We start from the raw sequence: 57,671 nt of genomic DNA, 5'->3' as shown, positions 1-57,671 counted from the left end.
TAAAGTCCCAACAAAACAGGGAAACTAACCGTAACGCCCACCAAGACCGCTTTTGAAAAATCAGTGCTTTTCAAAAACTGAAAAAGTTCCCTTAAACTATTTCCCATGTTTCCATACATTTATCTAAAACCATGCTTTACGGTTCAAAGATAGAAGATAACTTTGGCGTACTTGAATATGCAGGGCAATCTTTATTCAAAGCAACTTCCTTACTACGGATAGAAAGTGTAGAAGGATGCAATTTGTTTGGGCATTTTCCTTTTTTTAATGCACTTCCTGATATAACTTTAACTTTAAATTTGCCGCATGAAGAATACCATTTCTATTAGAGTTGCCGATTTCCTTAAAAACTACCCGCCTTTTAACGAGGTAGACATTAAGGAACTAGAAAGTCTATCTGAAGAAATAAGTATTGTCTACAAGATAAAAGGTGAAGTAATCTTTGCCATAAACGAAGAGGCCCACCCCTATTTTTATGTAGTTCATAAAGGTGCCGTAGTACTTACCAAAGAACCCAATGACGAAGTTGTAGATTTGTGTGATGAAGGTGATATTTTTGGTTTACGCCCCCTTATTGCCAATGAAAACTACAAAATTGGAGCCAAAGCATATGAAGAGACCATCTTATATGCAATACCAATAGCGGAGTTTAAACCCATCATTAAAGATTACAAGGAAGTAGGTAATTTTTTAATTGAAAGCTTTGCCTCCAATACGCGAAATCCCTATTCAAAAAGTTACAGGGGCAAGCTTTACGAAGGCACTCCTCAAGCCGGTGACAACGCCGTAGGAGACAAAGAATTGCTCGATTTGCAAGGCGTACCCTATTCAAAAAAACTAATAACCTGTTCTGAGAATACCACCATAAAGACCATAGCGGTTAAAATGACCGAAAAAAAGGTGGGCTCCGTATTAGTAGTAAAGGACAAACTTCCCGTAGGCATCATAACGGACAAGGATTTAAGGAATAAAATCGCCACTGGTCTTTTTCCAATAACCACAAGGGCCAAAAATATCATGAGCTCACCGGTAATTACATATCCAAAAAAAATGACCGTTACCCAAGCACAGATGGCCATGATGAAAAGCGACATCAGCCATTTATGTCTTACGATGGACGGAACTCCAAATACTGAGGCCGTTGGTATCATTAGTAAACATGATATTATGTTTGAGCTGGGCAACAACCCTGCCGTGCTTTTAAAAGCAATAAAAAGAGCAAACGGATTTAAAAAATTAAAGGCGGTACGCAGAAGAATCATGAATCTGCTGCAAGGGTACCTAGATCAAAATATACCCCTCACCTTAACTTCCAAGATTATTTCTGAGCTAAACGATGCCTGCATCAAGCAAATTATCAAAATAGCCTTGGATAAGATGGACGCCCCTCCACCGGTAAAGTTTGCATGGTTGGCCATGGGGAGCCAAGGCCGAAGCGAACAATTGCTACACACCGACCAGGACAACGCACTGGTCTTTGAAAATGTACCCGAAGACCAACTCACAGAAACAAGAGACTATTTCTTGGCACTGGCAAGAATCGTTACCAAGGGCCTTTTTGATATTGGATACGAATATTGTCCGGCGGAGATGATGGCTTCCAACCCGGAATGGTGCTCAAGCTTGCAGGAATGGAAAGAACGTACACTCCATTGGATTACCAATCCCGGGCCGGACCAAGTGCTCTTATCCTCCATATTTTTTGATTACAACCTCTCTTATGGCGATTCTAACTTGGTAAACGAGCTAAGTGCGCACCTTTTTGAAACTACGGAACAATACCCCAATTTCTTTTTGCATTTGGCAAGCGGAGCACTCCAAAGTCCGTCTCCCAGTGGTTTTTTCAGAAGCTTTTTGGTGGAAGAAGACGGTGAATATAAAGACTTTTTTGACTTAAAGCGAAGGGCCTTAATGCCTTTGATTGATGGAGCAAGGGTCTTAGTGCTCTCTCACCAAGTAAAGTCCATCAATAATACTGCAGAACGCTTTGAAAAGCTTGCGGAACTGGAACCCAACAACCAAGAACTATTTTTGGCCTGCTCCTACGCTACCAAGGCTCTATTAAAGTTCAGGACAAAACACGGTCTTTTGCATAATGATTCCGGGCGTTTTATTGCTTTGAACAAACTTACGAAGGAAGAAAAAATAAAATTGAAGCGTAGTTTTAAGACCATAAAAGATTTACAGGAACTTCTTAAAATTCGTTTTAAGGTCACAAACCTATTGGGCTAATGGATTTCTTCAAAAAGCGAAAACAGAACTATCCTGACTTTTGGATGGACTATGAGGCCAAGTTTGAAAAGAAAGTAGATTATACCCTGTCCGAAATACGTTTTGTGGTGTTTGACACGGAAACTACCGGCTTTGACTATGATACGGACCGCATTCTATCTATAGGAGCACTATCTTTAAAGAATAATAGTATAGCTGTTAACGATAGTTTTGAAGTGTTTCTCTACCAGCATTTTTACCACGCCAAAAACATAGAGATACACGGAATTTTACAAGAGGAAAGACAAGAGCGCATAACGGAACTGGACGCCTTGATTCTATTCTTGGAATATATTGGAAATTCGGTTTTGGTGGCGCATCACGCAGGCTTTGACAGAAATATGATCAATCATGCCCTGAACCGTCATGGTATGCCCGATTTGAAAAATAAATTTCTGGATACATCGGTATTGTACAAGCGTACATTAATCAAATCCCCATTGCTTCCCGTAAAGCCACAATACTCTTTAGACGAACTCGCAGAGAAATTCGATATATCAAAAAAAGACCGACATACTGCTTTAGGCGACGCCTATATTACCGCAATCGCTTTCATTAAAATTGTTCAGAAACTAAAAACCAAGAAGAACTTTTCCGCAAAAAAACTACTCAAATAGCAAACTCACCCCTTCAAGTAATCCAACACATTACCCTCTATACGATTCTGTATATCAGATATATCTGCTTTAACAAATACTTCTCCAGTAATATTCTCGTAAAGTTCTATATATCGGTCAGAAACAGACTCAATATACGCGTCTGTCATTTCGGGTAAAGTCTGCCCTTCTAAACCTTGAAAATTATTCTGAATCAGCCATTGACGCACAAATTCTTTGGACAACTGCTTTTGAGGTTCACCCTTTTCCTGCAACTCTTTGTATGTATCCGCATAAAAATAACGCGAAGAATCAGGGGTGTGAATCTCGTCTATCAAAACAATTTTACCGTCTTTGGTCTTCCCAAATTCATATTTGGTATCCACAAGAATAAGTCCTCTTTCTGCTGCAATTTGAGTGCCTCTTTCAAAAAGGGCCCTTGTATATTTTTCAAGAACCTCATAGTCCTCTTTGGAGACAATACCCCTTTTAAGAATATCCTCTTTAGAAATATCTTCATCATGATCACCCATTTCGGCTTTGGTGGCCGGCGTAATAATAGGCTCCGGAAATTTATCGTTTTCCTTCATACCTTCCGGCATTTCTACACCGCACAACATACGTTTGCCCAATTTGTACTCCCGGGCCGCATGACCGGACTGATACCCCCTTATCACCATTTCTACCTTGAAAGGCTCACAAGCATGCCCTACCGCAACATTTGGGTCCGGAGTTGCCATTAACCAATTAGGAACAATATCCTTGGTAGCATCCATCATTTTAGTAGCAATCTGGTTCAGAATCTGTCCTTTATACGGAATACCCTTGGGCATAACCACATCAAAAGCAGATAAACGGTCTGTAGCTACCATAACCAAAATTCCATTTTCTAACTCATATACTTCACGCACCTTTCCTTTATAAACACTTTTCTGGCCGGGAAATTCAAAATTGGTATCTGTAATGGTACTGCTCATTGGGTATTGGTAATTTTCTGTTGTAAAAAGTATTTATTAATTCTGGTGCTCAATATTCTTGTAGGCGTCAATAACCTTTTTCACAAGTCTATGGCGTATAACATCTTTATCGTCTAGATAAACAATTTCTATACCTTCAGTATTCTTTAGGATCAAAAGAGCTTCTTTTAAACCCGAAATAACCCTTCTTGGCAAATCTATCTGCCCGGGGTCTCCCGTAATCAAAAATTTAGCGTTCTTACCCATTCTGGTAAGGAACATTTTCATTTGGGCATGGGTGGTGTTCTGAGCCTCATCCAGAATTACAAAAGCATTATCCAGCGTACGTCCGCGCATAAAGGCCAAGGGCGCAATTTGAATGATGTCACTCTCTATTAAATGGGCCAATTTCTCCGATGGAATCATATCTCTTAGTCCATCGTACAACGGCTGCATGTAGGGGTCTAATTTTTCCTTTAAATCCCCTGGCAAAAATCCTAAATTCTCACCAGCCTCTACCGCAGGTCTTGTTAAAATAATACGCTTTACCTGTTTCTCTTTGAGCGCTTTAACAGCAAGAGCAACCCCGGTATAGGTTTTACCTGTACCAGCGGGACCAATAGCAAAGACCATATCATTTTTCTTGGCGGCATCTACCAGTTTACGTTGGTTAACGGTCTGTGGTTTTATCAACCTGCCATTAACACCGTGCACCAAAGTTTCCCCACTATTTTCAGGAGACTCATAGTCCGAAGAGGTATTGCTCGTAAGCACTCTTTCTATGATGTTTTCATCTAGCTTGTTGTACTTTCCAAAATGTACGGTAAGCATATCAAAACGACGCTCAAATTCCTCTAAGAGTTCTTCATCGCCATAGACTTTGATTTTACTTCCACGCGCCACTATTTTCAACTTTGGAAAATACTTTTTAAGCAGGTCTATATTTTCGTTCTGTTGCCCAAAAAATTCCCTCGGGCTTATCTCGGTAAGTTCTAATATGAGTTCGTTCAAAAAGTAGAGGTGTTAAAATGAAAGCCTGTGAACATAATATTTCGCTTGGCTGTTTTTTTGTTATAATTTTGTTTAACAAACTTAACGAAAATTTCAGTTTGCCTAACTAAAACATATCAACATTACTGTATGATAGCGAACTTAAATAATCTAATTCATTTATTTTCTAACAGCATCCTGCACACCTTTCTTCACAGGTTTAGCGTGGTCATTACGGTTTCACGCCCCATTATCGCATTGCCTCAAGTTATTCCAACTCCTATTTTTCCTGATGTAAATGAAAATTATTTATGAATCCGATTATAACGCTAACCACAGATTTTGGTCTTAAGGACTATTTTGTAGGTACCCTAAAGGGAACCATTTACAAAGAACTTAGCGATGCCCGAATTGTTGATATATCGCACAACATTAGCCCATTCAACATTCAAGAATGCGCTTATATTTTGGAGAATTCGTACAAACATTTTCCGAAAGGCACCATACATATTGTGGGTGTAGATTCCGAACCCACTCCAGAAAACCAACATATAGCCGTTCTGGTGAACGGACATTATTTCATTAGCGCCAACAACGGGGTCATTGGTTTGATTACAAGTGAAATACAGCCCGAAAAAGTGGTAGAATTAAATATTCCCAACCCCAGCCATGGTTCTTTTCCCGTCCTGGACGTTTTTGTTCAGGTAGCCTGCCATATTGCACGTGGAGGCACATTGGAAGTAGTAGGGAGGCCTTTTGACCAACTGAGAGACCTTCGTGAATTTTCGCCCACGGTTACGGACAGTGGTAATAAAATAATAGGTAGTGTCATTTACATTGATGCTTATGGAAACGTGGTGACCAATATTAGCCGGAACTTCTTTGAAGCGTACCGCAAGGGGCGGGATTTTGAAATTACCGCTCGTACTACAAAATTCACCAAACTCCATAACAAGTATAGCGACATTATTAATTTTGACTTGGATAAAAGTCAACGTAAGGGAGCAGGAGACCGTTTGGCCTTATTTAACAGCGCTAACTACATACAACTGGCTATTTACAAAAGCGATTCCAATACCGTTGGTGGCGCCTCCACCCTCTTGGGCTTAGATTTTAGGGATACCGTCACCATTACTTTTTCATAGCAATTGTAAAAAACAAGCCCTGTTGTGGCCAACAATTACCGTTTAATTTGAAATTGTTTATAAATTTGATGTTATGCTTTTTAACATAAGCTAAAAAACAACCTCAAACTTAACTCTATAGTGTTCCTAAAAAAGGAGCATTTATAATTTGAAGTCACCTATGCTTGCCATTTTTAAACGCGAAATACAATCGTTCTTTACCTCTCCCATTGGGTATTTGGTCATTGGGCTTTTCCTTACCCTTAACGGATTATTTCTTTGGGTCTTTAAAGGGCCATTTAATATTTTTGATTACGGATTTGCAGATTTAAGCAACTTCTTTCTATTGGCGCCTTGGGTCTTCCTTTTTCTGATTCCGGCCATTACCATGAAGAGTTTTTCAGAGGAGAAAAAACTGGGCACCTTAGAACTGCTTTTTATTAAACCCCTTTCTATCTGGCAGACCGTTTTAGGAAAGTTTTTCGGAACCCTTACTTTAGGGATTATAGCACTTGTGCCCACATTGCTGTATGTGCTCACGATATCCCAACTGGGTACTACCGTAGGAAATCTAGATATGGGGCTGGTGATAGGCTCCTATTTTGGCACGCTGTTTTTAATGAGTTGCTATACTGCTATAGGGCTGTTTACCTCTACGTTGTCCGAAAATCAAATTGTTGCTTTTATCATGGGATTGATACTCTGCTTTCTATTTTATTACGGATTTGAAGGTCTATCAACCATTTTTGGAAGCGGAGATACCTCGGTTGCTATAGCAAGTCTGGGCATGAAGCACCATTTTGAAAGTGTAGCAAGAGGAGTTTTGGATACTCGTGACCTAGTCTATTTTATTACGCTAACGCTTTTCTTTCTTTTTCTAACCGTTGTTCAACTTAAAAACACCAATCGGTAATGAAAAAATCCCTTACCCCTATAGCTGTAGCACTTGTTGCATTAGTTGTGATCAATGCCGCTGCCAGTTTCTTATATACTCGTTTTGATTTAACCGAAGACAGGAGATATACACTATCTGAAGAAGCAATTCATACCGTGGAGGCTTTTGAGCGCCCGGTGATCATAGATGTGCTTTTAGACGGAAACCTCCCCCCTGAATTTGTTAAACTAAAAACGGAGACGCGTCAGTTACTTGAAGAATTTGAGTCCAAAAACAACAACATAAAGTTCAGTTTTGTAAACCCGCTTGAAGACGCCGCACAGATTGATGGCACTATAACCGATTTACAGTCTCTGGGATTGACGCCCGCCCAGATTACAGTAGAAGAAAACGGCAAGACCTCCCAAGAAATAGTTTTCCCTTGGGCCATGGTCAACTACAACAACAAAACGGTAAAAGTTCCATTACTCAAAAACAAACTAGGAGCTACTACGGAAGAACGTGTGAACAATTCTGTACAACATTTGGAATACGCCTTTGCCGATGCTTTTTCCAAAATAAACATTACGGAAAAGAAACAGATTGCCGTACTAAAAGGAAACGGAGAGCTAGATGACATTTATCTAGCTGATTTCCTGACCTCTATTAAAGATTACTATAACATTGGGGCCATAACGTTAGATTCCGTGGCCACCAACCCTCAAAAAACCCTAGACCAGCTTAAAAGCTACGACCTGGCCCTGATCGCCAAACCAACAGAAGCTTTTACCGATGCCGAAAAATATGTATTGGACCAATATATAGTGAATGGCGGAAAATCCATTTGGCTCATAGACCAAGTGAATATGGAGCTAGATAGTCTTTTCAATGAAAGTGGCTCTGCCATGGCTTTGCCAAGAGATTTAAACCTGAACGACTTTTTCTTTAAATACGGGGTGCGTATCAATCCCAATTTGGTGAACGACATGTATTTTACCCAAATTGTACTTGCCTCCGGAGAAGGAAACTCCTCCGAATACAATCCTGTGCCTTGGTTTTACAATCCTATGGTTTTCTCTAAAAATGACCATCCCATAAATAATAATCTAGAGGCACTACGGTTTCAATTTGCCAATTCTATAGATACGCTGGTCAACAGCAATAAAAAGACCGTACTCTTAAGCAGTTCTCCCCTATCCAAACTAAATGGCACACCCAAACAAATTAATTTGGATGTAATAAATATGTCGCCCAAAAAGGAACTTTACAACAAAGGAAACAATCCTATGGCGGTTCTTATTTCGGGGGAATTCACATCGGCATTCAGCAATAGGGTCAAGCCCTTATCGTTAAACGGCACTTTGGAGAAAGGAAAAGAAAACCAAATGTTGGTAGTATCGGATGGAGATATTATCCGTAATCAAATACGAAATAATAGGCCTTTGGAATTGGGTTATGATAAGTGGACGAACAACTATTATGGTAACAAAGAATTTTTAATAAACGCCCTGAATTACCTTTTAGACGAAAAAGGACTTATAAACATTCGAAATAAAAAAGTTGCCGTACCCTTTTTGGATGCACAAAAGATGACAGACCAAAAAACCAAATGGCAGCTAATAAATATTGGCCTTCCCATAGGGTTGACACTTCTTTTTGGAGCTTTTTTCAACTATTTTAGAAGACGTAAATACGGGGCCTAGATGTTAATAAGTTTGTTTCGCTAAAAAATGCATTTCAAATATCTTTGTTTCATTCAGGTTTTAGAAGACTTGGTTTAAATTCGAGACATTTTAGACACTATATCCCACAAATTGAAATAACGATTCTCCTATGAAATTCATAGTATCCAGTACGTATCTCTTAAAGCAGTTACAAGTTTTAGGTGGTGTTATCAACAATAGCAACACACTACCTATTCTAGACAATTTTTTATTCGACCTAGACAACAACAAATTAACGGTCTCGGCTTCTGACCTTGAAACTACAATGAGCTCCGTACTAGATGTAGATTCGGATAACCAAGGTACCATTGCCGTTCCGGCAAGGCTTTTATTGGAAACCTTAAAGACTTTTCCTGAGCAACCGTTGACCTTTGTTGTAGAAGATAACAACACGGTAGAAATCAGCTCTAACCACGGTAAGTACGCTTTGGCGTATGCAGATGGGGCAGAATTCCCTAAAGCGGTGGAACTGGCCAACCCAAGCTCTACTACGCTACTTGGTGACATTTTAGCTACCGCTATAGACAAAACCATATTTGCGGCCGGTAACGATGATCTTAGGCCCGTAATGAGCGGTGTGTTCTTTCAATTCTCTCCGGAGAATTTAACTTTTGTTGCTACGGATGCGCATAAATTGGTGAAATACCAACGTACGGATGTTACAGCTTCACAAGTTGCCGAATTTATTATGCCTAAAAAACCTTTAACTCTTTTAAAGGGAATTCTAGCAGGCAGTGAATCTGACGTAGTAATCGAGTATAATGACAGTAATGCCAAGTTCAGTTTTGAGAACACGGAGCTTATCTGTCGTTTGATAGATGGAAAATACCCTAACTATGAAGCGGTAATCCCTAAAGAGAACCCTAATGTGCTTTCTATTGCAAGAAATCAATTCTTAAGCTCCGTAAAAAGGGTTGCTATTTTCTCCAATAAAACTACGCACCAGATACGTTTAAAAATTGCCGGTGCTGAACTTAATATTTCTGCGGAAGATATTGATTACAGTAACAAGGCCGAGGAACGCTTGACTTGTTCTTACCAAGGTGATGATATGCAAATTGGTTTTAACTCCCGTTTCTTGACCGAAATGCTGAACAACCTAAACTCGGACGATGTATCATTGGAAATGAGCTTACCGAACAGAGCAGGTATTCTTACTCCTATTGACGGACTTGATGAAGGTGAACACGTAACCATGCTTGTAATGCCGGTTATGCTGAACAGCTAAACGATATGCACCAAAATATAAAAGCCCCAAGAATTTCTTCTTGGGGCTTTTTAATTATATAGGTTTTCACTTCTATGAAATAAACGGAATGGTCATAAATGTATTCGGTTTTTCACCGTTACTGGCTCTTACCGCATTTACTATAGGCATAATAAAAGCTACAATTCCAATAAAAATCAAACTTAAGATACCAAGACCTAAAAGTAATATGGCAGGGATGCTTAAAATGGTAATTAGCAGTACGCTCAATTGAAAATTCACAATAGCTTTACCATGCTCATCCATACCCGTTACGGAATCTTTGGTCGTTAGCCACAGAATTAGCGGCACTACCAATCCGCCAAAACCTGTAATATAGGTTAAGAACTGCGATAAATGTGCAATTACCAATAATTGATTATTCTGTTCAAGTGTTTTTTGTTGATTGATGATTTCCATTTTTTGATTGTTTTAGGGGTTCTATAGATAAGACGAACAAAAACACAAAATGTTACAACTACCCGAACTTGCAAACGAAAAAATCCCGTAAGAGCGGTATCTTACGGGATTTTGAATTACTTTTTTGTATGCAATTAAAGCTTTCGCTCCAACTTGATCAGCTTTTCCCTGCTTTTGTTTATGCTCATTTTTAATTTGCTCAGCTTCTTTTCAATTTTGGCAACATCATTAGGAGAAAGTTTTCCTTTGATTTTGTCCACTTCCATTTTGTCGCTGATCTTAGAAACCTTCTTCTCGTCCTTTTCCAATCCCTTTTTTAAGGAGTTGATTTGGCCGGTCAGTTTTTCGTATTTCTTATTGGCCTTTTCAGATTTCTTTTGCGCTTTTTTTGCTGCTTTTGCTTCTTTTTCAGCAGCTTTTGCCTCTTTTTCGGCCGCTTCTATTTGCTTTCTAATTTCCTTGGCCTCACGTTCCGCTTGCTCAACCTGAGAAATTGAATCCATCTGAACCTCTCCTTCTTCCTGCGCGAATGAAAAAGTTGTAACCCCAAAAAGAATCACCACAAATGTTACTAATCGCATCTTCATAATTATATAATTTAAATAGTTAATGGAGGACGAAGGTACTTATTTTCCGTTATTCAAAAACATTCGACCCATAAATTTTTGATGTGCCGCAAAGAATTTCCATCTACTTGTTTTTGCCTATTTTTGCAAAAACTTTTTGATGATTCCTAACGATAATATTATAGCATTGGCCACCCCTTCAGGAGCTGGTGCAATTGCGGTAATCCGTATTTCCGGGGCAACCGCAATAGATACGGCCGCTGCTTTTTTTAAATCTGCCTACGGTAAGGATTTAAGAAAAAAGAAAAGCCATACCATTAGTTTAGGACACATTATAGAAGACGATAAAATACTGGACGAAGTTCTGGTCTCCGTGTTTAAAGGCCCTAATTCCTACACTGGGGAAAATGTAGTTGAAATATCCTGTCATGGCTCATCGTACATTCAGCAACAAATCATACAATTGTTCCTAAGAAATGGCTGTAGGACAGCGGATGCAGGGGAATTTACCCTGAGAGCCTTCCTTAACGGCAAGATGGATTTAAGTCAGGCCGAAGCTGTAGCGGACCTGATTGCCAGTGATAATGCCGCGAGCCACCAAATTGCGATACAACAGATGCGCGGTGGTTTTAGTAACGAAATTAAAAACCTGCGTGCCGAGCTTTTGAACTTTGCATCGCTTATAGAATTGGAACTGGATTTTTCAGAAGAGGATGTTGAATTTGCCGATCGCACTCAGTTTAACGACCTTCTTACCCGTATCCAAAAAGTTCTGAAAAACCTGATAGATTCTTTTGCGGTAGGAAACGTGATTAAAAACGGTATTCCCGTTGCTATTGTTGGAGAACCTAATGTTGGAAAATCCACCTTGCTCAATGCTTTTCTTAACGAAGAACGTGCGTTGGTTTCCGATATAGCCGGAACCACCCGTGATACCATTGAAGACGAAATTGCGATTGGCGGAATCGGTTTTCGGTTTATAGATACGGCCGGCATCCGAGAAACCCAAGATGTGGTGGAAGGCATGGGCATTAAACGGACATTTGAAAAGATTGAACAGGCCCAAGTAATTTTGCTTTTAGTAGATGGTTCTAAAATTCTGGCCGATGAGGAAAAACTGAAAAACATCACCATCGACTTTGAAAAAATAAAAAACCAGAATCCGCTAAAACCACTTCTCTTATTGGTCAATAAAGCCGATACGCTTTCCGAGAGCGATAAACAAAAAATAGCCCAGCACTTAGATTCCGTTAATTACTTATCCGCCAAAACAGGTGAAGGTGTTGAAGAGCTCAAAAACCGACTGTTGGAATTTGTAAATACCGGAGCGTTGCGCAACAATGAAACCATAGTGACCAACACGCGCCACTATAATTCCTTGCTTAAAGCATTGGAAGAAATTGAAAAAGTACAATTTGGCATGGAGGAAGAACTTTCTAGCGACCTAATGGCCATTGATGTACGTGAGGCTCTTTATCACTTAGGAGAAATCACAGGGCAGGTAACTAATGATGAGCTGTTGGGTAACATTTTTGCTAACTTTTGTATCGGGAAGTAATAAGGTCAAACAACATCCGATCAACATCTTATTAAACTCTAATTATCAGTTAATTATAATAATGGAGTGTCACTAAAATAAGATTGGCTCGTAATAACCTTAGCACTCGACTCCCGAGCTATAGCTGGACATCTTTTATAGCCCGAACTCGAAATTTCCGATGTGTTCCTGAGCTGTTATAGTGATATGAGGCATTACCATCGCTGAATTTTACAAGACGCGCTTGATGCTTATCAAAAGGCGTAGCGCTCCAATACAACTCAGCTACAAATTTACCCTTGTTGTCTGCACCCTGCCCAATAGTTTTATAAAGGAGACGTAATTCACCTAGCTCGGGTAACCGCCAGCCTTCACCTAATTGTTCGTGAATATTCATGGCATCTTTCCATGCCATTGGACCTTTATCTTCCAAATATGCTATTTTTCCGGTGTTACTGGATGGGTCAATCGCAAAAATTACACCCTCGTTATGCATATCCCCGACACCTAGTTTTAACGTGCCCCCTGCGCGATTTTCCTTTTTATTTATAGTTCCCGCACCAGCGTCAGAAACTACTTTTACCTCCTTATTTTTAACAAGTGAAGAGGGCTCTTTTTCGGAATTTTCTATTTCTAAGTTAGCAGCTTTGCGATTCTCTTGGTTACTTTCCGGAGAAACACTGGCATCAGAAACTTCTTTTACTTCCTCAACTTCCGATAGTGTATAGGATTGTTTTTCAGAGCCTCCAACAAATAGGTACGTTAATACTCCAAAAACAACCACAGCTGCAATTAAAAACTCAGAACGGATTTTTCTCTTTTTGTTTGCACCTATGTTCTTTATAGTTTTTTGAAAGAACTGATTAATTGCCGCAATACTTTTGCTAGCAAAGCCTTTTGCCGCAAAGAAATAACTTTTAGTTACGCTCTTTAGCACAGCAAACTTTTTATACAGTTTCTTATCCCATTCCGCCTCTCGTGAGCTTTTTACTATTGCATCCCATTTCTTCTCCCCTACAGCCAACCAAACCTTTAATTTTTTATTGCTCGTTCTCTCTTCTTGAACATTTTGAGGCTCAGCCTTCAACTTTTTATTGAAAAAATGAATAGACTTTGCGAAGAGTATAGTAGCTGCTTTTTTAAGTGCAATAAACTTTTCATGTAGTTTTTTATCCCACTCCAACTCTCGCAAGGTTTTAACTATTGTATCCCATTTTTTGTCCTCTACAGCCAACTGGGTTTCGGGCTCTTCATTAAGACCCGTTTCTTCTCTAAATACCTCTACAACTTCAACCTTGTTCTTGCTATCAAACCGGTAATTATATTTTGCCAGATCTGATTTTCTTGTAACAGTTTGGTCTACCAGGACCGCTTCCTCTTGTTTTTTTGGTCGTTGTATCTCTTTTAGAGGCGCTATTACTTCACGCTCACTTTTTTCTAAGGCCGCTACTTGAGTTTTCAACTCTTTAGTAACAAACCTTTCCTCTTTGACCACACTTAAGGCCGGGGCCTCTTTTTCATTATTAAAGCGATAGTTATATTTTGCAAGTCCACTTCCTATTAAAACTCTTTTTGGAGCATTTACTGCTTCTTCATGTCTTTTTTTCCGCGCAGCCTCTTTTAGCGCATTTAATACTTGCTCTCGTCTTTTTGCTTCTATTTCTATTCGAGCCTTTTCTAATTCACTTTCCTGAATTTCTTCTTGAACTATTTTTTTGGCCTGAATCTCTTTTTCAATTCTACTCTGGTTTTCCGCTTTCTGCCTTAACCATTTCTCTTTTCTAAGCTGTTCTTTTACTTCAGCTTCCTCATGAAGTCTATTCTCGCTTTCTACTTTTCTTTTAGCTTCAACCTCTTTTGTAAAAGCGCTCTCTATATTGGCTTTATTGTCATCAACTATTTCCTCACCAAAATCAATTGCCATCTGACCTTCTCCTCCCAAATTCAGCATGCCCTGTTGGTCTGTACTTACAGTAGCAATACTTTTTTTAATGGATGAGCTAAGCAAGCCCATAAGGAAATAGACAACCTGCGTAAAAACCTTATCCGTTGGGTTCCATTCCCCTATTGAAATAGCTTCTTTGCGAAAAATCTGTACTTCTCCAAAATTAAAATTGCAATGACCAAAAGTAAATTCGTTCTTCCACGAACAATCATCTAGAAGTATGGGGATTAGTTTGGCCTCACCCTTTTTATATCGGTCTATAATAATTCTAAATTCATCGTTTTCAACAAATTCAGAATTCATAAACGCATTACTCAAAAGAAGCAGAAATACATCCGTATGGTTCAATCGCTCTACATCTATAGGTTCCCATTGCTGCTTATCATCAATGTCATCATTACTCCATATAGCGGTGTGGTAGTCTTTTTCTATAGATTGTAAATGGCGTAAAAGATTCTCTAGCTCCCCTTTATCTTGGCCAGTACAAATTGCAAAGATATTTTTTGTCAAATTCATTTTAAAAAGGAGTGATTGTAAGTAAAATCTTTATAATAAATTAAGTTTAAATCTACTTCTAGCTTTAATTTGAGAAATTACGTATTTAGCGGCTAAAATTAGGGATAAATATTGTCTAAACCGTACTATCAATAAATTATTTCGGTTTTGAAAAATTACGTAAAGTATCACATAACCAACCCTTTTCCGGAAATTTTAAAATTATCCAGGGCAATTAAGAGCTAACGCTTGAATTAGAAAATGACAGAAAGTTAAAAAGCTGAACAATCAAATGATTGTTCAGCTTTAAAAGACTTAAGTATGGGGCATTTAAAATATATAACCACCTACTTGTTTAATTCAAACTAGTTCCAATTTTCATTAACCACCTTTTCTATTTCAGGGTATTGAGAATCGTCTTCTTTTACCTCTTTTCTTAAAGTTTTGAGTCGGTCTTTTAAATCAGAAATAATTGAAGCATAGTTTTCATCATCATATCTATTATCCATTTCTTCCGGGTCATTTTTAAGATCATAGAATTCCCAGGCTACCGGAGTAACAAAATCGGACATAGATTCAGGGTTATGAGCCCATTCCTGCTTATTTGTATTCCTTTGCATATAATCTCTACCGTAAAAAAAGATAAGTTTATAGTCTTTGGTGCGTATTCCAAAGTGTGCTGGATTATTATGCTTATGGGCCATGTGCATCCAATACCTGTAATAGGTGTCTTGCTTCCACCATTCTGGTTCTTTACCTGTTTCAAGAATAGATTTAAAACTGGACCCTTGCATATAATCAGGAACTTTACCTCCGGCCATTTCAATCATAGTAGGCGCAAAATCGGTATTATTGACCATAGCATCCGTACGAGATCCCGCCTTTATTGTTTTAGGGTAACGAACCAAGAATGGCATACGTTGAGACTCTTCATACATCCACCTCTTATCAATATAATCATGTTCGCCAAGCATAAAACCTTGATCGCCCGTATAAATAATAATGGTGTTATCCATAATTCCTTCTGCCTCTAGGTAATCAAAAATTCGTTTCACATTATCATCCACACCTTTTACGCATCGTAAGTAACGTTTTAAATACTCTTGGTATGCTAATTTCTTATACTCCGGATCAGGAATACTTGGGTCTATCTTCATATGCATTCCCATATTTCTAATGACATTTCTATGCCCTATAGAGGAGCCAATAGTATCTGTAAGGGAATTGTTCTCCCCTCTTGTAGCTACAGATCCGTTATTACCATTATACCACATACTGGATGGTTCCGGAATTTCCACATCTTCCAAATACCCCTCATATCTAGGCGCATATTTAAAAAAATCATGAGGAGCTTTAAAATGATGCATTAAAAAGAATGGCTTGGATTTGTCCCTTTTGTTTTTTAACCATTCCAAGGAGATGTCTGTAATAACATCTGATGAATGTCCTTCATAGGTTGTGGCATTCACCTCTCTTACCAAATCCTCTTCAAAACGAATTTCTTTCTTTTCTCCGCCTTCCCTGCTATAAAGTGTTGGGTTATGGTAATCTCCTTGACCCGGTAATACATTATAGTAATCAAAAGCTTCTGGGGCATGTTTTAAATGCCATTTTCCTATCATTGCGGTTTCATAGCCCTGTTTTTTAATCTCTATAGGCAGGTATTGGTTTTCCGGACTTAATTTACCGCTTAAGTCCACTACCCCATTTACTTGCCCAAACTGACCGGTAAGAATACTGGCCCTAGAGGGCGTACAAATTGAATTGGTACAAAAGGCATTTTCCAATAATACCCCTTCTTTTGCCAAGCGATCAATTGTTGGTGTTGGATTTAAACGTGCCAGTCTTTTACCATATGCCCCAATTGCCTGGGAAGTATGGTCATCGGACATTATGTAAAGTATGTTTGGCCGTTCTACTTTTCCTTTCGTTTTGGTTTGACAATAGGAAAGCGTTACGGTAAAAAACAGGAAATAAATTAGTGGATTTTTAAATGCTTTGTGTTTCAAGGTTCTCGGTTTTGGTTAAAAATGTAATTTACTAAAAACTACCAAAACTTAAATAAAAAAGTAGCCCTTATACAACAAGAAAAACATCTCTATCTTAGAAAACTAATTCATTCATTTGTACCATAAAAAATGTCCCCACAAAATAACAATGTGGGGACATCTATACCTTATAATTAGTTTGATTTATCCTCCAAAACAAGTTCCCGCCGTTGGTAGCTGACTCTCTACCAATGAACTACCATACCAAAATGAGTTGCACTCCGTAACATTGTCCGTAGCCCATCCAGATAAGTTTTGACTAAATAATAAAGCGTCGTTAAACATATTCTTCATATTGGTCACTTTACTCACATCCCATTCAGATATATCTTGATTAAAAACATCCGCGTTGAAAAACATACTTTCCATATCCGTTACGTTACTTACGTTCCAAGCACTTATATCACTATTGAAAACATCTGCACTATAGAACATAAAATACATATCTGCAACCTGACTTACATTCCAAGAAGAAATATCTTGATTGAAAGCTTTACTCTTGAGGAACATGGATTTCATACTGGTCACATTACTTACATCCCATGTAGAAATGTCTTGATTAAAATTATTTGCTTCGTAAAACATGTAGCCCATATCCGTAACATGGCTTACATCCCAATCCTTAAGTTCGCTATTAAAATACGTAGCGTTGGCGAACATGGCATACATATCCGTAACTTTGGAGAAATCCGGCACATCTGTAGCATTGAATATTACATTTTCGCAATTATTGAATGCACGGTTCATACTCTCCCATTTAATTGCCCCCCAATTTTCCACGGTTCGTAATTTTTTGGCGTTCAATTTCCAGTCACTATGCTGATAAATTGCAGGGAAATCTCCCGTTATTTGTATTGTATATACTCCCGGTATGGCATATTCATGTCGAGCATTCTCACTCAATCCTGTTTCTATTGTTCCATCGCCCCAATTAACCGTATAATTATATGGTGTACTCACGTCTGGATTAGTTCTAATCAAGATATCATCCGTTTCATATGCGGTTTCCCAAGTAGTTATAAAGGCATTTTCATCGTAAGGGTCATCTTGAGGACCTTCTATTATCTCTTCCTCCTCTTCTACAACCTCCTCTTCTTCCTCTAAATTCTCTTCTTCTGTATTTTCTTCATTTGTTGGGTTTTCAGAAATAGTTTCTTCGTCTATAACCTGCATGTCTTCAGTAACACTGTCCGAGCTACAAGAAATGGCAAAAATGAGTACGAATAGACCAAGTGTAATTCTTTTAAAAACGTTCAGATGGGACATATTATAATTGAGTTTAATTTATTTCTAAATCGAAAAAACTAAATAACGAGCTCAAAGTTGACCTTATTGTCTCTCATACCTGTTATTCGTTTTACTACATATGTATGCCACTCATGTTAGGTATGAAATGTATAATGTGTCTGATTAAGTTGTTTTACACGAAGTAAATCATGTTTTTTAAAGCTGATTAAAATCATGTTTTAAGAGTTACATAAATCCCAATTTTGTTGGCTATTGCCAAAAAGCAAATATGTTCTACACACTTAAATCACCACAAAAAATATTCTATGACATACGCACATTCTTTTCACATTCCGGTTATGGGTATAGGTTTTACTATTGATTCTCCATTAAAAGTTTCACAATACGGGATTGACTCGGTCATATCGCTGGTAGATGATATTCTTTTGGAAAAGCTACGAAAAATGTACTCAGGAAAGCATAATCTACCCTACACGGAAATCACGGACAAACAGGAAGATTTTAGGGCAAAACGGATTAGTTCTTATTTAGATATGATCCACGACTTGGCCCAAGAAAAGTTCGAGAACTTTAAAAACTCAACTACCGAAACAGCTGATGGCATCCGGTCTTATTTCAACACCCTACCGGACAGTTCATCTTTTAAAAATGAATTTTTACGGCTTTCTGAACACACTTTTAATTTTTCCGAAATTAAAGAATGGGTAAAACAGCATATGCCCATGGGAAGTATTGATGTGAATATCATGACGAAGGTGGATAAGGACAACTACGTTAAAAAACAGAAGCTCACCTCAGAATTTAACGATGCCCATGCTGCGCTACGCGGATATGCACAGAGCAAACTGAATTCTTCGGTCATCCTTTCCGCAGGTATGAACCCAAGACTGTACAGCTATCTGGAACAGTTTGAAGATTTTTATCCTGACAGCAACGGTAACATTAAAAAGAAAATTGTTCTTAAAGTAAGTGATTATCGTTCGGCACTAATTCAGGGGAAATTCTTGGCTAAAAAAGGCATCTGGGTTTCGGAATACCGTATAGAATCCGGTCTCAATTGCGGGGGACATGCCTTTGCTACGGATGGTTATTTAATGGGGCCTATTCTAAACCAGTTTAAGGAAAACAGACAAGAATTAACAAATACGGTTTTTAACCTTTTGACCAGCTCACTGCAATTGAAAGGGCGTTCCGTTCCTAACGAACCCCTACCCTTAAAAATTACGGCACAGGGAGGCGTTGGCACAGCAGAGGAACATCAATTTCTGTTGGACGAATACCATGTAGACTCTGTAGGTTGGGGTTCCGCTTTTCTTTTGGTACCGGAAGCGACAACGGTAGACCAAAACACTTTAAACCAATTGGCAAAGGCCAAGGAAAAAGACCTGTATTTAAGCAATATTTCACCCTTGGGAATTCCCTTTCACAGTTTAAAAGGAAACACCAAAGATGTTGAAAAAGCGGCACGTATTGCCGATGGAAGACCGGGAAGTCCCTGCCCCAAAAAGTTTGTAGCGCTGAACAAGGATTTTAACGAGAAGGGACTTTGCACGGCATCCCGTCAATACCAAAATCACAAACTAAAAGAACTTAAAAGTAAAAACTTATCGCAAGCTGAATACGATTACCATTTTCATAAGATTACAGAGAAATCCTGCACCTGTGTAGGCTTGGGAACATCGGCTCTGCTTGCCTATAATCTGGACACAAAAATTGAAGGCGAGGGTGTTTCCGTCTGTCCAGGGCCCAATATGGCATACTTTTCAAAAGTATCTACGCTAAAAGAAATGATAGATCATATTTATGGCAGGGCAAATGTAATGTCGCACCCCAATCGCCCACATATGTTCATTAAGGAGCTGCATATTTACCTGGAATATTACAAGGAGCAGATTTTGGAATATAAAATGATACCTACCACCAAAGGCAAAAAGCAACTGTTGTCCTTTAGCAGTAATCTGATGGAAGGCATTACATATTATGAACAGCTGTTTAAAGCTGAAAAAGACCAAACAGCCTCCTATGACAACCGTACACTACAACAATTAAAAGAGTCACGGACTACCCTATTATTACTAACTGAAGAAATTGAAACACCTAAAGCGAATGTAACTTTTTAACCCTAATTCTACGCAGATACTTTTACAAAGTTCTATAAGAATCCAAAATAGAGAAGCCTTACCTTGAATGGTAGGGCTTCTTTGTTACTCTATATTTTATAATTAAGACAACTCTTAAAAGTTGATGTAAAACTGGTATGGGGAAATAGTTTGATTACTGGTTATCCTTAATCATAATCCTTACTATTGGCTTTGATATTTGTAACTACATCCTTCAATACAAATAGGTCCACTAGTGGGGGTTAGTACAAAGTAACTTTTATAAAACTCAAGGCTATATGTTACAATACCTTCTGTATTAACTAACTCTGCATCAAGTTCATCACAGTCATAGTTCAATAGTAACGTGCCTTCCTCTATGGAATACATACCGCCATTACAATCGGGAAATCTATTTGAGATGAAGCTTCCGTCATCAGAAAAGCTTATTTCTTCTCCATTTTCAATGGCTACCCAATAGTGCGGGCCCGCATCACTAATATATGCCTCTGTTTGTTTCCATTTTCCAGCTATTAAAGATTCATTGGCAGGTACGGGCTCGTCTTTTGTTTTATCGCACGCAATAAAAAGCAGCAAGATTGCGACGGCATAATATTGAAATTTCATTTGGCACTCTTTTTCACTAAGATGCGATTGTGATGTAGAGGTTGCGCGTATTATTAACAGTAAATGTTTTAGGGGCCTTCAAGACATGAGTTTCTTAAAAGGTTACTTTTCTGCTCTCCTTTATTTTTTCAGTCTAAAAATACTGGAAACACTTTTTTGTTCATCCCCATAGAAAGTTACGTCTATGGTAATGTCCCATTCCGTTTCGGATATTTTCTTTCCACTTATAGTTCCCTTTGGCGGAACGTCTTTCTCTCCATTATCGGAAAAATCACAAAAACAACTTTCGGAATACACTGCATTTATATCCTCGAGTTCATCATCTGAAAAACTGAATTCTGTGGTTGATGGGTCAATCTGGAATCGAATATATTCTGAATATTCGTCATCAGCAGTATTTACATCATCTGCAGCATTATACTCATATGAAAATACCACATCAGCACCCTCAGTTATGCTGGAGAATTTCATGTAAAATCCTTCACTACTCTCTATATTTAATTGAGCATTCTCTACAAAATTGTAGGCAAATGTTTCGTCCGTTTTTTTTGAACAAGAGATTATGGACATACACAAAACCAATAGTGCAATAATCTTTTTCATAGTAATCAGAAGTTATGTTTTAAATTCTTAAAATGGATGCTAAAGTTTCAGTTGAGTATAGTACTAAAACATTATGTTTTTCAATATTACGAAGCTGAAGCTTTTTGCTTAATTATATTTTTTTCTAAAGTTGAATGCATAAATCAGTAGTTACCTTCTAAATATACACGTCCTACTGGGTTTTACTTTAAAGTCATTATTATGGTTGAGTTATGTTACTGATGGTTTTTTTTCATTCATTTCATTACACATTAAATTAAAGAACTCTTGTATCCTTTTTAGAGCAAACTCCGTAAAACTTTTACTAATACTTATACCTGATTCATTCTCTTCAGTTATTTCATAATAATCTAATTCACCATATTTATCACAAACTTTAAAAATAGCTTTATTTTCATTTGAAAACGTACCATCTGAATGTGCTAAAACATTCCTTATTTTATTAAAATCAATAATATTATTCCATATTTCTGTTTCAAAACATTCAGATATACCACAAACTTTTTTCAGATAGGTAGAGCTCCGATAAATCCCACTACCACTAATATCTTTGACTGATAAGCTATACTGATTTAAGTTTCCAAGATTTTTGCAAATTTGCTCTAAAGATTTTTCTGTGAGAAAGTAAACACTTAAAAAAATAGATTTCCATAATATGGTAGGGAACACTGCTTCATATTGCATTGTTTTTCCAAACCTATCATCTATCATTTCAATCTCTTTTGAATCTTCAAAGGACTTTAATTTAGAAGTTAAAAAAGCATTAGTTTCTGAAATTAGTTCTTCAAAATGAAACAACTCATCAAAGAGGCCATGATTGAAAAAGAAATGATAAGTGTATTCGTAATCTATAATCTTTTGTATTTCTGGCTCTCTTTGAGTTTTAGTCATTTTTTAAAGCTTGTAGTTAAAAATTCCACTAAGTATAATTAGGAGGCAAAGAATCTTATCACTCCCTATGTTTCCCACCTAAATAAAATCCTCATTTATAAATTTCTCTACTACAATTATTTAAGGGCTATTAGAGTCTTAATCCAGTCCAACTTCCACTATCTTCTTCACTATTATTTGTATAAAGTCCAGAAGCGATATTATCGTAAAAATTTCCACTAAATTCTCCAATTATTTCCGATGTCTGAATAGTTGCATTTAAAACTCCATTATCAGAAATAGTTCCTATTATTTGGTACGAATTTGAGGATTGAATAGAAGTAAATGTACCAATAACCGTTTTGTTCATATCAATTCGCATTGACCAATTACCATTATCTACATTACTTGCATATTGTCCGCTCCAAACCCCTTCATGCACAAATACTTCTTCATCTTCATCACGCGAACATGAATTTAAAAGACCAAAACACACAAGTAAATACATGAAAAATTTAGCTTTCATAGTGATTTTATATTATTAATATTCTTTATTTTCAGCATTTGATTGGTTTAACCATTAACTACTATACATCCCCACTAGTGATTAATTTTTACGGTGTTGATAATAGCATTTTTCACTATTATTTCATTCAGTCTCTGCGTATCGGTTTTTTCATTTTTCCACTTCGTTCAGTCACATTACACCAACATAAACATAAGTACACAAATACACGTAAATCTATTTCACCGGTAATTTACTCAAATCTAAAATACGGTCAATACCTGTAAGAAAAAATTTAAAAAAATATAATGTAGTACATCAAACCCCTACAGCTAGTGCCATTCATCTCATCCCTATTATTTACTGTGTGTAAGACCTAAGTCAATTCTTTCAACATCTGTTTTAACAATAATTCACCGCCACACTAATCTGTTAAAAATCAAAGCCGTAAGAACCATACACCCTATTTAACCGTACATTTTTAAACCCCGAAATCTATTTCTTATGAACAAAGTGAAAATGTACCTGTTATTTTTTTGCATTGGTTTCAGCGTTATGAGCTGTACTAGTGACAACTTAAATTTAATTCCTAATGATGATTCCGAAGAACAGGAATCCGAAACTCCGCAAGAAGAGAATTCCGATGAGGAAACGACCGAGGAAACTTCTGAAGAGGAAACCCAAAATTCCGTTGATGTAGCCACAGAATTGGTGGCCAATGACCTAGAGCCACACCCCATGCAAGATGTAGCCAAACCCGGGTATCTTGAAACTATCGTAGACCCTTCTTTTGGAACAGTTATCCGAAGAATTTCCAATGGTGGCGACGGTACCGTTACAAAACCTATGTACAGCACGGTACAAGCTTGGAACGCAGATGAAACCCGAATGATACTGTATGACCAGACCAATGGAGTGCATCAATTACTGGACGGTAAAACCTATGCTTTTATCAGGAATTTGGACGATGTTCGCCCTGACGATATTGAGCAATTATTCTGGGATTTTAATGAAGCCGATATTCTCTATTACTTGGATAAGTCTACGGATGATTTTATTAAATATACCGTCTCGTCCGGTAATAAAGAGGTTTTGGCCAACTTAAAACAACTAACGGGTTGCAATGGAAGCATTAGCATGGGTAACGATGTGCAAATGATGTCTTGGGACTCTGATGTTATCGGCTTTAGATGTGATAACAACAAAACGTATTCCTACAAAATATCCACTCAGCAATTGACAACTTTTGACATTGATGACGTTAATTATGCCGCCGTTATGCCTGCCCCTAGTGGTAATTTATTTTACCACAATGTATCATCCTATGATGCCAACGGTAACTTTGTGGCCAGACTCAACAAACAAAAACCGGAACATTCCAGTTTAGGCAAAATGGCCAATGGAACGGACGTAGATTATTCCGTAAGTTTTGGCGAAGGCCCACGTGGCGGATGCTTAGGAAATATCATAGCTTTTGATTTGAATACAGGTGATTGCTTACCGGTAATATCCGAAGATTTGGGATATGACTATCCAAAGAGCGGTACACATATTTCTGCGGTGGCACATAAAAATCCGGGATGGATAGCGGCCTCTATGATTGGTTTTGAAGAAGACGGACAAAAATTATTGGACCAAGAATTGGTTATCGCAAGGGTTGAACCGGGCAATATAGAGGTATACCGTATTGGGCACCACCGTGCAGATGAAGATGAATTTGATTATTGGGGAGAGCCCCATGCCGTAATTAGCCCTACCGGAACCCGAGTACTTTTTGGGTCCGATTGGAGCGGTAGTGAAGATGGCAAATCCGTAGAATCCTATGTAGTTGAATTACCTTCTTATCAACCCTAAAATCCCCTGTAGCTAATACAGAATAAAATATAAACAACTAAAAACGGGCCCTTACTTAAAGGGACCGTTTTGGTTCGTGCAAACACCATTTACACAGAATATCCGGTAAACCGAACAGAATACGGTTCCTTTCATACAAAACCACATCGTTATTCTGCATTACTCCCTATTTTAGTTACTGTCACACAGCCATATTGTTTTAGACTACCATTAAACCAATTGTTAATGGCTTAGCACCTACATCCCCCTTCTTACGATTACAGAAGAACCCACTAAAAGACCGCTATGAAAGCAAAAATTAGTCTACCAATGGTTACCGTATTGTTTTTTTTGACCATCTACTTTATAGATGAAGATGCCAGGTATAATGAAAGAACGGACCATAATAGAGCGGCTTTAAGTTTTACGACATGTACCCCTGCAAAATTTATGCTGGATGGTGTGGACACCACAAAGCAGATTTCACCATTGTTCAATAACTTGGGGAATCTTCATTTTTCGATATCAACACAAAATAAGCGGGCACAACAGTTCTTTGACCAAGGCATAAAATTGTCCTATGCCTTTAACCATGCTGAAGCCCATCGTTCATTCTTGGAAGCCGCCAGACTGGATTCTAAATCGGCTATGGCTTATTGGGGCCAAGCCTACGCCCTAGGCCCAAATATTAACGACCCCTTACCGGACGAACAACGAAAAAATAAAATTAACGAAGCGCTGGTCATGGCTCATAAGCTAGCACCAACCGCAACCGCAAAAGAACAGGCTTTGATAAAAGCGCTTACCGCCAGATACAGTACGGACCTAGATGCGGACCCAGACCTTCTAGACCTTGCTTATTTTAAAACAATGGAAGAAGTTGTAAAACGGTATCCGAACGACGCCAATATCCTCATCCTATTTGCACAGTCCGCAATGAACACGTCACGATGGAACTATTGGGACAAGAGCGGCAACCCAGGCCCAAGTATAGAAGCGGCAAAAGTAGCCTTGGAAAAAGCTATGGAACTTGAGCCTGAAAACCCCGGTGGACACCATTATTACATTCATATGGTAGAGTTACCTCATCCTGATATGGGCGTAAAAAGTGCCGACAAATTGGCTTCCCTAATGCCCGGTGCAGGCCATATTGTGCATATGCCCAGCCATATTTATATTCGGGTAGGAAGATATCTAGATGCCGTAAAAACTAATCAAACCGCTATTGTTGCAGATGAGGATTATATTTCCCAATGCTTTTCGCAGGGGCTTTACCCGCTAGCCTATTATCCGCATAACATTCACTTTTTATGGTCGTCCGCAAGTCTTTTAGGTGCTAGCGAAATTGCTGTGGATGCTGCTAAAAAAACAGCTGAAAAGGTTCCTACGGGCGAACTCAAGGAGCTACCGTTTCTGCAAGATTTTGCGGCTACGCCCCTATTGGCCTATACCCGATTTGGTAAATGGAACCAAATTTTAACCATCCCAGCCCCTGATCCGGAAATTAAGCACCTTAACCTTATTAGACATTACGCCCGCGGTATCGCTTTTATTAGAAAGGGCAACATTAAAAAAGCCCAAGAAGAATTAGAGAAGCTCAAATCCATAAAAAAAGACCCTGAATTGCAAAACCTTGTGGCCACAGCCAATAATGCCTCCGTACATTCGGCCAATATAGCTTATGAAGTGGTATCCGGTGAATTGGAAGCCCTAAAGGGGAATTATGCCCAAGCTATAGCACATTTGGAAAAGGCAGTAATCTTAGAAGATGGACTCACCTATACGGAACCCGCTGCCTGGCATATCCCTACCCGACAAAATTTAGGCGCAGTGTTATTGAAAGCGAAACAATATGAGAAAGCCGAAAAAATATACAAGGAAGATTTAGATATCCTAAGACAGAACGGATGGTCCTTAATGGGGCTCTATCATGCTTTACAATTCCAAAACAAATCAGAAGAAGCCAACAGCATTAAAGCCGAATTCGATAAAGCTTGGGAGCATGCCGATATAGAAATTGAAACTTCCGTCTTATAATCCCAAAAATATAATGAACCTACTCAAGAAACTAAAACACCCGCTTTCTACTATTCTGTTTTTTACTGTTTCTACGGGTATATTGTTGTATGTTCTAGTTTCTTTGAACACTAAATTACCGATTTACAATGCAACGGATTTTAATGCGAAATTAGTTGACGTTTCCATGCATGGGAGTTTGGAAAAACACTCGATAGCCAATTTTAACTTGGTTAACCAGAACAATGAAAAAATTACCCAGGAGAACTACCGCAATAAAATTTATATTGCCGATTTCTTCTTTACTCGTTGTCCAACGATTTGCCCTATTATGGCCAACAATATGAAGAAATTACAGGACGAATTTCTGAACGAAGAAGATATCATGCTCCTTTCCATATCCGTTACGCCTGAGATGGACAGCGTGCCTGTTTTAAAGGAATACAGTAAGAGACACGGAGCCATAGCTGCTAAATGGAATATTACCACAGGAGATAAAAAACATATTTACAACCTAGCGAGAAAAAATTATTTTGCCGTTGTTGACCAAGGTGATGGCGGTTTTCAAGATTTTATACATACTCCTAATTTTACACTCATCGATAAAAAAAAGAGAATCAGAGGTGTTTACGATGGCACGGACAACAAACAACTGGCTCGCCTCATTGCCGATATTAAGACTTTACAAAATGAGAGTCCGTAGTAGTTTAACTATTTGTAATCCTAAAATTATAGTATTATATCAGTTCCACCCCATTATCACGGTACGTACGCAGCAACTCTGCTTCGGGTTCAAGTTCCGTAACCAAAGCATCTAAAGTGTTGATATCGCATATTTTATAGCGGTTTACCGTATTCAGTTTTTTACTTATGGTTAGGGCCACTAATCTTTTTGAGGCGTTGATCATGGCTTTTTTCATCTGAGCAATTTCCCAATCTGCTTCCGTAATTCCTTTATTGGAGTCAAGGTAGCCCGTACCCAAGAAACAAAGGTCTACGGTAATGTCCGCCAAACTATTAATGGAAAGACCACCGGTTACCAACTGAGATTCTTTTGATAACTTGCCCCCAATTAAATTTACCTCATGGTGATGAGACATATTGTTCAACAGTTCTATCGCCATTGGCAAACTAGGAGTAAAGAACGTAAGATCCATTTTTCGCGGAACAAGTTTGGCCAATTCAAGGTTGGTAGAACCCCCGCTTATTAAAATTACATCGCCATCTTTTAGAAGCGATACTCCCTTTTGAGCAATCTTCACTTTGCTATCTTGCTCAAATATTTCCCTAGAACGGTCTGTATATATGGTAAAGCCGTTGGATATGGCTCCGCCATGAACTTTCCGGAGTTTGCCGGAATCGTCCAATTCCTTTACATCTCTTCTCACGGTATCCATAGATACATTTAAAATTCCCGCAAGATCGGTTAGAAGTACTCGGTTATGCAATTGCACTTCCTCTAGTATCACCTGATGTCTATCGCTTTTTCTCAAATTTCTTTGCTTTAATTCCCACAATAATATCAAATTAAGAATAAAATCACATCAAATGCAACAAAACATTGCAAACAATACTTAAAACTTAAGATTATCGGATAAAACTCCTTTTTTTGCTGTTTTTATGCAATAATTAATTGCAATTATTGAAATATTCTGCTAGGTTTGTTCAAACAACAAGCTAAAGACTCTATTATGAAAAAAACGTATCATGTGCTCTTTGCGCTACTGCTAGCTTTCTTCTCGCTCAGTTCATTTGCGCAATCAACAACAATTTCGGGAACAGTCCTTGCCGAAGATGGCTTTCCGCTTCCCGGTGCCAGCATTCTAGTAAAGGGAACAACCACGGGAAGTTCTTCCGATTTTGACGGAAACTTCAGCCTTCAGGTAACTGATGCCGCCAACCAAGTATTGGCAATTAGCTATATTGGTTACAAAACACAAGAGGTTGTCCTGACAGGCAATGACCAAGTAGTTAACGTAACCCTTACCGAAGACTCCAATGCGTTGGACGAGGTTATTCTAGTAGGTTCTTCTATTACCCAATCCAGAAAAAAATTAGGTAATGCCATTACCACGGTAAAGTCTGTTGAGCTGGTAAAAGCGGCACCCGCAAATATTACTTCTTCCTTGCAAGGAAAAGTTCCAGGTGCCCAAATCACACAAAATTCCGGTGATCCTGCCGGAGGGTTCTCCATTCGTTTAAGAGGACCAAGCACTATAAAAGGTTCTTCTGAGCCCCTTTATGTTGTAGATGGGGTTATTACCAGTAACCTTACTACTAATGTTACCAACTTAAATGTTGATAGTGGAGATGCTTCCCCAGGTCAAAATAGAATGGTAGACATTAACCCAAATGATATAGAAAACGTGAATATCCTAAACGGCGCGGCAGCCGCTGCAATTTACGGATCTAGGGCATCTAATGGTGTAGTTGTGATAACCACCAAAAAAGGTGGCGTTTACGAAGACGGACCCGAATTTTCCTTTAAGTCTACTTTTAACGTGAATACGGTTCGAAAAAAACTGGACCTGAATCTAAGAGGTGAAGAATTCGAAACCGTACCCAATAGCGCCCTTTCTGGTAGATTATGGCCTATTTTTGGTTTTGATCCCAATGATGGCAATGCGTTAACCACTTACAGGAACTTATCTACAAATAAGTTTGAAACTACTCGTTACGATTATCAAGACGAAATTTTCCAGACCGGATTTGGAAGTGACAACTATTTCTCAGCTAAAGGCGGTAACGAGAAAATGGGATATATGGCCTCTGTGGGGTACCTTAGCAATCAAGGTATAATAAAGAACACTCAATTTGACCGTTTTTCCGCTAGGATAAACTTCAATCACAAAATAGCGGATTGGATTTCGTATGATCTTGGTCTTTATTACGCAAACAGTAAATCTGATGAAAAGCCGGATGGCAATGTATTTTGGAGTCCTATCAACTCCATGAACATTACCAATAACACTTTTGATATTACCCAAAGGGATGCGAACGGTAATCTAATGGCCGTAGAGAACACTCGTGTAAATCCGCTTACCATCATTGAGTCTTTTGATATTACCCAAGAAGTGAACCACTTCATTCCCAACCTACATTTAAAAATCAATCCTATTGAAAACCTTACGATAGACCAGATTATAGGTGTAGATACGTACAACCAAAAAGGGCATATAGACATTCCTATTTATCCGTACGCCAACGTTAACCCTGCTTATTTTGACGATGGTTATTTAGGTGATGCCGAAGCCAAGGTATTTAACTGGAACTACGATATTAACGCTAATTACAATATTGACATTACGGAAAAACTAAACTCCGTTACCACGGCCGGTTACAGCTTCCAATCCAGTGAATTATCTTTTGAAGGTACACAAGGAAGAGGCTTGGATGCAAACAATGAACCTACCATTCCCCTGTACACTCAACCTATTGACACCAATCTTGATATCTACGGATTCTTTCTTCAGGAAACCTTGTCATGGGACAACAAACTATTCTTGACCTTAGCGGGAAGAATAGATGGCGCCACCAACTTTGATGTGGACGAAAGGTCTAATTTTTACCCAAAAATTTCTGGGTCCTACGTATTGTCCAATGAACCCTTTTGGAATACCGACGGTTTTCTTAATTCCGCAAGACTAAGAGCTTCGTACGGTGAGGCCGGTAACTTAACAGCAATTAGCCCTTATGAAAGATTCGGAAGCTATAGCTCCAATGATTTCTTGGGGTCCTCTACCCTGCAACAAAACAATAGATTGGGCAACGAAGGTTTAAAACCAGAGCGTACCAAGGAGTTTGAAATAGGTACAGACCTAAGTTTTTTCAACAATAGAGCCTCTTTATTGTTCACTTACTACCGTCAGAATATAGAAGACTTAATCGTTGGCCGGGTATTGGCCCCTTCAGTAGGCGGTTCTTCAAGAACAGAGAATGTTGGAACCATGCGTAACAACGGTATTGAGTTCTACGCACGGGTTACCCCGGTAAAAACAGATGACCTTACATGGGACCTAAATTTCAATTTCAGTAGTAACAAAAACAAGGTTTTACAGACTATTGGTGGTGATATTACCATTGCCAGTGTAACCGGTGCTCCCCCTGTTGTAAAAGAAGGCGAAGCTTTAGGTGTTTTCTATGGTACCTATTATGCCAAAGATGACAACGGACAATTGTTATTGACCGGTGCCTCTACAGATGGAAGCCCTGAAGGTGTTCCACAACCGGAAAGAGGTGATCTAGCCACGGGAACACCCATGCGTGATGCCAATGGCCAACCTACGGGAGATGTACTAAGAAAGGTTATTGGAGACCCTAACCCAGACTATATTCTTGGTGTTGGTACGGACCTGGCTTACAAAAACTTCTCTTTTAGTATGCTTTGGGAAGCCGTACAAGGTTTTGATGTATTTGATGCCGATAAAAGAACAAGACAAGGTGTTGGTTTGGGACGTTTGGCGGAACAGGAACTTAGTGGCGAGTTGCCAAGAGGTTACATTGCCGGTGTATACCCCATTGAAGAATTTAGAATGGAAGACGGTTCTTTTGTAAAACTCCGCGAAGTTTCCTTAGGTTACGAATTTCCTGAACTTTTCAATTCCACACTAGAGAACGTAAAGCTCTCTTTGATCGGGCGTAACTTGGTATCTTTTGACAATTTCTTCAGTTATGATCCTGAGACCAATGCTGGTGGTCAATCTAACTTACTGCGTTCTGTAAACTTCGGTAATGTTCCTATTCCCATGACCATCTCATTATCCCTAAGTGCTAACTTCTAAAAAAACTGATATGAAAAATATACTAAACCTTATGGCTATCGCCTTGATGATCGTTGTATCATCTTGTGATACCGAATATTTAGACCCCAACTCCACGCTTGAACCGGATGTAGTAAACAACGTGGATAATTTGGTAGAGTTGATAAACGGAGTTCAACAAAGATGGAGTACCGACCGTGCGGGCATTATTTACAATTACACCCATATTTCAGGTCTTAATACAGATGAGTTAAGACTCTTGAACCCCGGAAACCTTGGTGAAAACGAAATTTTGCTTGGTGGTGATGACGTAAACGGAGGAAACGAAGTTTTAATCAACATGTGGACGAATGCAATGTTAACCCGAAAAGAGGCGACTACAGTGATAGATGCTGCCGATGATGTTAGTGAGAGCGCCTCTGCTTCGGGTTCTTTAAAGGCTTACGGGCTTTTCTATAGAGCTATGGCCCATGGAACCCTAATCCAATTTTTTGAAAGCATTCCCCTAGAAGTTATAGAGAACGCCCCTTTTGAGGACCGCGCTACGGTTCTACAAAGTGCCATTGCAGATTTAAACGAGGCAAAAGGCTATATAGATGCTGGATTAGATGCTACTGTAACTTCGGATGTCTTTAGTTCTGTAGACCTTGAAAATTCAGTAAACGCTATGCTGGCAAGGTTTAACCTAATGGCGGGTAATTATGACGCCGCAATAACAGCGGCCAATGCGGTAGACCTATCGGTTAAATCTACTTGGGTATACGATGCTTCCATTCCCAATCCGTTGGCATTTTGGTTCGGGTCACAAAACGTTACACAAGCCAAGGACCTAACATTTGGATTACCATCGGAACTTTTACCAGATGAAAATGATGCGCGTATTCCTTTCTACATCACCGCAGAGGATTTAGAAGCCGAAACCCCAAATTACCAAGTTGTTGGTTTCTGGAGTGATAACCTTGATGAAATACCTGTGTATTTACCAGGTGAAATTCTATTGATCAAAGCAGAAGCCTATGCTCGGAACAATGAACTTGCCAATGCGGTAACCGAATTGAACGCAGTTCTGACCAAGACAGAAACAACGGATATTTATGGTCTAGGTGCGAACCTTCCTGCATACGCGGGGCCTGTTGCTCAAGATGACATTTTAGATGAAATCTACAAAAACAGAAGGGTGGAACTTTACCTGACAGGTTTATCTCTTGAAGACAACAGAAGATTCCAAAGACCTGGCCCAGCTGACGCCAATGCAGAAAGAAACCGTAATTATTATCCTTACCCTAATGCAGAAAGGGACAATAATACGAACACTCCTGCCAACCCAGCACTATAAACCATCAACAGCTTCTTAAATAACTGGGGCAGCGTAAAATACTGCCCCATTTTTTAAGCTTTTAAAACCCAAACTAACACAGAAGCAACCGCTACGCTTCTACTTCCTTAATCCTAAAGTCCACACTTTTTGAGCCCAACGCTAATCCTAATAATTATTGCCATTTACTTCTATGCATTAATGGCCATATCTTATTTCACTTCAAAGAACGCAAGTGATGAGACATATTTTACCGGTGATAGGAAATCGCCTTGGTATTTGGTAGCATTTGGTATGGTAGGTGCCGGACTATCTGGGGTTACATTTGTTTCCCTACCCGGAATGGTGGGCAACAACAACTTTCACTTTTACCAATTTATACTCGGCAATGTAGTAGGTTATCTCTTTATTACTTTTGTATTGACACCACTCTACTACCGTCTAAAACTTGTTTCCATTTACTCATACCTTAAAGACAGGTTTGGAAACAAAACTTACAAAACTGGATCCCTATTTTTTCTGGTATCCCAATCTTTTGGTGCCGCTCTACGATTATTACTTGCAGCCAAGATTCTTCAATTTGCCGTTTTTGACCATTTTGGAATTCCGTTCTTTTTAACGGTTATCCTCATACTAGTATTGGTATGGCTTTACACAAATAAATCCGGGATAAAGACCATTGTATGGACGGACACCATGCAAACCGTTTTTCTAATTCTAGGTGCTGTAATCACCATTTACACCATAACCTCTTCCTTAAACCTTAGTATACCTGAAGCTATTGAAAGTGTTGGCAACCACCGTCATTTCAAAATTTTTGAATGGGACGCTAGCTCTGGAAACAACTTCTACAAACAATTTATAGCCGGTATTTTGGTGGCCATAGCTATGATCGGTCTAGACCAAAATATGATGCAAAAGACCTTAACGTGCAAGAACGTTTGGGACGCTCAAAAAAACACGCTTACCTATAGCCTTATTTTAGCCATAACCCAATTCCTGTTTATGGGGTTGGGCATCTTAATGTACATCTATGCACAAGATGCGGGCGTAATCCTAGAAATGGCAGATAATGGACAACTAATTGATACGGATACCCTCTTCCCTAATTTAGCCTTGAATCATCTAGGGATTCTAGCCGGCATCTTTTTTATATTGGGCATTATAGCCGCCTCTTTTTCTAGTGTAGACTCTGCCTTAACGGCACTTACCACCTCTTTTACTTACGATTTCCTTGATATAGAACACAAATCCAGCGCTGCAAAAAAGCAACTGAAAAACTTGGTGTTAATCGGTTTTTCATGTGTCATTTTTGTTATAATCATGGTATTTGCAAGTAGTGAAGGGGATGTGATTTCTCTAATTTTTAAAGTTGCAGGCTATACGTACGGACCACTTTTAGGCCTGTACCTGTTTGGCATGTTCTCCAAAATTTCAGTAAAGGATAAATGGGTGCCCGTAGTTTGCGTTTTTGCCCCTATTGCAACCTACTTTTTGGGAGTCTATTTTAAAACTGAATTTCAATTTGATTTTGGATTTATAAACATAGCCGTAAACGCCGCTATAACTATTGTAGGACTACTATTAATTCACAAAAACATAAAAGAAAATGAGCAAACCCATAACTGAACAACCCTCAAAATATGACAATCTTGAAAAGATGGAGGTTTTGGAGCTGCTCAGTGCTATAAATGCAGAAGACAAAACCGTTCCCTTGGCTATTGAAAAGGCTCTTCCGCAAATTCGAGATTTTGTGACCGTCGTGGTTGAAAAAATGAAACTTGGGGGAAGGCTTTTTTATATTGGCGCCGGAACAAGCGGAAGATTGGGTGTATTGGATGCTTCCGAGTGCCCTCCTACTTTTGGAGTATCGGACAACCATATTATCGGTCTTATTGCTGGAGGCGACGTAGCCCTAAGAAAGGCAGTAGAAAATGCCGAGGACAACACCCAACAAGCTTGGAAAGACCTTGAAGGTTTTCATATAACGAATAACGATGTTCTTCTAGGTATAGCTGCATCCGGCTCTACCCCCTATGTAATTGGGGGTATAAAAGATGCCAAGGAAAACGGAGTACTAACAGGTGGCATTTCTTGTAATGAAAATTCATCATTGTCCCACGAAGCGGCTTTCCCCATTGAATTAATCGTAGGTCCCGAGTTTGTAACAGGCAGCACACGAATGAAGGCGGGTACGGCCCAGAAATTAGTATTAAATATGATTTCTACCTCGGTAATGATTCAGTTGGGAAAAATCAAGGGAAACAAAATGATAGACATGCAACTCTCCAATAAAAAGCTGGTTGAGCGTGGTACGAAAATGATTGTGGAGGAACTTAATATTGATACCGATTTAGCCCGACAATTATTAAAAAAACATAAAAGCGTTAGAAAAATAATTGACCTATACAAAGACCGTCTAAATACAAATAGTTTAGACTAAAGCCTTTTTGCCCCAAAAGTAGTTTAGTTGTTAAGCGGAAATGCCAGATGCCTCGATTGGTATTTTCAACTACGTAGACTGGCCGGTAAACATTTGTTTATCGGCCTATCTTTTATTCAATCATAAAGAATTTCTTTTCTGCAAACACTATATACCATCTCTAAAAACCCATCAACCAAATTTTCAATAGTTTTGCGCTCCAAAGAAAATGATTATGACGGTTCAGGACCTTGTTGGGGAGTACAGCATTATGGGTAGCAACCAAGATGAAGAATCTAATAGCTACAAAGGAAAACTGGTTTTATCCTTGGATGAGAACTCTAGAATAATTGCACATTGGACTATTGGAACTGACCAACACCAATCCGGTACGGGATTTTTTAAGAACAATATTTTAGTTATCAACTTTAGATATTCCTGCGAAGACCAAAGTATTTATAAAGGTGTTGCCGTATACCAATGTATCAGTAAAGATATTTTAGATGGGTTTTGGTCCGAAAAACATGGAAATCCTCTTTATTTGGGAGAAGAGCGTTGTTTTAGAATTAAAACAAACAATGCACCGTTAAATTAAGATTACATAGAGAACATAATATGACAAGCTATAAATCCTACCACCGCCAAAATAATTCCAACTAAAAAAACGTGAAAAGAAGTTCTTAATAATTTGAACTTTCTATCTATTGTTTTTCCCAAATGGTAAGTATCCTTTGCAATGGTTTTATACAGCTCATCGCCCTTATACATCAAACTGGTAAGTTCTTCTGTATATTCCTCTTCATTCATGGTATTAAAATTACCATAGAATAATAAATTATTGGTGCTTTTACTACCGTGCGTAAGCTCTGGTCTTGTAGCAAAAACAGCATAGCCAATAGAAAGTAAATTAGTTCCCAACATTATCGTTGCCGGAAAAATTAAATGAGGATCCTTATCTAATTGGCTAAGTACGGTACCAATAACTATAGATAAAATAAGGGCGTTAATAGATATAAGTATGTTGGACTTTCTATCAATCATCGTATTTAATGTATACTGATTTTTAGACACCAAACGAAACAAGGTTTCCGCACCTCGCTCTGAACGAGGTTCTATCTTTGAAAGTTTCTTCTTTAACTCTTTCAGCTTCTCTTTATCAATACCCAACTCTTTTCTTAATTGTTTATCAATTTCTTTGGCTTCCTGTTTTTCGTTCATCTTATAAGGGTTATAAAGCTATAAGTTGATTTTCCATAAAATTGGGCATTTTTATATTAAAATGCTCATAAACCAATTTTGGAATTCCCAAATCGGCCATATACACCTCTACATCGCTTGGCAATTTTTCCAATATAGTTTTTGGAGCTGCCAAGGTCATTACTTGATTTGCTTTAAACCCAACTAACTTTCCATCTTTAGAAATACCAACAGGAATATCCAATGATATTCTAAAGGCCGGTGATGTGTTGGCCAATTCAATGCTTTTTACAAATGCATCTGACAGTGGTAGTCTCTGAGAGAACCCTAGATAGGCATCTACCCAAATATCCGTAGTTTCGGGTATACCTTCTTTAGCCCCAAATAACAACGCTCTTTCTAATTGTGCTTTCGGCAAATCTTTGGTAATAGGCACAACCAAATCTAAATTCACATTAAATCCCCAAGCAGAAAGTCTACGAGCAGCCACTAGTCCGCCGCCGCCGTTATTTCCATTACCAATACCAATTGTGATTACAGAAGTCTCAGTTGCCTTTTTGGCAATTAATCTTGCTAATTGAAGTCCTGCATTTTCCATCATCAATTCAATGGACAGATTATATTTTTCCACCGCCCAATAATCCATCTCTTTAAAGGCTTCTAAGGAAAGACTGGTTACCTGCATACTTACTTTTTGTACGAATTAATAGCTTCCTTGAAAAACTCTACCGCTTGTTCTTCGTTAATTTTTGTGGCTGGCAGAACGGCTCCTTTAAAACTATCATTTTTCCATTCTCCCCGAGAAAGTGAATTAAACTTAGTTGTATCTAAAGCCCCATGACCTTTATACCCGCTGATATAAAAATAATGCTCGTTGACCATATCGTCTGGAATAGCTAAACCAAAACCTACAAAAATATCTGAATTTAGACTGGCATAAGCCCCAGTATCAAAATGATGCGGCCATATACGGACATCGGATTCCAAACCCGTTTCTTGAAGTGTGTTTATCAAGCCCAACTGTGCTATTGTCCTAAAGACTCCTAGTTTTATTAAAGATATGGCATTCAGCGTATAAATAAAAGTATCATCTACTGAATACGGTAAATCATAATGGAAATCATAAATGTACTTTTTACCCAAAAAAGTATCCGCAGTGTGAGTTAACCACTCCAATACTTGCCTGTGCGTTTTCCCTTCCAAAGAAAAAGAAACATCCTCATCCGGAGAAATCCACTCTAATGAAAAGTTATTATAACTTAAAGCGAGGATATCTCCTTTTGGCGATAATGGGTGGGTTTCCAATTGTTGCTTTGCAATGGACCAACCTAGATTGGTATGACTATCATCGGCTTTCTTATCTACAAAACTAATTCCCGCCGCTGCCAAGTATTGGGCCGCTAAATGCATCGTTGTTATCATTTGGTCTGTTTATTTAAACTTTTGGTTGGTTCAAGCTCTTACGGTAACATGGGATAGGTTTAAATATTGGTCGTAGTAGTTGGGCTTTACTTTCAACCTACCTAAAGAACCTTTTGTACATAAGGCTTTAACTTAATAAGGAAAACATATTACTTCTTACCCCCCCGTAATCTTTTGAACTGTTTATAAGCTTTGTCTATGGCTGTCTTTGGGGCTGTGTCAAATTCCTTGTCCGTAACATTGTAAACCTCTTGTATGCTGTCTAGCTTGTAATGCATTTGGTCAATAACAGAGGAATATGTGCGGTCATCAATGAGATTGGTCAACTCCCTAGGGTCTTTGTATAAATCATAGAATTCCCAGCTATCTATATCATCGTAAAAATGGATGAGCTTATACCGTTTAGTTCTAACTCCATAATGCTTTTTGACCATGTGAAAAGCCGGGTAATCGTAATAATGATAGTAGAGCACATCCCGAAATTCATCAGAATTCATACTCCCATCCAACAAACCTTTGAACGATTGTCCCTGCATGGCATCACTTTCGTTTTTCACTTCGGCAAAGTCTAGGAATGTTTGTGCAAAATCCAAGTTCTGTACCATAGCATCTATTTTGGTCTTTGGGGGAATCGTTCCTGGCAACTGCATCAACAAGGGTGTGCCAAATGAGGTTTCGTACATAAATCGCTTATCGAACCAACCGTTCTCTCCCAAGTAGAATCCTTGATCGGAAGTGTAGACCACCAACGTATTTTTATCTAGTCCGCTTTCTTCCAAGTAATCTAAAATTTCACCAACGCCTTCGTCTACTGCGGCTATAGTAGCCATGTAATCACGTAAGTAGCGTTGGCCTTTCCATTCGGCAAGGGCCTTTCCCTTTAAGTTTGCCTTATGAAATGTATTGTTTTTAGATAAATAGGCTTCATCCCAAGCTATCCGTTGTTGGGGTGACATTCGCTCAAAATCGGTTGTCCATGGGTTATGAGCCAATTCTGTGCTGCCGTACCCTTGGGTCATTTTTAAATCATGCCCTTCGTACATATCATCATATATGGTCTGTAATTGCTCTTCCGCCGCCCTTTGCTTTTTAAAGGAAGGAAAATAAGTGTCGGGAAGGGGAAACTGCACGGAGTCATATGTATTCATATGACGTAAGGCCGGCATCCAATTACGGTGAGGGGCCTTGTGATGCACCATGATAAAAAAGGGAAGACTGTCTTTTCTTTCATTTTTCAACCAGCTTAAAGCATCATTGGTAATAATATCCGTGGCATAACCTTCTATACGGGTTGTGTCTCCATTTTCAACAAAATCAGGATTATAGTAATTGCCCTGATCAACAAGTATCTTAGAATAATCGAAACCTTGGGGTGCACCGTCCAAATGCCATTTGCCAATCAATGCCGTCTGATAACCTTCTCGCCTAAGTATTTTTGGCAAGGTAGTTTGATTACCATCAAAACGGTCTCCGTTCTGTCTAAAACCATTTATATGACTGTGTTTGCCCGTAAGAATGACCGCCCGACTTGGACCGCAAATGGAATTCGTTACATAACTATGCGTAAAAAGGGCCCCGTTCTTAGCCAATCGGTCAATATTGGGTGTGGGAGCCAATTGCCCAATAGGATGACCATAGGCACTTATGGCCTGAATAGCATGGTCGTCGGCCATGATGAAAAGAATATTGGTCTTTTGTACTTTCTCCTCTGGTTGTGGGGGATTCTCTTTACAAGCTAGAAAAGTAAAGGCAAAAAATACAAATAGGAAGCGTGATCGTAAAAACATAATTATCTGAATTGGGGCTATTTTAATCTAAAGGATGTTTTCAAATCTGCCGTAGCGTCGGTCCCCACAAAAACTTCAAATTCCCCTGGCTCGGCAACAAATTCCAAGGCAGCGTTATAAAACTTCAGGTCTTCGGGTTGCAGGATCAGTTTAACCGTTTTTGTTTCGCCCTTTTTTAAGAATATTTTCTTGAACCCTTTAAGTTCGCGCATGGGCGGGGTTACCGTACGCACTACATCCCGTAGATATAATTGCACCACTTCTTCCCCATCATATTTACCTGTATTGCTTACATCTACAGAAACCGTAATAGACATGTCCTGTCCAATTTCATCTTTATTCAACTGAATATTTGAATAGCTGAAATCGGTATAACTCAGACCATGACCAAAAGGTAAGAGCGGCGTATTTTCCACATCTAGATAATTGGATTTAAATTTCTGAAAGTTATCTCCCTCTATGGGCCTACCCGTATTTTTCATACTGTGATACACGGGAATTTGCCCAACATTCCTGGGCCAAGTTGCCGTTAGTTTTCCTGATGGATTATAATCCCCAAAAACTACATCGGCTATAGCATTACCCGCTTCTATACCTGGGTGCCACACTTGAAGTATACTCGCGGGAAGCTCCATTTCATCGGCAATGGTCAAGGGTCTTCCGCTCATAAGGACAATTACCAGAGGCTTTCCGGTCTTTGCCAATTCCTTTAAAAGTTGCTTTTGGCTTTTGGGAAGTGAAATATCCGTTCTACTGGCCGCCTCTCCACTAAACTCACTTGCCTCTCCTACCACGGCTACAATGACGTCGGCATCTTTGGCTAAATCTAAAGCCTCCTTTAAAAGGGTCTCCGAAGAGCGCTCGTCTATCTCCACCCGTGTTCCAAAAACATTGGCCCGTTGGGCCAAATCAGGATTATCCGTAATATTGGCGCCTTTGGCATAGCTTATTTTGGCTTTGGAAGCCACATTCTTTAACCCTTCTAAAACGGGAACGGATAACTGTGGGGCTCCCGTTGGAGCCCAAGTGCCCAGCATATTGTTCTTGTTATTTGCCAAAGGTCCTATCAACGCTATTTGGGCATTCTTCTGTAACGGAAGTATTTTGCCCTGCTTCTTTAATAGTACAAAAGAGCGCTTTGCAGCCTCACGGGCCAGATTTCTATTCTCCCCCGAAAGAATATCCTTTGCCGGTCTACTTTTATCGGAATAGCGGTAAGGGTCGTCAAAGAGTCCCAATTTATATTTGGCGGTCAATACCCTGCGGCATGCCTCAGTTATTGCGGACTCGGTAACCTTACCCTCATCTACTGATTTTTTCAAAGTGGTAAGAAATCCTTCGCCCACCATATCCATATCAAGCCCTGCGTTTAAAGCTAAAGCGGATACCGCTTGTAAATCTCCCAATCCGTGAGCGGTCATCTCATTTACCGAGGTGTAATCGGAAACCACAAAACCATTAAAACCCCATTGCTCGCGCAATAAATCGGTAATTAACCATTTGTTGCCCGAAGCCGGAACGCCATCAATATCATTAAACGAAGTCATGGCACTACCCACTCCGGAATCTACGGCCGCCTTGTAAACGGGCAGATATTGATTGTACATTTTCAACTTGCCCATATCTACCGTATTGTAATCGCGCCCGCCTTCTGCGGCACCATAAAGGGCCAAGTGTTTTACCGTGGCCATCATCGTATTTGGCGCCGACAAATCAGCTCCTTGATACCCTTTTACCATCGCCTTGGCAATGGCACTCCCCAAATACGGGTCTTCACCCGCGCCTTCGGCAATACGTCCCCAACGAGGGTCTCGGGCAATATCCACCATAGGAGAGAAATTCCAGTTGATTCCATCTGCCGTGGCCTCCTTAGCAGCAGTTTTGGCCATTTTTTGAATAAGTTCCATATCCCAACTAGCCGCTGTTCCCAGTGGAATGGGAAAGGTGGTTTTATACCCATGTATGATATCCGAACCAATAAGCAAGGGAATCTTTAATGGTGAATTTTCAATGGCTATTTTTTGTGCTTGTCTGACTTTCTCTGGACCGGAAACCCCAAATAGACCTCCTACTTGGCCTGCCTTGATTTTTGCCTCTACATTTTCGCTCACCACAGAACCTGTAGCAATGCCACCTCCCGGAGTCAGTAGATTAAGCTGACCAATTTTTTCTTCCAATGTCATTTTGGATAGAAGCTGCTCTACCGCTTCTATCTTTTCTTGAGAACGCGTGAAAGTCGTAAAGCCAACTACAAGTGTCAAAAAACAGATTATCTTCTTTATATCCTTCATTTTCTGTTATTTATATTTTTTATATCGAATTAAATTTTGGCAAAATCATCCCTTTGGCAAATCAGTTTACACCAATTCCCCACATGGTATTCGTTAATTCTTAAAGTGAATTCCTAATAGGTAAAACCTAAATTATTGAGTCCGCGCTGTACATCTTCGTTTTGCATAAAGAGTTGCCATAACAATCCCGACCTATGGTTCTCAATCATTACTAAAATAGGACCTTGGTCAATGGCCAAATACGCATCGGCTACCCAAAAATCATTTTGCGGACTAAAAGCATCATAAAAACCGGCAGGCCCTAAAAGCTGGTCTTTTTTGCTATAAAAATACCGTAGTGCCTTCATGGATTCCTCTGGTGTGTATGGCATAGAGCTCAAAGCCGCCGTAGGCGAAATTATTCCTGTATCATTGGACGGACTATGGGCATTATAGCCCAAACTTCCATCGGCATCCCTACTGTAACTGGCGGTAAGCCCCCAACAATCTTCCCCATAACCTTTATAACTTTTAGGGTTATCCACGCAGTAGGCGTAATTGATTTTTGCATGGTTAACCGTAGCATCACCATAATTCACAAAGGCATCGGCCAAGTTACTTGGGTCTAGCCCAATATAGGAGTAGTGTGCCCAGAACAATGGCCCGCCTTTTTGGGAACTACCTGCATGGTTAACAATAAGCGGAATTTCATAAGCCGAAGCGCCATTGGCTATAGCACCAATGGACGCCCAACCATTTTCATATGTATCTTTGGTGATAGAAAAATCAGGGGAAGCCGCTGCCATGACATAGGTTATCAATACTTCATTATATCCCTTTAATTCTAAATTGATGTCAAAACCAAAATCAGGACTCCAATGCCAATACAACGTATTTTTATTTTGCGTGAACCAGTCCCATTCAACATCTTTCCAAAGTGCATCTGCTTTTTCGGCCATTGCCTTTTCTTTGGAACTACCCTCCTTTAAGTATTCTTTTACGCAGATAAGCCCCTGCGCCAAAAAAGAAGTTTCAACCAAATCGGCCCCATTATCCTTTTCACTAAAGGGAAGCGTTTTCCCGTTACGCCCATCTAACCAATGGGGCCATGCGCCATGAAACCTGTCGGCATTTTCCAAAAAAGAAATAATCTTAGACAGTCTTTCAACACCTTCGCTACGGGACACGAAACCTCTTTCCATAGCGACCAAAATCCCCATAAGTCCAAAACCGGTGCCTCCAACGGTTACTGTATTGACGTCATTAGATGGTTCTTGGGGATGATACCTTTCACGCGCAGCACCAGATTCCGTTTGGGCAAAATCCCAGAAATATTTAAAAGTTTCTTTTTGGGTCAAGTCGAGAAGCTCCTCATCCGTCAGCTTCACTTCTTCCTCCCCTACTTCCTGTTCGTCCTCAACAGGTGTTTCCGGAAGTTCAGAAATGCCGATTGCACCACCACCTCCATCATCCGAAGCACATGAAACGAATAGTAACGACACCAAAATTGAAACGAATAATTTACTCATTTGGAATATTTTCCGAACTAAAACCTAATTTTTTCAATCCGCTTTGAACATCTGTATTTTTCATAAAAAGCTTCCAAAAAAGTCCGCTTCTATAGTTTTCTATCATTACCGGAATAGGCCCTTGGTCAATTGCCAAATACCTTGGTACGTACCATTCATTTTCTAGACTAAAGGCATCGTAAGGTCCATATTTACCAATCAGGGAATCTTGTTCCGTATACATATACCTCAAGAAGTCCTGACTTTGTTCCGGCGTGTAGGGCATTGAGGAAAGTGCAGCGGTTGGAGAAATAACGCCCAAATCCTTATCAGGTCTGTGGCCTGCATAACCCTTCATGGAATAACTTGAGGTCAACCCCCAAAGGTTCTTTCCATATCCTTTGTATTCATGTGGGTTTTCAACCGCATGACGATACTGAATTAATGCATGGTTTTCGTTTAGTTTCCAATAATCCGCATATTGATCCGTTAATCCCTTTGGGTTCAAACCTAAATAGGAATAGTGCGCCCAAAACATGGGGCCTACTGGAGACCTATCATGCTCATAATGATTCAGCACAGTACGAAGGCCGTAAAAAGTAGTGTCATTTTTAATTCCTCCACTTTTTGCCCAACCTTGCTCATATACTTCTTTATTAATTGCATGTGTAGGTGAAGAAGCCGCCAAGATATACATGACCAGAGCTTCATTATATCCGCCTACGGGAAAGTTCATCTCCCATTTGTATTCTGGAGACCAATGCCAATAAAGTACATTTTCTCCTTTGGTATACCAGTCCCATTCTACTTCTTCCCAAAGTTTTTGAATTCTGGCCGCCAATTCTTTTTCGCGGGCATTGCCCTCCTCAAAGTATTCCTTAACGGTCAATAAACCTTGAACCAGAAAAGCGGTTTCCACCAAATCGCCACCGTTATCCATTTTACTGAACGGTGTCATCTTACCATCGGGCATAAGCCAGTGAGGCCAAGCCCCATGGAAGCGGTCTGCTTTTTCAAGGAAATTTATACTTTTTTCATATCGCTCCAGAGCCTCTTCACGTGTAATAAAACCACGCTCCACACCTACCAAAATGGCCATTAAACCAAAACCTGAACCTCCGGTAGTTATAATATCCTTATCATGCGCGGGATATACATTATCAAGGTGAATACGTTCTCTGGCTAAACCAGATTTAGGTTCCGCTCCTTCCCAAAAATAATTGAACGTTTGTTTCTGAACGGAATCCAATAATTGCTCATCCGTCAGTTCTTGTACAACCTTAGATTCGGCTTTGTTATTTTTATTATCCGTTTTGGAAGGGTTGCCTCCGCAACCCACCAAAAGCGTGCCTGTTACCAAAGCAATTGCGACTAATTTCATATTTTTTTATAAAGTGATTATTGAACTTCTGTTGGGTTTATCTACAGTCCCGAGTTCATAATTTCCTGTATTTCTTCTTTTGTAAGGGCCTTGTCAAATAAACGGAGCTCATCAATCAGGCTTTCGTCTGCCAAGTGGCCCCATTCCGTAAATCTCGGCGCCCCAGAACCTATGGATAGCAAATCACATCCGGACCAATCTATTCCACCACTTATCACGTTTTCCGAAACTATTTCACCATTAATGTATAGAACCGCATTTGAACCTGAAATGGAAAATGCCAAGTGTACCCAATCTGCAGATGTGGGATCTATAGCAGCTAAATCGCCTCCATCTAACCAAGTATCAGCTTCGCCGTTGCCAACATTCAATTTAAACACCTGCCTTGTAGCATCGCCTTCTCTAAAGAAACGGAAACCACTGGTCCTTAAATTTTGCACCTCTGGATAACCTTCCTTTTCCGTGTCTTCTGGAGCCATTACCAAAATACCTCCTCTACCCGGCTCGGCATTTACTTTATACCAAAGTGAGGCACTAAATTCATCTGTAGTAAGACCATTGGAGGGAACTGTAATATATGAATCCGCTGCTCCAGCGTAAGCACCTTCGCCAGCTACACTTTCTTCTGAAAAAGAGGGTGTTCCAACCACATCAGCTTCCATATCCGTAAACAGATTTGTGTATGAACCTTCAAAAGGCATATAGAACATCTCTCCTGGAAAATTAGGCGGATAATTAGACACCACAATACCCGAGTCATCTTGAATAATCTGTTTTACTTCATCTTGGGTAATAGCACGATCAAATATGCGCAACTCATCCATTAGACTTAAATCCGACTTATGATTCCAACCTGAGAAGTTAGGCTCTCCGGACATTATGGAAAGTATATTTACATCCGTCCAATCAATACCCGTTAAAGGTCCTTGAGAAACAATTTGTCCGTCTATATAAACTACCGCTTCCGAACCCGAAATGGTAAAGGCAAGGTTCACCCATTCTTCTGACGCTGGATCTACTTCTGCAGCTTCTCCACCATCAAACCAAGAGTTTCCATCTCCCAAACCAACATTTAACTTATAGCGTTGTTTGCCATTGGCATTTTCCCTAAAAAAGCGAAAACCACTGGTCAACACATTTCCTCCACCATCATTTAAAGGTGGACTCATAGCCAAAATACCTGCACGGTCCGGAACCGCATTTAATTTTACCCAGAAAATAGCACTCAATTCCGTATTCTTAAATCGTTCTGTATCTAGGGTCAAATAGGCCCCTTCCGCTCCTGCATAAGCGCCATCTCCCGCTAGACTCTCTTCGCTAATGGAGGGCGAACCTATTTGTTGTGCCTCTTCAAAACTTAACAGGTCTACATATCCACCTTCAAAAGGCATATATAAAATTTCACCGGGGTATTTTCTAATGTAGGCCGGTTCTTTAGTGAAATTAACAACTTCACTTGTGGACTTACCATCCAAATCTTTGGCAATAACCGTAAGCTGATGCGTTCCATCTTCAAGTTGGTCGTACACTAAATCATTTACGATCAACTTACGGTAGTCTTTAAAACTATTGTAATTGCCTATTCTATTACCGTCAAGCAGTACTTCTACAGACCCCAACTCAATATCATCTTGAGCCTGAAATTTTACCGTAATCGTGGCCAGTTCCTCGTTTACTTTTACCGCAAGACCTTCTGCAGGCGAAGTAATGGTTATGACCGGAGCAGAAGCGTCTGCACCCGGATCAACCTCGGTTAACGCGTCTATACCTTGATCACAGCTATAAAAAAGTGCAGTGAGCATCAAACATGATAGTATATATTTTACATTTTTCATCTTTCTGTTTTGTTAGTTGATTAGATTAATTGTCCAATACAGGAAACTGGTCTACCTGTGGCTGAGGGTAAGGAAGAAAAGTTTTCTCCTCTGTAAACGTGCGGCCATCGTACGTAAGCTCATCATACCTTTTCAGGCGAATCATATCATAGTAGCGCTTGCCCCATTCCATAGCCAACTCGGCAAACTTCTCATCAACAACTTGATCCAAGGTTACACCGGACAAAGCGGGCAATCCGGCTCTTTCCCGAACCAAGTTTACCGCTTGATCAGCAGACATTGCCGAACCTGTGGCCCCATGTGTAAGTGCTTCGGCATACATCAATAAGATTTCGGCATAACGGATGACGTTATTATTCTTGTTACTTCCGTAATCGGTTCGTCCTTCAACCAATTGATTAGAAGGCAGGTAGTGCTTTCCACTTGAAAAATAACCTCGGGCAAAATCATTTATAACATCACCGTCTCTAGTAACTTTGTTCATAAAGGCGGGCAAATCAGTATATGCAGGGTCAGTCTGTAGTTCGGCTATACCTCGTTCCGTAAAAAGTACACTCGTTTCCAAACGTACGGTTTCACCACGGTCTAACATGAACTTGATAAATTTAAAACTAGGCTCAAAGAACCCCCATCCGCTATTGGAACCTTCTACTGCGGGCGTCCAATTTTGTGGACCATAGGGAGCGTATAAATGTGCAAAACGATCACCCTCACCTTGATTAAAATCCGAGTACTGTAAATCAAGAATGCTCTCGTTACTCAATTTTCCGGGCGTTTTAAAAAGTTCATAAAAATCCGGATAAAGGCTGAATTTTCCCGATGCTATAATCTGCCCGGCAGCATCTGCAACCACTTGATAATTCTCTAATTCTTGATTGGCCAAAGCTTTAATAGCCAGAGCTGTATACTTGGTAACACCGCCTTTAAGATCAGTTCTTTCATTGGGCCGCATATCCGGTAAAACCGGAATAGCCAAATCCATCTGATCAGAAACGTGTTGCATAACTTCTGCCTTGGTAGGTAAAGTCTCTACTTCTAAAAGTAGCTCCGTATCCGAAGATTCAGGAATAAATATATCTCCATATACCTGTGAAATCTGAAATAACATCATTCCGCGTAGTACCTGAATCTCTGCTATATACTGGTTGCCCAATGCAATTTCAGTATCTGTTCCAAATTCTTGGTATCTGGCAATCTGCTCCATAGCGGTATGTGCCGAAATAACATCTGCATAAATGTTTTCCCAAAGCGAGTTTACCATCCAATGGTCCTTGCTGTAATTAAACTTGTCCATTTCCGTAAACTCGGGCTGATCGCCAAGACCACCGGAATTAACATCGTCTCCACGTACGGAAATAATCAGGGGTTGTTCCCATCCCCTGGAATAATAGGCCTCATATGCCCCAACGGTAGACAGCAGCATCCTCGATGCATCCGTAAAGTCCGTTCCTCCGGCAAAATTATTGTTCAGTTCAGGTTCGTCCAATTTATCTGTACATCCCCAAACGGCCAGAACCAAAAGCAACACTAGGGAAGGTTTTGAGATTTTTTGTAATAGTTTCATAGTGCTATTTTTATATTTTAATATTTACTCCTACCGTATAGATAGCAGGTATTGGGTATGTATCATTATCTACGCCATTAGGTACTTCCGGGTTAAACCCGTTGTAGTTGAATACCGATAAAGGTTTCTCTGCCGTTACGTAAATACGGGTTCGTGGCAGTCCTTTTATAGCCCCATCCTTATTAATGGTATAGCCTAAAGTGATGTTCTGAATTCTAAAGAAGTCGCCATTTTCGATAAAGAAATCGCTTAACTGTTGATTCCAACCTTTTCTAATACCTGCGGAAGAAGGATAACTATTGGAAGTACCCTCACCATGCCACCTGTTCAGCGCAAAATCACGGTCCCAATTGGTATCATTGGTAAAGATGACCTCGCCACGTTTACGATTTAGAATTTTGTTTCCACCTTGACCTAATGCCGCAGCAGAGAAATCCCAGCCTTTATAGTTAAAGCCCACATTAAAACCATAGGAATAGGTTGGCAAATAGTTGCCCAACATAACGCGGTCATCTGCAGTAATACCCTCTACGCCATCTTGATCTTTAAATTTCAAGTCTCCGGGTACAATGGTCCTACCATTGGCAATTTCTACCTGAGCAGCAGGATCCGCAGCTATTTCTGCATCATTCTGATATACACCATCAACCTCAAGACCAAAGAAAGAAAAGACAGGGTCTCCCACTCGGGTACGTTGTCTGAACTCTGCAGAACCGGTATCAATATTCAATTGACGGTCCGTATCCAGTACTTCATTTTTTAAGGATGAAAAATTAGCACCCAACGAGTAACTGAAATCATCCGAAACTTGATCGTTCCAGTTTAAGGCTACCTCAAGACCTTGGTTTCTTATTTCACCCACATTCTGCCGGGTTGCATCAGGAATCAAAGGCACTTCAATAGGAATTACGGCATCCTTGGTATCCCTTACATAATAGTCCGCTTCCAGCGAAAGCCTATTATTTAGAGAACGCGCAGATATACCCACATTCGTTTCTTCCGTAACTTCCCATTTAAGAGCCGTAAAATTACTTGTAGTATTTACCCCGTTCACCATAGTATCACCAAAGGCCGTAGTTACTACCGTAGAAGTAATAGCACCCTCACTACCAGGTACTTTATCATTACCTAGCTTACCCCAGCTACCACGGAATTTAAGAAAATCGAAAACGCCATTGTTTTGCATGAAGTCCTCTTCGGACAACACCCATCCTGCACCAAAAGTTGGAAAATACCCCCATTTTTCTTGGTACTTGTTGGTGCCATCTGCACGGTAGGTACCGTACAACAGGTATCTGTTATCATAGTTATAGGAAACTCTACCAAAGAACGATAGACCATACTCACGGCGGCCGTCATCCTTAACATCATCTTGTACTATTGTCTGTGCTTGATCTAAATAATAAGCCTCTTCTCCTGACAGTGGAAAGTTTAACCCTTTAGCCTCCAAGCGCTCAAAAGATTCATCCCTGAAGGAAGAACCTCCCAGAACGGTTAGATTGTGTTTGCCAAAAGATTCGTTATAGGTTAAGGTGTTGTCCCAAATTTGATTTGAATACGTATCGTTACGCTTTAAAAGCTCTGCATTTTCCCGTTGAAAACCGTTTCCTATAAAGTAAGGCAAACGCACCTCTCTACGCTCAATGGTTTCAAAATTATGATTGTACGCTGTCTTAAAAGTCAATTTTTCAGGAATGAAATGTACCTGGGCATAAAAATTGGCCAGCACATTTCTGATTTTAGACCGTAGTTCGCTATTATCCATGGTCGGGAACGGATTCTGTCCGCCACGATATCCCAAATCCTGTGCATTTGCATAATTTGTAGGGAATACATTTTCGTTACCCGCCAAATTTTCATCATATACCGGAAGAATAGGAACCGCGTAATACGCCAACCGAAATGCAGAGTTTTCCGCATCGTAACGGGTTGCGTTACTTATTACCATATTTCCACCAACGGTTAAATTATCGTTTACCTTAAAATCTATCTTACTTCTAAGGTTAAAGCGTTCGTACTCATTTTTCATTTTAAGAATACCTTGTTGCCCAAAATAGTTGGCACCAATGGCATAGGTAGCATTATCACTACCACCCGTAACTCCCAAACTATGGTTTTGAATCAGGGCCGGTCTCAAAATTTCGTCGTACCAATCTGTATTTACATTGGGTACATTTGGGTTGATTCTGCTACGGCCGTAGCGTTGCATAGCATTATCTATAAATTGAATGTCAGGTGTAGAACCGGATTCTTGCGCCAAGGTCACGAATTGCTCCGAATTGGCCAGTTTTAACACGTTCTGTGCCACTTGGAAGCCCGAATACCCATCATAAGTAATCTCGGCTTTCTTATTGTATGCTCCAGATTTAGTTTCTATGAGCACTACCCCATTGGCTGCACGTACACCATAAATAGCAGCAGCCGAAGCATCCTTTAATACCGAAATAGAAGTGATGTCCGCAGTATTTAAAAAGTCTATATCATCAAAGAACATCCCATCCACTACGTAGAGCGGACCAGAAGCACCCGTATCATACGAACCTATACCACGTACACGTATTGTTGGGCCTTGACCGGGACTTCCATTGCTTACCACCTGTAGACCCGCAACTTTACCTTGTAAAGCCTGCATAGGTGAACCCGTTGGTGTAGCGGCCAGTTCCTCTGCCTTAATTGTGGTAATGGAAGACGTAAGGTCTTTTGACTTCATTTCGCCATAACCAATAACAACTACCTCATCTAAAGCTTGAGCATCTTCCGATAAGGTAACATTAATACTTGCTTGCCCGTTCACGGCAATTTCTTGAGATGTAAAACCGATATAGCTTACAACTAAGGTTGCATCTTCTTCTACACCGTTGAGCGTGTAGTTTCCATCAAAATCGGTTTGGGTTCCTGTTGTGGTACCTTTTAAAACGATACTTGCTCCCGGTAACGGCTCCCCATTGGTATCGCTTATTATACCCGTAACAGTAATTTCATCTTGGGCAAACAATACCAGTTGAAAGAGAAAGAAGCATATCGATAAAATAATGTTTCTTATTTTCATAATTGTCTAAAAGTTGAGTTATAAATTTATCAATCTGTTAAATTCAAGCACAAGTTATCAAAAGGACTTCCTCACATTTTTGAGAAAGGGTACATAAAAAGTACATCAGTCTTAATAACGGGTCCAAACCCCGTAACACACGTCTTTTGCAGTAGTCCTAATGTTAAGTAATCATTAAACTTTAACATTGTGATGTAGTGTTGATGTAGTGGTATAATCTAATGAAAATTAGATATGTAAGAATTGTATGGTTATAATACCCTCTATCTGAACTTAATTAGAAAGTTGGATAGGTTTTGTGAGCTATCAATACCCAATTTCTTTCTTAATCTGTACCTATGTATTTCTACGCCCCGTATGGAAATAGCCATAAGAGGTGCTATTTCCTTACTGGATAAATTCATTTTTAGATAGGCACAAAGCTTCAAATCTTTAGGAGTCAATTTTGGGAACTGCTGTAATAAATTATCAAAGAAGTCATCGTGAAGTTCCTTGAAATTGACTTCAAAATTCTTCCAATCTTCATTCTCGTTAATAGACCCATCCAATTTTTTGGTCAGCGAACGGTAACGTTGTTTGTTTGGGAAAGCATCCTTGTTCAAGACCATTAAATCCTTTAGCTCTAGAATAAGCTCGTTCTTTTTGGCTACGCTCATTGTGGTTCGGGCCAATTCCGTTTGTTTATGTTTTATTTCTTTCTCCAGTTTTTCTTTCTCCAATTGTGCCAGACGTTCTTCCTGCTCCCGCTGCAGTTGAATTTTTAAAATCTTATGTTTTCTTTTTAATTTTTGTCTGTTGTACCATCGTACGCCCAAAACAATCAAAATTAAAATCAATGCATACCCTATCATACTTAATCTAGAGAGGTACCAAGGAGGTGCTATGGTAAAGGAAATAGTTCTAGGACTGCTCATTCTGTTATCCATAGTAACAGAGTGCACCTTCAACTTATAATCCCCATGAGGCAAGTTTTGAAATTCCACTGTACCTTCTGTACGGTATTCCTTCCGCTCCAAAGGGCCTTTTAGTTCATAATAGTATCTGGGCTGCACCATACTAGGTACAGATAACTGAAATTTTAATTCATGCGCGTTGGTATAGGGCACCTCAAAAACGGAGTCCTTAACGGCATACCTCATCTGATTATCTTTAAAATAGTTGAGCTCCGGGACCGGAATAGCACTTGTACTTAATTGTCTTTGTAATTGAGCAATGTTCATTTTTGCAAAACCATCACTCAACGTTAGAAGGTAGATAGAGTCATTACGTTTTACCCCTCGCTCCATATCGGGCATTAAGCGTTGGTTCAATTGCGTTTCGCTAATGGCTATGGTGTTATTCCGCAAATCGGTATACAGAAGTTCCTTGGTATCAGCATCCTTTAAAAACCAAAAGTGCTCGCCATCTGAGTAAATAAGCGATTTGTTGGTAAAAGGTTCAAACTCATCTAGAGTCGCTATTTTCCCAACTAGCGGGTCGTATTTGAACCAATTGCCTTCACTTTGTATTACAATTTGGTTTTTAATACGATACAACCTTACGTTGTAAACATTGGGTAATACAGTGGTGTCAAAAGCTATTTTCTCCTCCACCTGGCTTAAATCTCCATTCAGTTTAAAACGAAAGAGACCCTTATAATGGTGCGCTGCCCAAATGGTACGATTGTCTTCAAAACACAATTGTTTTACCGGAAAATCTATTCCTGTAACCGTACTTACGTTCCACCCATTACCGGAATCCTTTATATACTTGGTTACCCCAGTATAGGTACCTTGCAAAAAAACATTGTTCTTTTCTGGAACCTTTACAAATTGATAACCCCCGGCACGATCGGATATTTTGGTAAGTTTCTCTCCATCTACTTTATAAGTTCCCGTATTATGGCCGGCCAAAATATCATTGGCAATTATTTCCAGGTCCCAAACATGGCCTTGTGAACCTTCAAAAAATTGAAGTTCATTATCCTTAAAATAGTAAATACCCGTATTGCTACCCAAATACATAGAGTTGTCCTGTATTGCAACATCATGAGTTGTACCCAGGGCTCCTGTATGATCCGTATAAAATGTTATAGCCGAGTTAACTTGAATGCGGTCCATACCACTCTCCAGACCTACCCAAAATTGATTGTTAAATTTAGCTAGGGATAAAACCGTATTGTTCTGAAGTCCTGTTTTTCTATTCAAATTACGATAGGACCTTGAAGCGGAATCAAAAAGATAAATTCCGTTTTTAATGGTTCCAAAAGCAATTTCACCCGTCTCCAAAGCAATCAGCTTGTTGAGCTGATATTTCTTTAAAAGGCTGTTCATATCTTTATCCAAGGGTACAAACTGCCCGTTTTGGTATACTAAGGCACCGTTTAATTGTGTGCCAATGAGTAATCCACCTTTAAAAGGCGTCATATCTGTTACCGTCTGGTCTTTAAGTACGTCATCATTTCCTATGGGTTCCAACTTTTCTCCATTCAAAACATACAGTCCCATGTTTTTGGCCGCTACGTAAACCTTGCCATCATATACGGCCAGCCCCGTAATCACAAAATCAGGGTCTACTACCGTAATTCGCCCCTCTTCATACTTGTAAAGAGCCGAAAACGACCGAAAGTAAACAACCTCCTCAACAGGTAGAATCTGCCAAAATTCTTCACTTGTAAACGTATGGCCTTTAATTAAATGGGTAAGCGAGGTATAATCAAGCTCTCCCGTTGTGGTAGTTTGCCAATACCCGAATTCCTCATAGGAGCCTGTGTAAACCCTATCTTTTACTGCAGCTACCGATCGTACAATTGTAGCATTGGGTAACTTGTTCAAAATCCACTCCTCACCATTAAAAGAAAGCAGCCCCTTGTCATTGGCTGAAAAAACGTGACCTTTTTCATCTACGGTCAACCCCCAATTTTGGGCTCCCGCATTGTATTCAAAAACTTTATAATTATAAATGGGCGGCAATAAGGTTTGAGTGCTTGAGACCCATGGTAATAGAAATAACAAAAAGCATATATAGTATCCGTTTCTCATCTACATTAATTTCTTTTCATGTTAACAGAAGTAGCGCTAGTATATTCGCACTATAAAAGCAAAGATAAACAGTTTAAAGAAGCTTATAAGTACGGGTAAAATAATCAGTGCCTCTCTTTAGTGGAGATTGTTCAACAAAACACAATACAGATGAAGGAAGGAAAACGCCCTGAAAACGGGTAGAATTATGTAATTTTGCCCATTGTACTTTGAAGATATAAGCTGTTTATTGAGAAAATACAGGGTATTTCACACTTTATACACTCCGTTGTATCTGGAGATGTATCACAAACACCTATTTAATTTATGAATATGATGAAAGAACATGAAGTTTTTATGCGCAGGGCTATTGAAATGGCGTCCAAAGGAATGAACTCAAATGCTGGTGGCCCATTTGGCGCCGTAGTGGTGAAGGATGGTGAAATCATTGCCGAAGGCCACAATAAAGTAACCTCTACGAACGACCCTACCGCGCATGCAGAAATGGTAGTCATTAGGGAAGCATGTAGTAAATTGAATAGTTTTCAACTAACGGATTGTATAATTTACACCTCTTGTGAGCCCTGCCCTATGTGTTTTGGAGCTATTTACTGGGCAAGACCTAAAGCGGTGTACTACGGCTGTGATAAGGCCGATGCCAAAGCAATAGATTTTGATGACCAATTTATCTATGACGAATTAGATAAAGAAATGGGAGATAGACAAATCTATTTTAAGCAAATGCTACAAGATGATGCCGTTCAAGTTTTTAATAACTGGGCAGAAAAACACGATAAAACTAAGTACTAGTGTTGCCACCTAAAATTTATATTCTATTTAAAGAAGCTTTCCATTGAATCTAGACGACTATGACCGAAAAAGAAAAGATGCTCAATGGCGAAGTTTATGATTCACGTGACGCGGAACTTCTTAAAATGTATCATAGGGCCCGTAAATTATTACAAGCCTATAACACTTTGGACTCAGAACTATTAGAAGAGAGGGAGCGACTTTTAAACGAGTTACTTGCTAAAAAAGCTGCTGGCGTATGGATAGAGGCTCCCTTTTTCTGTGACTACGGAAGTAATATTTCTATAGGCCAAAACACTTTTGTCAATACCAATTGCATGTTTATTGACAACAATACAATTTCTATTGGCGAAAACGGGTTAATTGCACCTTTTGTACAAATCTACACCGCTACTCACCCCATTAAAGCCGCAGACCGGGTTATTGAAGAGGCACAGAGGTTCCGTTATTTAACTCACGCCAAACCCGTTGTAATTGGTGATAATGTATGGATTGGGGGCAATTCTATTATTTTTCCCGGGGTAACTATTAGTAACAACGTAACCATAGGTGCCGGAAGTGTTGTAACCAAAGACATCCCTAATGATGTGCTAGCTTATGGCAACCCGTGCAAAGTAATTAAAGCCCTTTAACCAAAAGTATTTCTTTATCATTCTTTATAGCTGACCATTAGAAAGGTTTTGGTCTATTCTACGACCCATCTGTAAATCTATACGATTTAGTTATGCCACAGGAAATAGAGAATATAGTTTTCTCAAGATTTGTAAATCAACCCGTTCCTTTTGAGCTGATTTCACTACAAGAACTCTATGATAGATGTGGGCGAAGTTCGTATGACCTTTCCGTTCCGCATAGAATAGAGTTTCATTGTTTAATTGTAATAACAGCAGGGACAAGCACGCACAAAGCAGATTTTAAAGAAGAGCTATTATTTCCCGGTATTATTCTTCCTATTACAAAAGGACAAGTACATTCTTTCAATAAAGACCTCACCGTAGAAGGCTATGTTGTTTCTTTTGATGAGACATTTATAATGCATAACATGAGTGAGAAAAACCTATTTCACTTCTTGCACGTTTACCATTCACCATGCGTACATATTGGCCAAGAAAATTTGAGTATCATTCAGCCTTATATAGAAATTCTATCCACAGAACTTAACAGTGAAAAATTAAACTTAAAATCCGAGTTTTTACAATCGGCATTTATGCTTCTTCTGCTTCAAATTAAACGTTTATCTATCTACAAACACAAGACTTTTGAGAGTCAAAAATTTAAGGATTTCATCAAATTCAAACAGCATATCTGTACGCATTATAAAGAAAACCATAATGCTAAAGAGTATGCGCATATGATGCAAGTAAGCTATAAGTACTTAAATGATATTTGTAAAGAAATAACAGGAAACACTGCAAAAGTCTTTATAAACAATTGGCTACTTCTAGAAATAAAACGAACTATTTCCGAAAACAAATACTCTTCTCAGGAAATTGCCTATAGGCTAGGCTTTAAAGAACACTCCAATTTTATTAGGTTCTTTAAAAAGCATACTGGCACTACTCCAAGTAAATTTAAAATTACTTAAAGGGTTAGATATTGACTATTATTAAAAAAGGAAAGATAACTCAAAACAAAGGTGTCCATCTAATTTTGTCCTTATAAAACTAGTTAAATGACACTTTTAGAACAGACAGAAAAGGTACGCCAAAATGTAATGAACAGGATGCCACAGCCTATTATTGAAAACTTTAAAAACGATATTCAACAACTTCGCGAAAACAAGCTAAGAGAAAAAGCCCTACAGATAGGAGACCATATACCAAATGCCCTTCTCACCGATATTACAGGTAACGATTTTCAGCTAGCAAGTCTTCTTTCTACAGATTATTTGATACTTAATTTTTATAGAGGGGGATGGTGCCCTTATTGTAATATGGAACTTAGGGAGTATGAACGGTTAAAAACCGAATTTCAAAGTTACGGGGCGAACATTTTGGCCATTAGTGCAGAGGTTCCGCAATTAGCGGCACAGACCCACGCGAAAAATGAAATCACTTTTCCGCTTGCTACGGATAAGAATGCTGTATTCATGAAAGAAGTAGGCATCGTATTTTCCATAAGTGAAAAAGCTCAAAAAGACTTCGTTGGTTTTGGCATGGACTTTAAAAATATACATGGAAATGAAAACTTTGAACTTCCTGTACCGGCCATTTATGTAATTGATAAAAATTTAAAAATAGCTTTTGTACACATTGAAGAAGATTATATGACCCGTTTAGAACCCACAGAACTATTGAAGAAACTTAAAAACAACGAAATTTAATTCAAATGAAAAAAGACAAAACCATTTACTGGGTATCAACAATCTTACTATGCCTTTTATTTATAATGGGAGCTATGATGTATCTATTCAATTATCCAAGGGCTGAGAGTTTCTTTATTAGCTTAGGGTTTCCCACATGGATAATCTATCCTTTAGCGGCCCTAAAAATAATTGCTCCTATTGTTATTCTTGTGCGAAAATCCCTTTTCTTAAAAGAGCTTGCCTATGCAGGTTTTATTTTTGACGCATTATTGGCTCTAGTTGCACATCTAATGGTACGTGATGGCGAATATATGTTCGCCATTCTAGCGCTAATTTTTACCGTTGTATCCTGGGTTTACGATAGAAAAGTATTTGGCAGGTTAAAACAACAATTTACTGTCCACTAAATAACTCACCCCCAATATTGTTTCATTAAACAAAGGGAAAGACCGTA

General features: G+C 39.3%; 45 protein-coding genes (1 of these 45 only partly in view). 21 read left to right on the top strand and 24 right to left on the bottom strand.

The annotated features are described in order from the left end of the window. On the bottom strand, positions 1–107 hold the 5' end (the start) of the coding sequence (locus tag KO513_RS16590) for an FUSC family protein (protein WP_252735916.1). 2,098 nt of this gene lie to the left of the window's left edge; the window shows 107 of its 2,205 coding nt (coding positions 1–107); the start codon lies at positions 105–107; its stop codon lies off the left edge, out of view. Between the two features lie 199 nt (positions 108–306). On the opposite strand from KO513_RS16590, the gene KO513_RS16585 reads away from it, so the two are divergent. Further along, entirely contained in the window at positions 307–2,232 is a 1,926-nt protein-coding gene (locus KO513_RS16585; protein WP_215914358.1) for a DUF294 nucleotidyltransferase-like domain-containing protein, read from the top strand. Continuing rightward, positions 2,232–2,888: a 3'-5' exonuclease gene (locus tag KO513_RS16580; RefSeq protein WP_215914357.1), complete on the top strand. Its 657-nt coding sequence runs from the start codon at positions 2,232–2,234 to the stop codon at positions 2,886–2,888. Before KO513_RS16585 ends, KO513_RS16580 begins: the two co-directional genes overlap by 1 nt. A 5-nt stretch (positions 2,889–2,893) precedes the next feature. Here the strand turns inward: KO513_RS16580 and KO513_RS16575 are convergent, their stop codons facing one another. Both KO513_RS16575 and KO513_RS16570 read right to left on the bottom strand, forming a co-directional pair. Further along, entirely contained in the window at positions 2,894–3,844 is a 951-nt protein-coding gene (locus tag KO513_RS16575) for a phosphoribosylaminoimidazolesuccinocarboxamide synthase (RefSeq protein WP_215914356.1), read from the bottom strand. Between the two features lie 36 nt (positions 3,845–3,880). Continuing rightward, positions 3,881–4,834: a PhoH family protein gene (locus KO513_RS16570; protein WP_215440104.1), complete on the bottom strand. Its 954-nt coding sequence runs from the start codon at positions 4,832–4,834 to the stop codon at positions 3,881–3,883. 290 nt (positions 4,835–5,124) lie between these two features. Between KO513_RS16570 and KO513_RS16565 the strand changes: the two genes are divergently transcribed. The 4 genes from KO513_RS16565 to dnaN all read left to right on the top strand — a co-directional run bounded on the left by KO513_RS16565 (position 5,125) and on the right by dnaN (position 9,763). After that, positions 5,125–5,958: an SAM hydrolase/SAM-dependent halogenase family protein gene (locus tag KO513_RS16565; protein WP_215914355.1), complete on the top strand. Its 834-nt coding sequence runs from the start codon at positions 5,125–5,127 to the stop codon at positions 5,956–5,958. Positions 5,959–6,118: 160 nt separating this feature from the next. Next, positions 6,119–6,850 carry a gliding motility-associated ABC transporter permease subunit GldF gene (gldF, locus tag KO513_RS16560; protein ID WP_215914354.1) on the top strand — a complete coding sequence of 244 codons (732 nt, stop codon included), beginning with the start codon at positions 6,119–6,121 and terminating at the stop codon, positions 6,848–6,850. After that, positions 6,850–8,514, top strand: coding sequence for a gliding motility-associated ABC transporter substrate-binding protein GldG (gene gldG / locus KO513_RS16555; protein ID WP_215914353.1), 1,665 nt, complete (start codon positions 6,850–6,852; stop codon positions 8,512–8,514). Before gldF ends, gldG begins: the two co-directional genes overlap by 1 nt. A 130-nt stretch (positions 8,515–8,644) precedes the next feature. Beyond that, on the top strand, positions 8,645–9,763 hold the full coding sequence (dnaN, locus tag KO513_RS16550) for a DNA polymerase III subunit beta (RefSeq protein ID WP_215440097.1): 1,119 nt from the start codon (positions 8,645–8,647) through the stop codon (positions 9,761–9,763). A 72-nt stretch (positions 9,764–9,835) separates the two neighbouring features. Here dnaN and KO513_RS16545 read toward each other — a convergent pair whose 3' ends face one another. Together KO513_RS16545 and KO513_RS16540 are read right to left on the bottom strand one after the other, a co-directional pair. After that, on the bottom strand, positions 9,836–10,201 hold the full coding sequence (locus tag KO513_RS16545) for a DUF4870 domain-containing protein (RefSeq protein WP_215440095.1): 366 nt from the start codon (positions 10,199–10,201) through the stop codon (positions 9,836–9,838). A 134-nt stretch (positions 10,202–10,335) separates the two neighbouring features. After that, positions 10,336–10,788, bottom strand: coding sequence for a hypothetical protein (locus tag KO513_RS16540; RefSeq protein WP_215914352.1), 453 nt, complete (start codon positions 10,786–10,788; stop codon positions 10,336–10,338). 139 nt (positions 10,789–10,927) lie between these two features. On the opposite strand from KO513_RS16540, the gene mnmE reads away from it, so the two are divergent. Further along, entirely contained in the window at positions 10,928–12,325 is a 1,398-nt protein-coding gene (gene mnmE / locus KO513_RS16535; RefSeq protein WP_215914351.1) for a tRNA uridine-5-carboxymethylaminomethyl(34) synthesis GTPase MnmE, read from the top strand. 118 nt (positions 12,326–12,443) lie between these two features. On the opposite strand, the gene KO513_RS16530 is transcribed toward mnmE, so the two are convergent. The 3 genes from KO513_RS16530 to KO513_RS16520 all read right to left on the bottom strand — a co-directional run bounded on the left by KO513_RS16530 (position 12,444) and on the right by KO513_RS16520 (position 18,058). Then, positions 12,444–14,765: a TIR domain-containing protein gene (locus tag KO513_RS16530; RefSeq protein ID WP_215914350.1), complete on the bottom strand. Its 2,322-nt coding sequence runs from the start codon at positions 14,763–14,765 to the stop codon at positions 12,444–12,446. Between the two features lie 344 nt (positions 14,766–15,109). Then, complete coding sequence (locus tag KO513_RS16525; RefSeq protein WP_215914410.1) at positions 15,110–16,636, bottom strand: sulfatase family protein; 1,527 nt, start codon at positions 16,634–16,636, stop codon at positions 15,110–15,112. A 300-nt stretch (positions 16,637–16,936) separates the two neighbouring features. Further along, entirely contained in the window at positions 16,937–18,058 is a 1,122-nt protein-coding gene (locus KO513_RS16520; protein WP_215914349.1) for a BspA family leucine-rich repeat surface protein, read from the bottom strand. 287 nt (positions 18,059–18,345) lie between these two features. Between KO513_RS16520 and KO513_RS16515 the strand changes: the two genes are divergently transcribed. Then, positions 18,346–20,160: a hypothetical protein gene (locus KO513_RS16515; protein ID WP_252735915.1), complete on the top strand. Its 1,815-nt coding sequence runs from the start codon at positions 18,346–18,348 to the stop codon at positions 20,158–20,160. A gap of 183 nt (positions 20,161–20,343) precedes the next feature. Here KO513_RS16515 and KO513_RS16510 read toward each other — a convergent pair whose 3' ends face one another. The 4 genes from KO513_RS16510 to KO513_RS16495 all read right to left on the bottom strand — a co-directional run bounded on the left by KO513_RS16510 (position 20,344) and on the right by KO513_RS16495 (position 22,765). Next, positions 20,344–20,766 (bottom strand): hypothetical protein, encoded by a 423-nt coding sequence (locus KO513_RS16510; protein WP_215914348.1) that lies wholly within the window; start codon positions 20,764–20,766, stop codon positions 20,344–20,346. Between the two features lie 120 nt (positions 20,767–20,886). Then, on the bottom strand, positions 20,887–21,369 hold the full coding sequence (locus KO513_RS16505; RefSeq protein WP_215914347.1) for a hypothetical protein: 483 nt from the start codon (positions 21,367–21,369) through the stop codon (positions 20,887–20,889). A 210-nt stretch (positions 21,370–21,579) separates the two neighbouring features. Then, positions 21,580–22,260 carry a hypothetical protein gene (locus KO513_RS16500; RefSeq protein ID WP_215914346.1) on the bottom strand — a complete coding sequence of 227 codons (681 nt, stop codon included), beginning with the start codon at positions 22,258–22,260 and terminating at the stop codon, positions 21,580–21,582. Positions 22,261–22,390: 130 nt separating this feature from the next. Next, positions 22,391–22,765, bottom strand: a complete 375-nt coding sequence (locus KO513_RS16495) for a hypothetical protein (RefSeq protein WP_215914345.1) — start codon at positions 22,763–22,765, stop codon at positions 22,391–22,393. 534 nt (positions 22,766–23,299) lie between these two features. On the opposite strand from KO513_RS16495, the gene KO513_RS16490 reads away from it, so the two are divergent. From KO513_RS16490 to KO513_RS16480, 3 genes are all read left to right on the top strand, one after another. Continuing rightward, complete coding sequence (locus KO513_RS16490; protein ID WP_215914344.1) at positions 23,300–24,598, top strand: hypothetical protein; 1,299 nt, start codon at positions 23,300–23,302, stop codon at positions 24,596–24,598. 285 nt (positions 24,599–24,883) lie between these two features. Continuing rightward, positions 24,884–26,614: a tetratricopeptide repeat protein gene (locus KO513_RS16485; RefSeq protein WP_215914343.1), complete on the top strand. Its 1,731-nt coding sequence runs from the start codon at positions 24,884–24,886 to the stop codon at positions 26,612–26,614. Positions 26,615–26,627: 13 nt separating this feature from the next. Next, the gene (locus KO513_RS16480; protein ID WP_215914342.1) at positions 26,628–27,296 is read left to right on the top strand and encodes an SCO family protein; all 669 of its coding nucleotides are present in this window, start codon (positions 26,628–26,630) and stop codon (positions 27,294–27,296) included. A 34-nt stretch (positions 27,297–27,330) separates the two neighbouring features. On the opposite strand, the gene KO513_RS16475 is transcribed toward KO513_RS16480, so the two are convergent. Then, the gene (locus KO513_RS16475; protein ID WP_215914341.1) at positions 27,331–28,086 is read right to left on the bottom strand and encodes a DeoR/GlpR family DNA-binding transcription regulator; all 756 of its coding nucleotides are present in this window, start codon (positions 28,084–28,086) and stop codon (positions 27,331–27,333) included. A gap of 198 nt (positions 28,087–28,284) precedes the next feature. Between KO513_RS16475 and KO513_RS16470 the strand changes: the two genes are divergently transcribed. From KO513_RS16470 to KO513_RS16450, 5 genes are all read left to right on the top strand, one after another. Continuing rightward, positions 28,285–31,374: a SusC/RagA family TonB-linked outer membrane protein gene (locus KO513_RS16470; RefSeq protein ID WP_215914340.1), complete on the top strand. Its 3,090-nt coding sequence runs from the start codon at positions 28,285–28,287 to the stop codon at positions 31,372–31,374. Positions 31,375–31,384: 10 nt separating this feature from the next. Next, entirely contained in the window at positions 31,385–32,689 is a 1,305-nt protein-coding gene (locus KO513_RS16465; protein WP_215914339.1) for a RagB/SusD family nutrient uptake outer membrane protein, read from the top strand. A gap of 129 nt (positions 32,690–32,818) precedes the next feature. Next, complete coding sequence (locus KO513_RS16460) at positions 32,819–34,297, top strand: sodium:solute symporter (protein ID WP_215914338.1); 1,479 nt, start codon at positions 32,819–32,821, stop codon at positions 34,295–34,297. Beyond that, the gene (murQ, locus tag KO513_RS16455) at positions 34,278–35,111 is read left to right on the top strand and encodes an N-acetylmuramic acid 6-phosphate etherase (RefSeq protein ID WP_215914337.1); all 834 of its coding nucleotides are present in this window, start codon (positions 34,278–34,280) and stop codon (positions 35,109–35,111) included. Before KO513_RS16460 ends, murQ begins: the two co-directional genes overlap by 20 nt. Before the next feature lie 214 nt (positions 35,112–35,325). Then, complete coding sequence (locus KO513_RS16450) at positions 35,326–35,685, top strand: hypothetical protein (protein WP_215914336.1); 360 nt, start codon at positions 35,326–35,328, stop codon at positions 35,683–35,685. A gap of 2 nt (positions 35,686–35,687) precedes the next feature. Here KO513_RS16450 and KO513_RS16445 read toward each other — a convergent pair whose 3' ends face one another. The 11 genes from KO513_RS16445 to KO513_RS16395 form a co-directional block, all read right to left on the bottom strand. Beyond that, complete coding sequence (locus KO513_RS16445) at positions 35,688–36,308, bottom strand: Pycsar system effector family protein (protein ID WP_215914335.1); 621 nt, start codon at positions 36,306–36,308, stop codon at positions 35,688–35,690. A 10-nt stretch (positions 36,309–36,318) separates the two neighbouring features. Then, on the bottom strand, positions 36,319–36,972 hold the full coding sequence (locus tag KO513_RS16440) for an NAD(P)H-hydrate epimerase (protein ID WP_215914334.1): 654 nt from the start codon (positions 36,970–36,972) through the stop codon (positions 36,319–36,321). A gap of 2 nt (positions 36,973–36,974) precedes the next feature. Then, positions 36,975–37,709, bottom strand: a complete 735-nt coding sequence (locus tag KO513_RS16435) for a hypothetical protein (protein ID WP_215914333.1) — start codon at positions 37,707–37,709, stop codon at positions 36,975–36,977. A gap of 149 nt (positions 37,710–37,858) precedes the next feature. Then, entirely contained in the window at positions 37,859–39,496 is a 1,638-nt protein-coding gene (locus KO513_RS16430; protein WP_215914332.1) for a sulfatase family protein, read from the bottom strand. Positions 39,497–39,513: 17 nt separating this feature from the next. Next, positions 39,514–41,787 carry a beta-glucosidase BglX gene (bglX, locus tag KO513_RS16425; protein WP_215914331.1) on the bottom strand — a complete coding sequence of 758 codons (2,274 nt, stop codon included), beginning with the start codon at positions 41,785–41,787 and terminating at the stop codon, positions 39,514–39,516. A gap of 113 nt (positions 41,788–41,900) precedes the next feature. Further along, a complete protein-coding gene (locus KO513_RS16420) occupies positions 41,901–43,295 on the bottom strand; it encodes a glucoamylase family protein (RefSeq protein ID WP_215914330.1) in 1,395 nt (464 codons plus the stop codon). Next, positions 43,288–44,655: a glucoamylase family protein gene (locus KO513_RS16415; protein WP_215914329.1), complete on the bottom strand. Its 1,368-nt coding sequence runs from the start codon at positions 44,653–44,655 to the stop codon at positions 43,288–43,290. Before KO513_RS16415 ends, KO513_RS16420 begins: the two co-directional genes overlap by 8 nt. Positions 44,656–44,696: 41 nt before the next feature. Beyond that, complete coding sequence (locus KO513_RS16410; protein ID WP_215914328.1) at positions 44,697–46,490, bottom strand: LamG-like jellyroll fold domain-containing protein; 1,794 nt, start codon at positions 46,488–46,490, stop codon at positions 44,697–44,699. 25 nt (positions 46,491–46,515) lie between these two features. Further along, positions 46,516–48,054: a RagB/SusD family nutrient uptake outer membrane protein gene (locus KO513_RS16405; RefSeq protein ID WP_215914327.1), complete on the bottom strand. Its 1,539-nt coding sequence runs from the start codon at positions 48,052–48,054 to the stop codon at positions 46,516–46,518. A 10-nt stretch (positions 48,055–48,064) separates the two neighbouring features. Next, complete coding sequence (locus tag KO513_RS16400) at positions 48,065–51,103, bottom strand: SusC/RagA family TonB-linked outer membrane protein (protein ID WP_215914326.1); 3,039 nt, start codon at positions 51,101–51,103, stop codon at positions 48,065–48,067. Between the two features lie 263 nt (positions 51,104–51,366). Continuing rightward, positions 51,367–54,123 (bottom strand): helix-turn-helix and ligand-binding sensor domain-containing protein, encoded by a 2,757-nt coding sequence (locus KO513_RS16395; protein ID WP_215914325.1) that lies wholly within the window; start codon positions 54,121–54,123, stop codon positions 51,367–51,369. Between the two features lie 315 nt (positions 54,124–54,438). Here KO513_RS16395 and KO513_RS16390 point away from each other — a divergent pair, with 315 nt between their 5' ends. The 5 genes from KO513_RS16390 to KO513_RS16370 all read left to right on the top strand — a co-directional run bounded on the left by KO513_RS16390 (position 54,439) and on the right by KO513_RS16370 (position 57,624). Beyond that, complete coding sequence (locus KO513_RS16390; protein WP_371735881.1) at positions 54,439–54,912, top strand: nucleoside deaminase; 474 nt, start codon at positions 54,439–54,441, stop codon at positions 54,910–54,912. 59 nt (positions 54,913–54,971) lie between these two features. After that, positions 54,972–55,544 carry a sugar O-acetyltransferase gene (locus tag KO513_RS16385; protein ID WP_215914323.1) on the top strand — a complete coding sequence of 191 codons (573 nt, stop codon included), beginning with the start codon at positions 54,972–54,974 and terminating at the stop codon, positions 55,542–55,544. 92 nt (positions 55,545–55,636) lie between these two features. Next, the gene (locus tag KO513_RS16380; RefSeq protein WP_215914322.1) at positions 55,637–56,497 is read left to right on the top strand and encodes a helix-turn-helix domain-containing protein; all 861 of its coding nucleotides are present in this window, start codon (positions 55,637–55,639) and stop codon (positions 56,495–56,497) included. An 87-nt stretch (positions 56,498–56,584) separates the two neighbouring features. Beyond that, complete coding sequence (locus KO513_RS16375; protein ID WP_215914321.1) at positions 56,585–57,235, top strand: peroxiredoxin-like family protein; 651 nt, start codon at positions 56,585–56,587, stop codon at positions 57,233–57,235. 5 nt (positions 57,236–57,240) lie between these two features. Continuing rightward, complete coding sequence (locus tag KO513_RS16370; protein WP_215914320.1) at positions 57,241–57,624, top strand: DoxX family protein; 384 nt, start codon at positions 57,241–57,243, stop codon at positions 57,622–57,624. The last annotated feature ends 47 nt before the right edge of the window (positions 57,625–57,671 follow it).

This window comes from Zobellia sp. B3R18, assembly GCF_018860715.1.
Taxonomy (GTDB): Bacteria; Bacteroidota; Bacteroidia; order Flavobacteriales; family Flavobacteriaceae; genus Zobellia; species Zobellia russellii.
This window is presented reverse-complemented; position numbering and strand designations above follow the sequence as displayed.

Excerpts from the sequence above, each read along its gene's own strand:
- KO513_RS16430 (WP_215914332.1), bottom strand. The coding sequence starts at position 39,496 with ATGTTTTTACGATCACGCTTCCTATTTGTATTTTTTGCCTTTACTTTT.
- KO513_RS16480 (WP_215914342.1), top strand. The coding sequence starts at position 26,628 with ATGAACCTACTCAAGAAACTAAAACACCCGCTTTCTACTATTCTGTTT.
- KO513_RS16520 (WP_215914349.1), bottom strand. The coding sequence starts at position 18,058 with ATGTCCCATCTGAACGTTTTTAAAAGAATTACACTTGGTCTATTCGTA.
- KO513_RS16530 (WP_215914350.1), bottom strand. The coding sequence starts at position 14,765 with ATGAATTTGACAAAAAATATCTTTGCAATTTGTACTGGCCAAGATAAA.
- murQ (WP_215914337.1), top strand. The coding sequence starts at position 34,278 with ATGAGCAAACCCATAACTGAACAACCCTCAAAATATGACAATCTTGAA.
- KO513_RS16385 (WP_215914323.1), top strand. The coding sequence starts at position 54,972 with ATGACCGAAAAAGAAAAGATGCTCAATGGCGAAGTTTATGATTCACGT.
- KO513_RS16490 (WP_215914344.1), top strand. The coding sequence starts at position 23,300 with ATGAGCTGTACTAGTGACAACTTAAATTTAATTCCTAATGATGATTCC.
- KO513_RS16375 (WP_215914321.1), top strand. The coding sequence starts at position 56,585 with ATGACACTTTTAGAACAGACAGAAAAGGTACGCCAAAATGTAATGAAC.
- KO513_RS16415 (WP_215914329.1), bottom strand. The coding sequence starts at position 44,655 with ATGAAATTAGTCGCAATTGCTTTGGTAACAGGCACGCTTTTGGTGGGT.
- KO513_RS16450 (WP_215914336.1), top strand. The coding sequence starts at position 35,326 with ATGACGGTTCAGGACCTTGTTGGGGAGTACAGCATTATGGGTAGCAAC.
- KO513_RS16495 (WP_215914345.1), bottom strand. The coding sequence starts at position 22,765 with ATGAAAGCTAAATTTTTCATGTATTTACTTGTGTGTTTTGGTCTTTTA.
- KO513_RS16395 (WP_215914325.1), bottom strand. The coding sequence starts at position 54,123 with ATGAGAAACGGATACTATATATGCTTTTTGTTATTTCTATTACCATGG.
- KO513_RS16445 (WP_215914335.1), bottom strand. The coding sequence starts at position 36,308 with ATGAACGAAAAACAGGAAGCCAAAGAAATTGATAAACAATTAAGAAAA.
- gldF (WP_215914354.1), top strand. The coding sequence starts at position 6,119 with ATGCTTGCCATTTTTAAACGCGAAATACAATCGTTCTTTACCTCTCCC.
- KO513_RS16440 (WP_215914334.1), bottom strand. The coding sequence starts at position 36,972 with ATGCAGGTAACCAGTCTTTCCTTAGAAGCCTTTAAAGAGATGGATTAT.
- KO513_RS16420 (WP_215914330.1), bottom strand. The coding sequence starts at position 43,295 with ATGAGTAAATTATTCGTTTCAATTTTGGTGTCGTTACTATTCGTTTCA.
- dnaN (WP_215440097.1), top strand. The coding sequence starts at position 8,645 with ATGAAATTCATAGTATCCAGTACGTATCTCTTAAAGCAGTTACAAGTT.
- KO513_RS16525 (WP_215914410.1), bottom strand. The coding sequence starts at position 16,636 with ATGTCCGATGACCATACTTCCCAGGCAATTGGGGCATATGGTAAAAGA.
- bglX (WP_215914331.1), bottom strand. The coding sequence starts at position 41,787 with ATGAAGGATATAAAGAAGATAATCTGTTTTTTGACACTTGTAGTTGGC.
- KO513_RS16505 (WP_215914347.1), bottom strand. The coding sequence starts at position 21,369 with ATGAAAAAGATTATTGCACTATTGGTTTTGTGTATGTCCATAATCTCT.
- KO513_RS16405 (WP_215914327.1), bottom strand. The coding sequence starts at position 48,054 with ATGAAACTATTACAAAAAATCTCAAAACCTTCCCTAGTGTTGCTTTTG.
- KO513_RS16390 (WP_371735881.1), top strand. The coding sequence starts at position 54,439 with ATGAAAGAACATGAAGTTTTTATGCGCAGGGCTATTGAAATGGCGTCC.
- KO513_RS16470 (WP_215914340.1), top strand. The coding sequence starts at position 28,285 with ATGAAAAAAACGTATCATGTGCTCTTTGCGCTACTGCTAGCTTTCTTC.
- KO513_RS16585 (WP_215914358.1), top strand. The coding sequence starts at position 307 with ATGAAGAATACCATTTCTATTAGAGTTGCCGATTTCCTTAAAAACTAC.
- KO513_RS16465 (WP_215914339.1), top strand. The coding sequence starts at position 31,385 with ATGAAAAATATACTAAACCTTATGGCTATCGCCTTGATGATCGTTGTA.
- KO513_RS16400 (WP_215914326.1), bottom strand. The coding sequence starts at position 51,103 with ATGAAAATAAGAAACATTATTTTATCGATATGCTTCTTTCTCTTTCAA.
- gldG (WP_215914353.1), top strand. The coding sequence starts at position 6,850 with ATGAAAAAATCCCTTACCCCTATAGCTGTAGCACTTGTTGCATTAGTT.
- KO513_RS16545 (WP_215440095.1), bottom strand. The coding sequence starts at position 10,201 with ATGGAAATCATCAATCAACAAAAAACACTTGAACAGAATAATCAATTA.
- KO513_RS16380 (WP_215914322.1), top strand. The coding sequence starts at position 55,637 with ATGCCACAGGAAATAGAGAATATAGTTTTCTCAAGATTTGTAAATCAA.
- KO513_RS16410 (WP_215914328.1), bottom strand. The coding sequence starts at position 46,490 with ATGAAAAATGTAAAATATATACTATCATGTTTGATGCTCACTGCACTT.
- KO513_RS16435 (WP_215914333.1), bottom strand. The coding sequence starts at position 37,709 with ATGATAACAACGATGCATTTAGCGGCCCAATACTTGGCAGCGGCGGGA.
- KO513_RS16510 (WP_215914348.1), bottom strand. The coding sequence starts at position 20,766 with ATGAAATTTCAATATTATGCCGTCGCAATCTTGCTGCTTTTTATTGCG.
- KO513_RS16580 (WP_215914357.1), top strand. The coding sequence starts at position 2,232 with ATGGATTTCTTCAAAAAGCGAAAACAGAACTATCCTGACTTTTGGATG.
- KO513_RS16500 (WP_215914346.1), bottom strand. The coding sequence starts at position 22,260 with ATGACTAAAACTCAAAGAGAGCCAGAAATACAAAAGATTATAGATTAC.
- KO513_RS16565 (WP_215914355.1), top strand. The coding sequence starts at position 5,125 with ATGAATCCGATTATAACGCTAACCACAGATTTTGGTCTTAAGGACTAT.
- KO513_RS16485 (WP_215914343.1), top strand. The coding sequence starts at position 24,884 with ATGAAAGCAAAAATTAGTCTACCAATGGTTACCGTATTGTTTTTTTTG.
- KO513_RS16575 (WP_215914356.1), bottom strand. The coding sequence starts at position 3,844 with ATGAGCAGTACCATTACAGATACCAATTTTGAATTTCCCGGCCAGAAA.
- mnmE (WP_215914351.1), top strand. The coding sequence starts at position 10,928 with ATGATTCCTAACGATAATATTATAGCATTGGCCACCCCTTCAGGAGCT.
- KO513_RS16540 (WP_215914352.1), bottom strand. The coding sequence starts at position 10,788 with ATGAAGATGCGATTAGTAACATTTGTGGTGATTCTTTTTGGGGTTACA.
- KO513_RS16370 (WP_215914320.1), top strand. The coding sequence starts at position 57,241 with ATGAAAAAAGACAAAACCATTTACTGGGTATCAACAATCTTACTATGC.
- KO513_RS16515 (WP_252735915.1), top strand. The coding sequence starts at position 18,346 with ATGACATACGCACATTCTTTTCACATTCCGGTTATGGGTATAGGTTTT.